Annotated in this window: 43 protein-coding genes, 1 tRNA gene and 2 rRNA genes (2 of these 46 running past the window's edge); 28 read left to right on the top strand and 18 right to left on the bottom strand. The window is 62.7% G+C overall.

What is annotated here, in order from left to right:
- Window positions 1-79, top strand: partial view of a zinc-binding alcohol dehydrogenase family protein gene (locus NKH05_RS25965; RefSeq protein ID WP_352856926.1) — the 3' portion only. Its footprint begins 938 nt before the window's first position; 79 of the gene's 1017 nt are visible here — the last part of the coding sequence; its start codon lies off the left edge, out of view; the stop codon is at window positions 77-79.
- A gap of 18 nt (window positions 80-97) precedes the next feature.
- On the opposite strand, the gene phnF is transcribed toward NKH05_RS25965, so the two are convergent.
- Complete coding sequence (phnF, locus tag NKH05_RS25970) at window positions 98-841, bottom strand: phosphonate metabolism transcriptional regulator PhnF (RefSeq protein ID WP_352642646.1); 744 nt, start codon at window positions 839-841, stop codon at window positions 98-100.
- A gap of 134 nt (window positions 842-975) precedes the next feature.
- Here phnF and phnG point away from each other — a divergent pair, with 134 nt between their 5' ends.
- The 11 genes from phnG to phnE (NKH05_RS26025) all read left to right on the top strand — a co-directional run bounded on the left by phnG (window position 976) and on the right by phnE (NKH05_RS26025) (window position 10821).
- A complete protein-coding gene (gene phnG / locus NKH05_RS25975; RefSeq protein WP_353026380.1) occupies window positions 976-1437 on the top strand; it encodes a phosphonate C-P lyase system protein PhnG in 462 nt (153 codons plus the stop codon).
- Entirely contained in the window at window positions 1437-2048 is a 612-nt protein-coding gene (phnH, locus tag NKH05_RS25980; protein ID WP_352495514.1) for a phosphonate C-P lyase system protein PhnH, read from the top strand. The genes phnG and phnH overlap by 1 nt, the downstream gene beginning before the upstream one ends.
- 1 nt (window position 2049) lies before the next feature.
- A complete protein-coding gene (locus tag NKH05_RS25985; protein ID WP_352856930.1) occupies window positions 2050-3162 on the top strand; it encodes a carbon-phosphorus lyase complex subunit in 1113 nt (370 codons plus the stop codon).
- A complete protein-coding gene (locus tag NKH05_RS25990; protein ID WP_352549395.1) occupies window positions 3159-4070 on the top strand; it encodes an alpha-D-ribose 1-methylphosphonate 5-phosphate C-P-lyase PhnJ in 912 nt (303 codons plus the stop codon). The genes NKH05_RS25985 and NKH05_RS25990 overlap by 4 nt, the downstream gene beginning before the upstream one ends.
- Window positions 4067-4843, top strand: a complete 777-nt coding sequence (phnK, locus tag NKH05_RS25995) for a phosphonate C-P lyase system protein PhnK (RefSeq protein WP_352856932.1) — start codon at window positions 4067-4069, stop codon at window positions 4841-4843. Before NKH05_RS25990 ends, phnK begins: the two co-directional genes overlap by 4 nt.
- A 211-nt stretch (window positions 4844-5054) precedes the next feature.
- Entirely contained in the window at window positions 5055-5762 is a 708-nt protein-coding gene (gene phnL, locus NKH05_RS26000) for a phosphonate C-P lyase system protein PhnL (RefSeq protein WP_352856934.1), read from the top strand.
- The gene (locus tag NKH05_RS26005; RefSeq protein ID WP_352483629.1) at window positions 5759-6376 is read left to right on the top strand and encodes a DapH/DapD/GlmU-related protein; all 618 of its coding nucleotides are present in this window, start codon (window positions 5759-5761) and stop codon (window positions 6374-6376) included. Before phnL ends, NKH05_RS26005 begins: the two co-directional genes overlap by 4 nt.
- A 221-nt stretch (window positions 6377-6597) precedes the next feature.
- Entirely contained in the window at window positions 6598-7446 is an 849-nt protein-coding gene (gene phnC, locus NKH05_RS26010) for a phosphonate ABC transporter ATP-binding protein (RefSeq protein WP_023721975.1), read from the top strand.
- A gap of 87 nt (window positions 7447-7533) precedes the next feature.
- The gene (gene phnD / locus NKH05_RS26015) at window positions 7534-8442 is read left to right on the top strand and encodes a phosphonate ABC transporter substrate-binding protein (protein ID WP_023721976.1); all 909 of its coding nucleotides are present in this window, start codon (window positions 7534-7536) and stop codon (window positions 8440-8442) included.
- A 52-nt stretch (window positions 8443-8494) separates the two neighbouring features.
- Window positions 8495-9451 (top strand): phosphonate ABC transporter, permease protein PhnE, encoded by a 957-nt coding sequence (gene phnE, locus NKH05_RS26020; RefSeq protein ID WP_353026383.1) that lies wholly within the window; start codon window positions 8495-8497, stop codon window positions 9449-9451.
- 2 nt (window positions 9452-9453) lie between these two features.
- Complete coding sequence (phnE, locus tag NKH05_RS26025; RefSeq protein ID WP_352910441.1) at window positions 9454-10821, top strand: phosphonate ABC transporter, permease protein PhnE; 1368 nt, start codon at window positions 9454-9456, stop codon at window positions 10819-10821.
- A gap of 23 nt (window positions 10822-10844) precedes the next feature.
- On the opposite strand, the gene NKH05_RS26030 is transcribed toward phnE (NKH05_RS26025), so the two are convergent.
- The 3 genes from NKH05_RS26030 to NKH05_RS26040 all read right to left on the bottom strand — a co-directional run bounded on the left by NKH05_RS26030 (window position 10845) and on the right by NKH05_RS26040 (window position 14270).
- Window positions 10845-11696: a sugar phosphate isomerase/epimerase family protein gene (locus NKH05_RS26030; RefSeq protein ID WP_352483631.1), complete on the bottom strand. Its 852-nt coding sequence runs from the start codon at window positions 11694-11696 to the stop codon at window positions 10845-10847.
- Between the two features lie 177 nt (window positions 11697-11873).
- Window positions 11874-13061: a Gfo/Idh/MocA family protein gene (locus tag NKH05_RS26035; RefSeq protein ID WP_352495519.1), complete on the bottom strand. Its 1188-nt coding sequence runs from the start codon at window positions 13059-13061 to the stop codon at window positions 11874-11876.
- A gap of 153 nt (window positions 13062-13214) precedes the next feature.
- A complete protein-coding gene (locus NKH05_RS26040; RefSeq protein ID WP_353026384.1) occupies window positions 13215-14270 on the bottom strand; it encodes a sugar phosphate isomerase/epimerase family protein in 1056 nt (351 codons plus the stop codon).
- A 394-nt stretch (window positions 14271-14664) separates the two neighbouring features.
- Here NKH05_RS26040 and NKH05_RS26045 point away from each other — a divergent pair, with 394 nt between their 5' ends.
- Genes NKH05_RS26045 through NKH05_RS26065 form a run of 5 tightly spaced genes read left to right on the top strand, consistent with a single transcriptional unit; the run spans window position 14665 to window position 18910 of the window.
- Complete coding sequence (locus NKH05_RS26045) at window positions 14665-15552, top strand: sugar phosphate isomerase/epimerase family protein (RefSeq protein ID WP_023721982.1); 888 nt, start codon at window positions 14665-14667, stop codon at window positions 15550-15552.
- A 55-nt stretch (window positions 15553-15607) separates the two neighbouring features.
- A complete protein-coding gene (locus NKH05_RS26050; protein WP_352495521.1) occupies window positions 15608-16777 on the top strand; it encodes a mandelate racemase/muconate lactonizing enzyme family protein in 1170 nt (389 codons plus the stop codon).
- Between the two features lies 1 nt (window position 16778).
- Complete coding sequence (locus NKH05_RS26055) at window positions 16779-17495, top strand: FadR/GntR family transcriptional regulator (protein WP_352483633.1); 717 nt, start codon at window positions 16779-16781, stop codon at window positions 17493-17495.
- A gap of 1 nt (window position 17496) precedes the next feature.
- Window positions 17497-18477, top strand: a complete 981-nt coding sequence (locus tag NKH05_RS26060) for a hydroxyacid dehydrogenase (RefSeq protein ID WP_352483634.1) — start codon at window positions 17497-17499, stop codon at window positions 18475-18477.
- A 49-nt stretch (window positions 18478-18526) separates the two neighbouring features.
- Window positions 18527-18910 (top strand): hypothetical protein, encoded by a 384-nt coding sequence (locus NKH05_RS26065; protein ID WP_353000470.1) that lies wholly within the window; start codon window positions 18527-18529, stop codon window positions 18908-18910.
- A 14-nt stretch (window positions 18911-18924) separates the two neighbouring features.
- On the opposite strand, the gene NKH05_RS26070 is transcribed toward NKH05_RS26065, so the two are convergent.
- A complete protein-coding gene (locus NKH05_RS26070; protein ID WP_352483635.1) occupies window positions 18925-20220 on the bottom strand; it encodes an amidase in 1296 nt (431 codons plus the stop codon).
- A gap of 119 nt (window positions 20221-20339) precedes the next feature.
- Here NKH05_RS26070 and NKH05_RS26075 point away from each other — a divergent pair, with 119 nt between their 5' ends.
- Window positions 20340-20687: a GFA family protein gene (locus tag NKH05_RS26075; RefSeq protein WP_352495522.1), complete on the top strand. Its 348-nt coding sequence runs from the start codon at window positions 20340-20342 to the stop codon at window positions 20685-20687.
- 100 nt (window positions 20688-20787) lie between these two features.
- On the opposite strand, the gene NKH05_RS26080 is transcribed toward NKH05_RS26075, so the two are convergent.
- On the bottom strand, window positions 20788-22011 hold the full coding sequence (locus NKH05_RS26080) for an MFS transporter (protein ID WP_352895356.1): 1224 nt from the start codon (window positions 22009-22011) through the stop codon (window positions 20788-20790).
- A 91-nt stretch (window positions 22012-22102) separates the two neighbouring features.
- Here NKH05_RS26080 and NKH05_RS26085 point away from each other — a divergent pair, with 91 nt between their 5' ends.
- The gene (locus tag NKH05_RS26085) at window positions 22103-23083 is read left to right on the top strand and encodes an AraC family transcriptional regulator (protein ID WP_023721991.1); all 981 of its coding nucleotides are present in this window, start codon (window positions 22103-22105) and stop codon (window positions 23081-23083) included.
- A gap of 12 nt (window positions 23084-23095) precedes the next feature.
- Here the strand turns inward: NKH05_RS26085 and NKH05_RS26090 are convergent, their stop codons facing one another.
- The 8 genes from NKH05_RS26090 to NKH05_RS26125 form a co-directional block, all read right to left on the bottom strand.
- Window positions 23096-23377, bottom strand: coding sequence for a hypothetical protein (locus NKH05_RS26090; RefSeq protein WP_352483638.1), 282 nt, complete (start codon window positions 23375-23377; stop codon window positions 23096-23098).
- A 246-nt stretch (window positions 23378-23623) separates the two neighbouring features.
- Window positions 23624-24727: an ABC transporter ATP-binding protein gene (locus NKH05_RS26095; protein ID WP_023722319.1), complete on the bottom strand. Its 1104-nt coding sequence runs from the start codon at window positions 24725-24727 to the stop codon at window positions 23624-23626.
- The gene (locus tag NKH05_RS26100; protein WP_352495526.1) at window positions 24727-25830 is read right to left on the bottom strand and encodes an ABC transporter ATP-binding protein; all 1104 of its coding nucleotides are present in this window, start codon (window positions 25828-25830) and stop codon (window positions 24727-24729) included. The genes NKH05_RS26095 and NKH05_RS26100 overlap by 1 nt, the downstream gene beginning before the upstream one ends.
- Window positions 25827-26048 (bottom strand): hypothetical protein, encoded by a 222-nt coding sequence (locus NKH05_RS26105; RefSeq protein ID WP_023722317.1) that lies wholly within the window; start codon window positions 26046-26048, stop codon window positions 25827-25829. Before NKH05_RS26105 ends, NKH05_RS26100 begins: the two co-directional genes overlap by 4 nt.
- Window positions 26045-27004 (bottom strand): carbohydrate ABC transporter permease, encoded by a 960-nt coding sequence (locus NKH05_RS26110; RefSeq protein WP_023722316.1) that lies wholly within the window; start codon window positions 27002-27004, stop codon window positions 26045-26047. Before NKH05_RS26110 ends, NKH05_RS26105 begins: the two co-directional genes overlap by 4 nt.
- Before the next feature lies 1 nt (window position 27005).
- Window positions 27006-27911 carry a carbohydrate ABC transporter permease gene (locus tag NKH05_RS26115; protein WP_352858374.1) on the bottom strand — a complete coding sequence of 302 codons (906 nt, stop codon included), beginning with the start codon at window positions 27909-27911 and terminating at the stop codon, window positions 27006-27008.
- Window positions 27912-27985: 74 nt separating this feature from the next.
- Window positions 27986-29302, bottom strand: a complete 1317-nt coding sequence (locus NKH05_RS26120) for an ABC transporter substrate-binding protein (protein WP_023722314.1) — start codon at window positions 29300-29302, stop codon at window positions 27986-27988.
- 359 nt (window positions 29303-29661) lie between these two features.
- The gene (locus NKH05_RS26125) at window positions 29662-30357 is read right to left on the bottom strand and encodes a TetR/AcrR family transcriptional regulator (protein WP_023722313.1); all 696 of its coding nucleotides are present in this window, start codon (window positions 30355-30357) and stop codon (window positions 29662-29664) included.
- 107 nt (window positions 30358-30464) lie between these two features.
- Here NKH05_RS26125 and NKH05_RS26130 point away from each other — a divergent pair, with 107 nt between their 5' ends.
- From NKH05_RS26130 to NKH05_RS26140, 3 genes are read left to right on the top strand one after another with little or no spacing between them, the layout of a single operon-like run.
- Complete coding sequence (locus NKH05_RS26130; protein WP_023722312.1) at window positions 30465-31661, top strand: Tm-1-like ATP-binding domain-containing protein; 1197 nt, start codon at window positions 30465-30467, stop codon at window positions 31659-31661.
- 11 nt (window positions 31662-31672) lie between these two features.
- Window positions 31673-32512 carry a phosphoenolpyruvate hydrolase family protein gene (locus NKH05_RS26135; protein WP_352484966.1) on the top strand — a complete coding sequence of 280 codons (840 nt, stop codon included), beginning with the start codon at window positions 31673-31675 and terminating at the stop codon, window positions 32510-32512.
- A 16-nt stretch (window positions 32513-32528) separates the two neighbouring features.
- Window positions 32529-32948 (top strand): cupin domain-containing protein, encoded by a 420-nt coding sequence (locus NKH05_RS26140; protein ID WP_023722310.1) that lies wholly within the window; start codon window positions 32529-32531, stop codon window positions 32946-32948.
- Window positions 32949-32960: 12 nt separating this feature from the next.
- Here the strand turns inward: NKH05_RS26140 and NKH05_RS26145 are convergent, their stop codons facing one another.
- Window positions 32961-34148, bottom strand: a complete 1188-nt coding sequence (locus NKH05_RS26145) for a M24 family metallopeptidase (RefSeq protein WP_352484965.1) — start codon at window positions 34146-34148, stop codon at window positions 32961-32963.
- A 363-nt stretch (window positions 34149-34511) separates the two neighbouring features.
- Here NKH05_RS26145 and NKH05_RS26150 point away from each other — a divergent pair, with 363 nt between their 5' ends.
- The 6 genes from NKH05_RS26150 (at window position 34512) to NKH05_RS26175 (ending at window position 40393) form a co-directional block, all read left to right on the top strand.
- Window positions 34512-36122 carry an ABC transporter substrate-binding protein gene (locus NKH05_RS26150; protein WP_352484964.1) on the top strand — a complete coding sequence of 537 codons (1611 nt, stop codon included), beginning with the start codon at window positions 34512-34514 and terminating at the stop codon, window positions 36120-36122.
- A 282-nt stretch (window positions 36123-36404) separates the two neighbouring features.
- On the top strand, window positions 36405-37391 hold the full coding sequence (locus tag NKH05_RS26155) for an ABC transporter permease (RefSeq protein ID WP_352644027.1): 987 nt from the start codon (window positions 36405-36407) through the stop codon (window positions 37389-37391).
- Entirely contained in the window at window positions 37388-38218 is an 831-nt protein-coding gene (locus NKH05_RS26160; RefSeq protein ID WP_023722306.1) for an ABC transporter permease, read from the top strand. Before NKH05_RS26155 ends, NKH05_RS26160 begins: the two co-directional genes overlap by 4 nt.
- A complete protein-coding gene (locus NKH05_RS26165; RefSeq protein ID WP_352683788.1) occupies window positions 38215-39102 on the top strand; it encodes an ABC transporter ATP-binding protein in 888 nt (295 codons plus the stop codon). The genes NKH05_RS26160 and NKH05_RS26165 overlap by 4 nt, the downstream gene beginning before the upstream one ends.
- Entirely contained in the window at window positions 39099-39890 is a 792-nt protein-coding gene (locus NKH05_RS26170; protein ID WP_352849369.1) for an ATP-binding cassette domain-containing protein, read from the top strand. The genes NKH05_RS26165 and NKH05_RS26170 overlap by 4 nt, the downstream gene beginning before the upstream one ends.
- Entirely contained in the window at window positions 39887-40393 is a 507-nt protein-coding gene (locus NKH05_RS26175) for an L-2-amino-thiazoline-4-carboxylic acid hydrolase (protein ID WP_352849367.1), read from the top strand. The genes NKH05_RS26170 and NKH05_RS26175 overlap by 4 nt, the downstream gene beginning before the upstream one ends.
- 623 nt (window positions 40394-41016) lie before the next feature.
- Here NKH05_RS26175 and NKH05_RS26180 read toward each other — a convergent pair.
- From NKH05_RS26180 to NKH05_RS26190, 3 genes are all read right to left on the bottom strand, one after another.
- Window positions 41017-41093, bottom strand: a tRNA-Met gene (locus NKH05_RS26180).
- Between the two features lie 233 nt (window positions 41094-41326).
- Window positions 41327-41441 (bottom strand): 5S ribosomal RNA (rrf, locus tag NKH05_RS26185).
- A gap of 96 nt (window positions 41442-41537) precedes the next feature.
- Window positions 41538-43513 (bottom strand): 23S ribosomal RNA (locus NKH05_RS26190); it runs 831 nt beyond the window's last position.

Genomic DNA, 43513 nt, shown 5'->3' on the forward strand with positions numbered 1-43513 from the left:
TGGCGAGACGCTGCGCGACCTCGCCCGCTGGGCACATGAGAAATCCGGGCTGATCAAGGCGGTCATCCAGGTCGGATGACACAACGATAGCCGCGTCTCAAAGCGCCGACAGTCTGAGTTCGATCCGCTCGGCCGGGAAGCGCGACTCCGAAAACTGGATCGGCTGACCGTCGGGCGTGACGTTGACGGCGACCGTCACCAGCACGATGGCGCCGGGCTGCAGGTCGAGGTCGGCAAGGTCGGCGGCATCGGCATGGCGCGCCGACAGCACGGTCGATTGCCGGAGATAGTCGTCGATGCCGAAACGTGCCAGCGATGCCGTGATCGAACCGGTTTCTGCCATGGCAGCATCGATGCCGGCAAAGCGCCTGGCATCGAACCAGCCGGCAGCGCGGGACACCGGCATCCCATCGGCTTCGCCCCGCGTTTCCAGGCGTATCACGTCGGCCCCCTGCACAAGGCCTAAGCCCTCTGCGACACGACGGTTGGCTGGCTCGACCGACGACGCGAGCAAGGTGATATGCCGCTCTGACGCCTGTCCTTGCAATCCCTCGGAAAAGCGGGTGCGGGCGCCGATCGGATAGGACAGCCGCTTTCGCGACAGCACGAAGGTGCCACGCCCTTGCTCCGCCTTGAGCACACCCTCCTGCACCAGCGCTGCGATAGCGCTGCGCACCGTATGGCGGTTGACACCATAGCGTTCGGCAAGTGCCACCTCAGGCGGCAGCGCGGCATTCTCGGGAAAATCGCCGACGGCGATCGAATGCAGGATCTGGTCGGCGATCTGCCGCCATAGCGCGACACCGCTGCGCCGCTCGATGCTGTTGGCTTGCCCGATCATTTCCCGCCCCAATCTTTGCGCCGACCTTTTGGCCCGTGTCACGTACACGTCATAGACACACGCTAGATAATAGATATAATTTGTATAGTTGTCTATATCAATAGACAAATGCACGCAAACGAGGAGTAGCAGCCATGCGAGGACGGGAAGCGCGAGAGCAGGCCGAGCGCAGGGCCGTAATGGCGACGCTGGCGCAATCGTCCGGCGACGACATTGTCCGCCTCTGGGACGAAGCCGGCCTGCCTTCCGAAGCTGAACTTCTGCGTGGCCCCGAAACCGGCCTAGTTACGGTACGCGGCCGCATCGGCGGCGGCGGCGCGCCGTTCAATGTCGGCGAGGCGACGGTCACCCGTGCCACGGTGCGGCTTGCGTCCGGCCATGTCGGCCACTGCTATGCGCTCGGCCGCGACAAGCAGAAGGCAAGGCTGGCAGCAATCGCCGATGCGCTGTGGCAGGACCCGGCCCACCGCAACGGGGTCGAGTCCAGGCTCGTCGCGCCCTTGCAGGCGGCACTGGCCAAGGCCCGTGACCAGCGCCGCGCCGAGACGGCGGCGACCAAGGTCGATTTCTTCACAATGGTGCGCGGAGAAGACTGATGGACCTCGCCACTCAATCGATCGAAGGCGGCTTCGCCGATCCGGTATTCAACGCGCAGACCGTATTCCGCGCTGTGATGGACGCGATGGCGCGGCCGGGCAGCGTGCAGCCCTTGCCGGCCCTCGCCCACCCCCCCGTGCCGCTGTCGGCCACCGCCGGTGCCATTGCTCTGGCGCTGTGCGACAACGACACGCCGCTCTGGCTCGACCCGGCTTTGCAGGGGTCGGCGGCGGTGAAATCCTGGCTTGGCTTCCATACCGGCGCGCCGCTGGCCAACACCCCGGCCGACGCGCATTTCGCGCTGATTGCCACGCCGGCCGAGATGATGGCGCTCGACGGGTTTTCGCAAGGCACCCAGGATTATCCCGATCGTTCGACGACGCTGATCCTTGAGGTCGGCGATCTCGTCTCCGGCGCTCCGCTGCTGCTCGAAGGCCCGGGCATCGAGAAGACGGCGACGATCGCGCCGGCGCAAATGCCGCGTCATTTCGTCGAGCAATGGAAGCAGAACAATCAGCGCTTTCCGCGGGGTGTCGACATCATCCTCGCCACGTCCGACGCAATTGCCTGCCTGCCGCGCACGACGCGCATTAAGACGATGGAGGCGTAGGATGTATGTCGCGGTAAAAGGCGGTGAAGCGGCCATCCGCAACGCCCACAAATTGCTCGCCGACCGCCGGCGCGGCGACCGCTCGGTGCCCGCACTTCGCCTCGACCAGATCGTTGAGCAGCTGGCGCTCGGCGTCGACCGCGTGATGGGCGAAGGTTCGCTCTACGACAGGGAATTGGCGGCACTCGCCATCGTCCAGGCGCGCGGCGACATGATCGAGGCGATCTTCCTGGTTCGCGCCTATCGCACGACGCTGCCGCGCTTCGGCTACACCAGGGCGATCGACACCGGCACAATGCTGGTCGAGCGGCGGGTGTCGGCGACCTACAAGGACCTGCCCGGCGGTCAGCTGCTCGGCCCGACTTTCGACTACACCCATCGCCTGCTCGATCCCGAGCTTGCCGCCGGCGGCGATGTCGCCGAACCGGAGCAGCGTGCAGGCGAAGCGGAGGCGATGCCGCGCGTCTCCGCGATCCTCGCCCGCGAAGGCCTGATCGAGCCCGACGGCGACATGCCTGGGGATCATGTCCCCGGCGACATCACCCGCGAGCCGCTGGAATTCCCGATGGCGCGCGACATCCGCCTGCAGGCGCTGTCACGCGGCGACGAGGGTTTTCTGCTGGCGCTCGGCTACTCCACCCAGCGCGGCTATGCGCGCAGCCACCCTTTCGTCGGCGAGGTTCGCATCGGCGAGGTCGAACTGGAACTGGACGTGCCGGAACTGCCCTTTGCCGTGCCGATCGGCAGCATCCGCGTCACCGAATGCCAGATGGTCAACCAGTTCAAGGGCTCGGCCAAGGCGCCGCCGCAATTCACCCGCGGCTACGGCCTCGTTTTCGGCCAGGGCGAGCGCAAGGGGATGGCCATGGCGCTATGCGACCGCGCTCTTCGTGCAACCGAATTCGGCGAAGATGTTGTCGCCGCCGCGCAAGACGAAGAGTTCGTCATCTCGCATTCCGACAATGTCCAGGCGACCGGCTTCGTCGAGCATCTGAAGCTGCCGCACTATGTTGATTTCCAGGCCGAACTCGACCTCGTGCGCCGCATGCGCGCCGCGCACGACGCCCGCGAAAACGCCGGCAAGGCCGACGAGAAAAGGCAGGCCGCGGAATGACCGGACAACCGACCGACATCGCCACCTACAACTTCGCCTATCTCGACGAGCAGACCAAGCGGATGATCCGCCGCGCCATCCTCAAGGGCATCGCCATCCCCGGCTATCAGGTGCCGTTCGCCTCGCGCGAGATGCCGATGCCCTATGGCTGGGGCACCGGCGGCGTCCAGGTCACGGCGTCGATCATCGGACCGGACGATGTTCTCAAGGTCATCGACCAGGGCGCCGACGACACCACCAATGCCGTCTCGATCCGCGCCTTCTTCAAGAAGGTCGCCAATGTCGCGGTCACCACCGAGACGGCCAAGGCGACCATCATCCAGACGCGCCACCGCATCCCTGAATATCCGCTGAGTGCCGGTCAGGTGCTGGTCTATCAGGTGCCGATCCCCGAGCCGCTGCGCTTCCTCGAGCCGCGCGAGACCGAGACGCGCAAAATGCATGCGCTGGAGGAATACGGCCTCATGCATGTGAAGCTCTACGAGGACATCGCCAAGCACGGCCGCATCGCCACCACCTACGCCTACCCGGTCAAGGTCGAGGGCCGCTATGTCATGGACCCCTCGCCGACGCCGAAATTCGATAATCCGAAGATGCATCGTTCGCCGGCTTTGCAATTGTTCGGCGCCGGCCGCGAAAAGCGCATCTATGCACTGCCGCCCTTTACCGAGGTGGTCAGCCTCGACTTCGAGGATCATCCCTTCGAAGTGCAGACCTTCGACCAGCCCTGCGCGCTGTGCGCGGCCGAGAACGTCTATCTCGACGAGGTCATCCTCGACGACCATGGCGGCCACATGTTCGTCTGCTCCGATACCGATCATTGCGAGAAGCGGCGCGCCGAAGGCCATCGCGGCCACCTCGCGCCCGAGACCCATCTTGCCCCAGGAAAAATGGAGCCGGCTGAATGACGGACGCACCGCTGCTGCGCGTTTCGGCGCTGTCCAAATTCTACGGCGCGCGCGTCGGCTGCGAGAACGTCACCTTTGACCTGTGGCCGGGCGAGGTGCTGGCGGTGGTTGGCGAATCCGGTTCCGGCAAGACGACTTTGCTCAACTGCCTGTCGACTCGGCTGCTGCCCAGTTCCGGCACCGCCAGCTACCGCATGCGCGACGGCCAGTTCCGTGAGCTTTACCGCATGAGCGAGGCCGAGCGCCGCTTCCTGATGCGCACCGACTGGGGCTTTGTCCATCAGAACCCCGCCGACGGGCTGCGCATGACGGTGTCGGCCGGCGCCAATGTCGGCGAACGGCTGATGGCGGTCGGCGACCGTCACTATGGAAAAATCCGCGCGACGGCCGTCGACTGGCTGTCGCGTGTCGAGATCGACGAAGACCGCATCGACGACGAGCCGCGCGCCTTTTCCGGCGGCATGCGCCAGCGCCTGCAGATCGCCCGCAACCTCGTCACCGGGCCGCGGCTGGTGTTCATGGACGAGCCGACCGGCGGCCTCGATGTCTCAGTGCAGGCGCGCCTGCTCGATCTGCTGCGCGGGCTGGTGACCGACCTCGGTCTCGTGGCCATCGTCGTCACCCATGATCTTGCGGTGGCGAGGCTGCTGTCGCAGCGCATGATGGTGATGAAGGACGGCCGCGTCGTCGAAAGCGGCCTCACCGACCGCGTCCTCGACGATCCGCGCGCGCCCTACACCCAGTTGCTTGTCTCCTCGATTCTGCAGGTGTGACGATGATTGCTCCGGCGTACCCCCCTCTGGCCTGCCGACCATCTCCCCCTCAAGGGGGGAGATCGGCAGCTTTTATGTCCCGCCCGTTCTGCGACACAGGAGAATGGCGAAACCGAATGCGACAGCCAATCTCCCCCCCTGAGGGGGAGATTGCCGGCAGGCCAGAGGGGGGTGTTGGCCCGCAAACGACTGGCGAATGGAGCACCCTCTGATGGCAACCCCGCTCGTCGTCTCCGATGTCGCCAAGAGCTTCACCATGCATCTGCGCGACGGCATCAAACTGCCTGTCGTCGCCGGCGTCTCTTTCGCGATCAGGGCCGGCGAATGCTCCGTGCTCGGCGGCCCGTCCGGCGCCGGCAAGAGCTCGATCCTGAAAATGCTCTACGGCAATTATGCCGTCGACGCAGGCCAGATCATCGTCCAGCACGAGGACGGGCTCATCGATTTCGCCACGGCCAGCCCGCGCACCGTGCTAGCCGTGCGCCGGCTCACGATCGGCTATGTCAGCCAGTTCCTGCGCACCGTGCCGCGCGTCTCGGCGCTCGATGTCGTCGCCGAACCGCTGGTCGAGCGCGGCGAGGAGCGCGAAGCCGCGCGCGGCAAGGCACGCGACTTGCTGGCCCAATTGAACCTGCCGGAAAAACTCTGGGCGCTGCCGCCGGCGACGTTCTCCGGCGGCGAACAGCAGCGCGTCAACATCGCGCGCGGCTTCATCACCGAGCATCCGATCCTGCTGCTCGACGAGCCGACCGCTTCGCTTGATGCGAAGAACCGGGACGTGGTGATTTCCCTGATCGCCGCCAAGAAGGCGGCGGGCGTCGCTTTGCTCGGCATCTTCCACGATTACGACGTGCGCGAAGCCGTCGCCGATCGCATCATAGACGTGACCGCCTTCGCCGCTGGGAAAATCGCCGCATGACCAGGAAATTGTCGGAGGCCCCGCTGGTCCACGAGACGGCGGAGATCGAGAACTCGACGCTCGGCCGCTGGACCGAGATCGCCGACCGAAGCCGGGTTTCGGAAAGCATGATCGGCGACTATTCCTACATGATGCAGGACTGCAGCGTCTGGTGCGCGACAATCGGCAAATTCGCCAACATCGCCGCCAGCGTCCGCATCAATGCCACCAATCATCCGACCTGGCGGCCGACGCTGCACCATTTCACCTATCGCGCCTCCGACTATTGGGACGACGCCGAGCACGAGAGCGAATTCTTCGCTCAGCGCCGCGCCAAACGCGTCACCATCGGCCACGACACCTGGCTCGGCCATGGCTCGACCGTCCTGCCCGGCGTCACCGTTGGCGACGGTGCGGCGGTCGGTGCCGGCGCAGTGGTATCGAAGGACGTCGCTCCCTACACCATCGTCGGCGGCGTACCGGCCAAGCCGATCCGCGAGCGCTTCGACCGCCGCACCGCGGAGCGCTATCAGGCGCTCGCCTGGTGGGATTGGGATCATGCAAGGCTGCGCGCCGCGCTCGACGATTTCCGGGAGCTGTCGGCGGAGGCTTTTCTGGAGAAGTATGGTGGCTAAGGATCGTGAATGGTAATGGCGGGCAGCGAATAAATTTCGAGGCTCAGGAAAGCCTTTCTTATCACCATTCACCATTCGAGCTTCTCGCGCCGAGTTGATCCCGCCCCGCTCCAGGCTGTGGGCGGTAACAAAACTGACATCAATCAGACACCGCAGGTTCACGTAGCTGCGCTAGCGAGGATTAACAGACCTTCAATTGCGATTGGACTGGAGCCTGCACCATGTCAGCTACGCTCGAAATCCGCGGCGTCACCCGCCGGTTCGGCAAGAACACCGCCGTCAGCAATGTTCACATCTCGATCCCGCAAGGACAGATGGTCGGCGTCATCGGCCGCTCCGGCGCCGGCAAATCGACCCTTCTGCGCATGATCAACCGCCTCATCGATCCCAGCCAGGGATCCATCCTGTTCGACGGCGTCGAGGTTTCCGGGTTGCGCGGCTCGCCGCTCCGGCGTTGGCAACGCGACTGTGCCATGATCTTCCAGCAGTTCAATCTGGTGCCGCGCCTCGATGTGCTGACCAATGTGCTGCTCGGCCGGCTCAACCACCGCTCGACCCTGTCCAACCTGTTCGGCATGTTCTCCCGCAACGAATGCGCCGAGGCGGTTGCAGCCCTCGAGCGCCTGGACATCGCCCGCACCGCGCTGCAGCCCGCCGGCACGCTTTCCGGCGGCCAGCAGCAGCGCGTTGCGATCGCGCGTGCCATGATGCAGCAGCCGAAGGTGTTGCTCGCCGACGAGCCGATTGCCTCGCTCGATCCGCTCAACGCCAAAGTGGTGATGGATTCGCTGCAGGATATCAATTTGCGCGAGGGTATCACCGTCATCACCAATCTGCATACGCTGGATACGGCGCGCAACTATTGCAACCGCATCATCGGCATGGCCGCCGGCAAGGTCGTCTTCGACGGCCCGCCCGAAGACCTCAATCGCGAGGCGGTGCGCATGGTCTATGGCGCCGACAGCAATGGCGGCGAAATCTCCGAGGCCATCACCTCGACCAGTGTCGCCATCAAACAGAAAATCGCTGCATCCGCCGGACCGCTCGAGCCAGCGTTTCCTGGTTATTGAGAACGGCCTGATCGCCGCCCGCGTCAAAGGCACTCGTCAAAATTCGATCGCAACCGGCGCGAGGCCGGATCAAAGGAGAGAGACCCAATGTTCAGGAAGATGGTTTTTGGCGCGGTTTCATTGCTCGCCATCGCGGCCAGTGCCGCTCACGCCCAGGATATCAAGGAATTCCGCATCGGTATCCTTGGCGGTGAAAATGAAGCGGACCGGCTGCGCAATTTTCAGTGCCTCGCCGATCACCTGACGTCCGAATTCGGCTTCGAGAAGGTCTCGCTGTTCCCGGCCGCCGACTACGACGGCGTCATCCAGGGCCTGCTCGGCGGCACGCTCGATTTCGCCGAGCTTGGTGCGTCGGGCTATGCCAGCGTCTACCTCAAGGATCCGAACGCGGTGACCCCGATCCTCACCACCCAGCAGACCGACGGTGCGACCGGTTATTATTCGATAGGCCTGGCGCTGAAGTCGTCCGGCATCACCGACATCAAATCGGCCAAGGGCAAGAAGCTCGGTTATGCCGACCCGGATTCGACGTCGGGCTATCTGATCCCGCTGACCCAGATCCCGAAGGACACCGGCGCTTCGAACGAAACCTTCTTCGCCTCGACCCAGTTCAATGGCGGCCACGAGAACAACCTTCTCGCCGTCCGCGACGGCAAGGTCGACGTGGCGGTTGACGACTCCTCGGGCATCGGCGACTTCAAGAACGGTTACACGTCCGGCACCTTCCACAAGGAAGTCGCCAAGGGCGCCGTCGACCCCAACGACTTCGTCGAAGTCTGGCGCTCCGGCCTGATCCCGAATGGCCCGCTGGTCGTGCGCACCGCGCTCGGCGGCGATATGAGCGCCAAGCTCGCCAACTTCTTCACCAGCTTGCCGGCCAAGGACAAGCCTTGCTTCGAAGCCATCGAAGGCGGCGATTTCACTGGCTACGTTCCAGTGAAGCCGGACTTCTACAGCGTCATCGTCGAAGCCCGCAAAGCCGCGATCGGCGGGTGAATGCAATTGAAAAGGGCGGCCTTACCAGCGCCGCCCTTCTTGCATGCCGATCATGACCATCTCAGCCACGATCCGTTCAGACGCGACCCGGCGGACGGCCGACACCTGGCGACGCCAGACGTCCTTGCGCCGGTTCTACACCGCGCTCGGCATCGGCTTGCTGCTTGTTGCCATGTGCACAGCCATGTGGTTCGCCGACGAGGCCAATGCCGGACATTTCTTCGATCGGCTGCCGCACATACTGGATTTCCTTAGCTGGCTTGTTCCCAAGGACTGGAATGACGTCTGGCGCGCGCTGTTCGACATCGCATCGCCGCACGACAAAGGCAGCCAGGAGTTCAACTTCCCGCTTGGCCGCGTCTATCTCTGGCGCGGCTTTTATCTACCCGAATATTTCGAGCTGATGCTCACTACGCTCAACGTGGCGCTGGTTTCCACTTTCATCGGCTTCGTCTTTGCGGTGCCCTTCTCCTTCATCGCGGCGCGCATCTTGACGCCCAGTCCGGTGCTCAGGCTCGTCGTCAAGCGCTTCATGGAACTGCTTCGCGCCTTCCCGGAGATCGTCATTGCCGGCCTGTTCGCAGCCATCCTCTCGACCGGCCCGGTCGCAGCCATCATCGCCATCGGCCTGCATTCGATCGGCGCCCTCGGCAAGCTCTTCTACGAGATCAACGAAAACATCGACATGCGCGCCGAAGAAGGCCTGCGCGCCGTCGGCGCCAACTGGTTCGATCGCATGCGCTTCGCTGCCCTGCCGCAGGTGCTGCCCAATTTCACGTCCTACACGCTGCTCAGGATCGAGATCAATGTCCGCATCTCGACCATCATCGGCGCGGTCGGGGGTGGTGGCATCGGCGAGGAGCTGAAGCTCTCCATCTCGCGCGGCTTCGGCGCCAAGACGCTGGCTCTGGTGCTGCTGTTGTTCACCACCATCTTCCTCGTCGATCAGTTCTCTGCCTGGCTTCGCCGCAAGCTCGTCGGCGAGCAGGCTTTCATGATGGGCGCCTGAGCATGGCCGCAATGACCGCCGATGAGATGCAGTCGATCGAGGAGCGCTTCCCCCATGTGTTCCGGCGGCCCCTGTACAAACGCTTCGGCCCGCTGGTCCTGTTCGCCGGCATCCTGCTCTACCTCGTCTACACCTTGTGGTTCTTCAGCCTGCCGCAAGTTCTGAGGGAATCCCACTGGGAGCGCCTGCCGCTCTTTCTGACGCAATGGATCAGCTACGATCTGCAGCCGGAATTCCGTCTCGATCAGCCTCAGATCACGCCCAAATACCCGCGTTTTTCCGCGCTGGGCGAAGATCCTCATCCCGACTGGGTTATCACCAATGCGAACGGCTCCTACACCATTCTGATCGCCGGCCGGGCCAAATCGGTTACCTTCGACAAGACCGAGGCGACGCTGGTCGCCAATGGCCAGACGGTGCCGGTGTCCTTGGCCAGCGGCAAGCCGGTGATATCCGGCCTGGTGCCGGACTGGATCACCGCACACGACGACGAAATCGTCGCCAGGATGGGCTTTGCCGGCGAGGTCCGCATAACCGTCGATCGCGTCAAAGTCCGTAAGCGCTTCCTCGGCTGGGCGAATTTCGTCTTCGACACACGCTCGCCCTTCTTCGGCAAGTCGCCCGGCGAGGTGGTCTCGTTGCTGATGTCCGGACCCCAGCTCAAGCCGGGCACATCTAACATCACGCTGGCCGCCGACAATATCTGGTACAACGCCCAGTGGCAGCATGGCGATGTCTGGACGAAGCTGTTCCAGACCATCGTAATGGCATTTCTCGGCACCTTGCTCGGCGGCATCGTCGCCTTCCCGCTCGCCTTCTTTGCCGCCCGCAACATCACCCCGAGCGGCGTGATCAGTCAGGTGCTCAAGCGCTTCTTCGATTTCATGCGTTCGGTCGACATGCTGATCTGGGCGCTGTTCTTCACCCGCGCCTTCGGCCCGGGCCCGCTTGCCGGCAGCGCCGCGATCTTCTTCACCGAGATCGGCACGCTCGGCAAAGTCTATTCGGAAGGCCTCGAGAACATCGACGACAAGCCGCGCGAGGGCATCCAGTCGACCGGCGCCAACGGCTTGCTGGTGCAGCGCTATGGCGTGCTGCCGGAAGTGATTCCGGTCTTCATCAGCCAGACGCTCTACCAGTGGGAATCCAACACCAGGGGCGCAACGATCATCGGCGCTGTCGGTGCCGGCGGTATCGGCCTGAAGCTTTGGGAAGCGATGCGCACCAACTCCAACTGGGCCAATGTCTTCTACATGGTGCTCTTGGTCCTGCTCGTCGTTTTCATCTTCGACAACATTTCCAATTTCCTGCGCCGCCGCTTGAGCAGGACGATCCACGACTACAACAGGATCCAGGCCGGCCAGGGGTGACGGCCGCGTTGCGCCGGCGGCAGTTAGGCCGCCTTCTTCCAGCCGCTCCTGATGTGCCTGTAGCCGTCGCGGTAAACAGCTTCCGGGCCTTCGGAAAAGTCGCGCCACACCTTGGTGGCCGCGGCCAAATCCTTCAGCGAGCGGCCGAACGCCTCGATCGTCAGCCAATCGTCATAGTCGCTCTCGCGGATGGCGGAGAAAGTCTCCTTCCAGGGGATGTGACCGCGGCCCGGCACGCCGCGGTCGTTCTCCGAAATGTGGATATGGACGACGTTCTTGCGGTTGCGTGTATAGGCGCCGATCGGGTCGGCCTCTTCGATGTTGGCATGGAAGGTGTCGTACATCGCCTTGATGTGCGGCCGGTCGATCGCGTCGATATGCTCCGACAAATCGTCCATCGTGTTGAGCAGATAGCATTCGAAGCGGTTGAGCGCCTCCAGCCCGATGGTGACGCTCTTGTTGCCGGCATGGTCGCCAATAGCGCGTTGCGAAGCGATCGAACGTTTTTTCTCGGCCGCCGTCGGCCCGCTGCCCGAGAAGGCCCCGAGCGTCGAATGCAACGGGCCGCTCAACGTGTCTGCGCCAAGCGCCTGCGCGCAGTCGATCGCCCATTTCATGTAGTCGATACCGGCCTTGCGCGTCGAGGCATCCGGCGAGATCAGGTTCATCGCCGGATCGCCCATGGCCGAGACGGCGGTGCGTTGCAGCCCGATTCGGTCGAGCAGATCACCGAGCTTCTTGTAGCCGTCCGGCGCGCCGGAGAAGACCGGTATTTCGACGCCGTCGAAGCCGGTCGTCTTGATGTCTCTCAACAGCGGCTCGTGTTTTTTCGACACGGCCGTCGTCCACAACAGCATGCACATGCCGATCTTCATCGACGCCCCTCCCTTCATTCGCTCGATCGCGCCCGAGGAGTGGTAGATTCAGGTCAGGCCGAGCCGAAAATGGTAGGTTCCGAGAACCGGAGCGGAGCGTACTTTTGGTACGTGAGCACCGGAAGCGCAGGAAAACTGCCATTTGCAGGCCGGCCTCACCTGAATATCACCACCCCTTCAAAGCTTCGTCCACGCCCCATTCTTCTTAGACGACTTCACGCAGGCTTCGATGAAGGCCATGCCTTCGACGCCGTCTTGCACGGTTGGGAAGACGACATCCTTAGCCGGCTTGCCGCCCGTCCGGCGCGCCGCACGAATAGCCCGCGCGGCTTCCTGGTAGATGTTGGCGAAACCTTCGAGATAGCCTTCCGGATGCCCTGGCGGGACGCGGCTGACGCGCCCCGCGACGGGGAGCGCGCCGGCGCCATTTCGGGTAATCAACTGCTTCGGCTCGCCGAACGGCGTGTACCAGAGATAGTTCGGGTCGGCCTGCACCCATTCGAGCCCGCCCTTCGAGCCGTAGATACGCAATTTCAGCCCGTTCTCGTGGCCGGGCGCCACCTGGCTGGCCCAGACCATGCCCTTGGCCGGGTGCGACCCGCCGACCGGCTTGAAGCGCAGCAGCACATTGATGTTGTCGTCGAGCAGCCTCCCCGGCACGAAGGCATCGAGATCGGCCGACAACGAATCGAGCTCCAGCCCGGAGACGAAACGGGCAAGGTTATAGGCATGGGTGCCGATATCACCCAGCGCACCGCCCGCACCCGCCTGCTTGGGGTCTGAGCGCCACGCAGCCTGCTTCTGGCCGGTGGCGGCCAGGTCCTCGGTCAGCCAGTCCTGCGGATATTCCAACTGCACGATGCGGATATCGCCGAGCTGCCCCTTGGCCACCATCTCGCGTGCCTGCCGCACCATCGGATAGGCGGTGTAGTTATGCGTCAGCACGAACACTTTGCCGGTCTTTTCGACCAGCGCCGCCAGCTTCTTTGCCTCGGCCAGCGTCGTCGCCAGCGGCTTGTCGCAGATGACGTGGATGCCGGCCTCGAGAAAAGCCTTGGCAGCCGGCACGTGCACATTGTTCGGCGTGACGATGGCGACCACCTCGATGCCGTCCGGCCGCTTGGCCTCCGCCTTGGCCATCTCGGCATAGGAGCCGTAGCTGCGTGCCGGATCGAGCCCAAGCTCGGCCGCCGAGGCCTTGGCGCGCTCCGGATTCGATGACAGCGCGCCGGCGACCAGCACGAACTCGTTGTCCATGCGCGCCGCGATGCGGTGCACCGCGCCGATAAAGGCGCCTTGTCCGCCGCCAACCATGCCGTAGCGGATCGGACCGCCCCCGGTTTCCGCCTTCGATGCGCCGACCATGATTTTCTCCCTCGTTGTCTGAGATACCCCTCCCCTTGAGGGAGGGTGGCCCGAAGGGCCGGGAGGGTCGGTCAATGCCGAGCTCAACCCAGCGACCCCACCCCGATCCGCTGCGCGGATCGACCCTCCCCTCAAGGGGGAGGGAAAGCTGTGTTAGATCCCCATCATCCCGCGCAGCACCTTTTTGTCGGTCGTGCCGCCGGCGAAATCGTCGAATGCCTTTTCCGTAACCCTGATGATATGATGCTGGATGAAGGGAGCGCCCTCGGCAGCACCATCCTCCGGGTGCTTCAGGCAGCATTCCCATTCCAGCACCGCCCATGAATCATAGTTGTATTGGGTAAGCTTGGAGAAGATGCCGCCGAAATCCACCTGTCCGTCGCCGAGCGAGCGGAACCGCCCGGCACGGTTGGTCCAGCTCTGGTAGCCCGAATAGACGCCTTGCCGCCCGGTCGGATTGAACTCGGCATCCTTGACGTGGAACGCCTTGATCCGCTCGTGGTAGATGTCGATGAATTCGAGATAATCGAGCTGCTGCAGCAGGAAGTGCGACGGGTCGTAGTTGATGTTGCAGCGCTTGTGGCCGCCGACCGCATCGAGGAACATCTCGAATGTCGCGCCGTCGAACACGTCCTCGCCCGGATGGATTTCGTAGCCGACATCGGCGCCGTTCTCGTCATAGACGTCGAGGATCGGCTTCCAGCGCTTGCCGAGTTCGGCAAATGCTTCCTCGATCAATCCCGCCGGCCGCTGCGGCCACGGGTAGAGGTAAGGGAAGGCCAACGCCCCGCAAAACGACACCGACGCCTTGAGCCCGAGATTCTTCGACGCCTTGGCGCCGAACTTCATCTGCTCGACCGCCCATTGCTGCCTGGCTTTTGGATTGTTGTGCACCGCAGGTGGAGCGAAGCCGTCGAATTGTGCGTCGTAGGCCGGATGCACCGCCACCAGCTGACCCTGCAGATGCGTCGACAGTTCAGTGATCTCGACGCCGGCATCGGCGCAGATGCCCTTCACCTCGTCGCAATAGGCCTTCGACGACGCTGCCTTCTCGAGATCGAACAGCCGGGCGTCCCATGTCGGGATCTGCACGCCCTTGTAGCCCAGACCGGCCGCCCATTTGGTGATCGAGGCCAGCGAGTTGAACGGAGCGGCGTCGCCCGCAAACTGCGCCAGGAACAGACCAGGCCCCTTCATCGTCGTCGGCATCGGCATCTCCCTATGTTTCGCGACCAAGCATAGCGCCGATTGAAAACAGGGCCAGCCTCTTTGGTCTCTTTGCACAGCGCGCTCGGCGCCGCTATTCTGGTATTACCAAATGCCGAAATCTGGTCAAGCCATTTGACGCGCGGCCGCAGTCCTGCAACCATGCCGAGCTGCCCAACATAATTCAACGTAATCAATGCTGTAAGCAAGTGACGGCGCTTGATGGTAGCACTTCTTGCCGTCCAGATGAAATTACTGTAGACCTCCCATCAAGCCCAATTGGTCGAACCAGTTTGCCAAAAAAATGCTGGGAGGCCTTGGGGAGGAATCATGCAGCGCACTTCGGCAGAGTGCGTCGCAGGCGAACTGGTACAGGCGATTCTGGGAAGGATAGACCATGCATCTTTCGACGCACAATTGGATGCGGGCGGAGCCGCTGGAAACGACGCTCAAGCGCATCAAGAAATTCGGCTATGAGTCGATCGAGATTTCCGGCGAACCCGAACAGTACAAGACCAAGGAAACACGCGCGCTGCTGAACGAGTACGGCATCCGTTGCTGGGGAGCGGTGACGCTGATGCTGGGCGAGCGCAATCTCGCCGCCAAGGACCAGGGCCAGCGCGAGCGCTCGGTGCAATATGTCAAGGACGTGCTGACCATGGTCAGCGAGCTCGACGGCGAGATCATCACGCTGGTTCCCGCCACCGTCGGCAAGGTCGTGCCGGACGGCACCGAGGAAGAGGAATGGAAATGGGTGGTCGACGCCACCCGGGAATGCTTCACCCACGCCAAGAAGGTCGGCGTCAAGATCGCGGTCGAGCCGCTCAACCGCTTCGAAACCTACCTGTTCAACCGCGGCGCCCAGGCACTGGCCCTTGCCGATGCGGTCAGCCCCGAATGCGGCGTCTGCCTCGACGCCTACCACATCCACATGGAAGAATTTAACGTCTATGACGCCATCCGGCAGGTCGGCAAGCGCCTGTACGACTTCCATGTCGCCGACAACAACCGCTTCGCTGCCGGCCTCGGGCAGATCGACTGGCCGAAGATTGTCGGCACGCTGAAGGAGATCGGCTATGACGGCGCGCTGACCAATGAATTCGTCGCCCCAGTCGACCGCACGCCGGCAGCCCCCTATCCCGACATGGTCGAACGCAATCCGGTCGACATCTCGCCAGAGCAGCTGAAATTCATTCAGGACCACGGCTCCAGCGTGCTCACGGAAAAATTCTACACTGACCAGATGCGCATCAATGCGGAAACGCTGCTGCCGCTGATCAAGTAGCCAAGCCGTTTGGAAAAAGCCCTTCCGCCTCGCAGCGGCCGGGCCGAGGATGAACATGCGCATCAAGACGGTCCAAGCCTGGTGGGTTCGCATACCGATCGAAGCCGCGAAGCAGCACCGCAGCGACTTCGGTCAGGTGGCGACGTTCGACGCCGCCATCCTGCGCATCGAAACCGACGACGGGCTTGTCGGCTGGGGCGAAGGCAAGAACGCCGCCGGCAGCGCCGGCAGCTACGGCGCCCTTGTCCATTTGCTGAACCATGAGGTCGGGCCGCAGCTGGTCGGCCTCGACCCGGCCGACATCGGCGTCATCTGGGAGATGCTGTACAATGGCGCGCGTCACGACAGCGCCGCCCGCGCCGGCCACGCCATGCCGCAATTGGCGCGACGCGGCATGAGCATCGCCGCTATCAGCGCCGTCGACATCGCATTGTGGGACATTCTCGGCAAATCACTCGGCGTTCCGGTCTGGCGACTGCTCGGCGGCCGCAAGCTGGACCGCATGCCGGCCTATGCTTCCGGCGGCTGGGCCACTGCGGAAGCCATCGGCGATCAGCTGCAATCCTACGTCGCCAAGGGCGGCTTCAAGGCGCTGAAGATGCGCGTCGGCGCCATGGACGGCGCCCCGCACGTCTCCGCCGCCCGCGTCCGCGCTGCAAGACAGGCGCTCGGTCCCGACATCGACCTGATGGTCGACGCGCACGGCACCTACACGGTGGCCGAAGCCAAGCGCTTCATCCATCTCGCCGGCGACCTCGATCTCGCCTGGTTCGAGGAGCCGGTGATCGCCGACGACAAGCGCGGCATGGCTGAGGTGCGCGCCTGCGGCTCGATCCCGATTGCCACCGGCGAGAGTGAGGCGACGCGCTACGCCTTCCGCGATCTCGCCGTACTCAAATCCGCCGATATCTTCCAGCCGGATCCGGCCTTTTGCGGCGGCATCAGCGAGGCGATGAAGATCGGAACCATCGCCAGCGCCTTCAATCTGCGCTTTGCGCCGCACCTTTGGGCGGGCGCGCCCTGCTTTTTTGCCGGGCTGCATGTTTGCGCCGCTTCGCCGGCGAGCTTCACCGTCGAATATTCACTCGGGGCCAACCCGATGATCCACGATCTGATCGAAGAGACTGTCGAAGCAAAGGACGGTATGGTAGCGATCCCTGATAGACCCGGGCTGGGATTCACTATTTCGGAGCGGTTCCTGGAGGCGCACGCGCAACACGGCTGACATGAAAGAAAAGAACCTTCTCGCGGAACTCGCCGCCTACCTGTTCTCCCATTCGGACAAGGAGACGGGCCGCACGCCGTCGGAGCGCGAACTGGCAGAGCATTTCAGCGTCAGCCGCGGTCAGATCCGCGAGGCGCTGGCCATTCTCGAGGCCATGCGCATCGTCGAACGACGGGCGAAGTCCGGCATCTACATCGATACAAAGCAGGCGAGCGTCGAGGCTATGGCGCTGTTCGCCCGCGCCGGCCTGCCGCTCGATCCTGTCCAGATCTACGAGACGGTCGAGTTGCGGAAGATCCACGAGATCAAGGCCGCCGAACTTGCCTGTTCCCGCGCCACCGAGGAGAATTTCGAGCGGCTGCGCGAGATCCTGAAGGCCTCAGAGGATCGCATAGCGGCCGGCGAAGGCCTTGCCAGGGAAGACCGCGAGTTCCACCTCGAGATCGTGCGGGCGACCAAGAACAGTGTGTTCCACAATGTCTGCAGCGTCTACTACATGATGGGCGAGATGCGCCTGCCGATCTATTTCAACGATCCCGAACGCAGCGTGCGCTCGCATGCCGAGCACATCCAGATCTACGAGGCGCTGCTGCGCCGCGACGGCAACCTCGCCCAGGCGCTGATGAGCGCTCATCTGCAAGGCGCCGAAAGCTATTGGAAGGGGCTGATCGAGGGGCGTGAGGCGGAACCGCAAAGCCCAGCGCTCGAAAAGGCCTGAAATGCCCAAGATCCTGTCGACACACAGACTGCACCCCCGTGCCTCTTCCATGCTGACAGGGGCCGGCGAACTCGTCGTTGCCTCCGCTCTCGACGCGGCCACGCTGGCCGCCGAGGCAAGGGACGCCGATGTCATCATCGTTCGCGCTCCTTTGCCTGCGGCGCTTTTCGAAGGCGCGACCAAGCTCAGGGCCGCGATCCGCCACGGCGCCGGGCTCGACATGGTACCGATGGAAGCGGCCAACGCGGCGGGCGTGCTGGTGGCGAACGTTCCGGGAGTGAACGCGCGCTCGGTCGCCGAATATGTGATGTTCGCGGCACTGGCGCTGCTTCGGCGCTTTCGTGTGTTGGACCGCGACTTGCGGGCGAAGGGCTGGCTGGCCGGCCGCGAACACACCGTCGTGGCTAATGAGCTTGCCGGCAAGACGATCGGCATTGTCGGCCTCGGCGCAATCGGCCAGGCGGTCGGCCACATCGCCGCCCATGGTTTCGATCTGAATGTGGTGGCAACGACGCGCAGCATGCAGCCGGCGCCGGACAGCGTCGGCTTCTTGTCGATCGATGCGCTCATCGAGCAGAGCGACATCATCGTTCTGTGCTGCCCGCTGACGCCCGAAACGCGGGGGCTGATTAGCCGGGAACGTATTGACCGGATGAAGCCGGATGCGCTGCTAATCAATGTTTCGCGCGGGCCGGTGATCGACGACGACGCGCTGATCGAGGCCTTGCAGAAGGGCCGCATCGGCGGCGCCGCGCTCGACGTTTTTGCGACACAACCGCTGCCGCCCAACCATCCCTACTTCGGCTTCGACAACGTCATCGTCACCCCGCACATGGCCGGGATCACCGAACAGTCGATGATGCGCATGGGCGTCGGCGCGGCTGGCGAAGCCTTGCTGGTGCTGGCCAACAGATTGCCGGTCAATCTGCGCAATCCCGAAGTGGTCGAGCACTACCGGCGGCGGTTCCCTGCCGATTTCTAAGCAAAGGCTACGCCTCAATTTTCCCGAATTCGCCAGCGACGTTGCCGGTATGGGAAACACCACAAAATTCCTGCTGACCGCCAGTGTCTGCATGGCGGCGGCGCATGCCTTGGCCAACGGACAGGGCAGCTACGTGTTCTGCGACAACGACTTGCGCTGCGTGATGGCACCCTGTCCATCGAACAGCGCGCTCGACCTCGACACCGGCAAGTTCGTCAAAGGCGTTTCGATCGACATCGATCGCCTGCCGCAGCAAGACAAGGGCCTCGATCTTTCGGACAAGCTCTATGCCGGCAAGGTCGTTGTTGTCGGCTCGATCGAGAACCGCACCCGGACCTTCAACGGCAAGCGATACACCCTGCCTTGGCTGGTTGCCACCAGCATCGAGCGCACCGCCAAGGACAACGAGCGCGGCCACTGCTCGTCGCGCTGACACGCGCTATCGGATCAATTTGCAAGCAGTGCCTCGACCGCAGCGGCGATCCGCAGCAGGTGGTGGTCATGGCCATTGCGCGCCACCAGCATCAGCCCGGCCGGACGCATCATCCCGGGCATCGGCAGCGAGATGGCTGAAAGATCGAACTGGTTGGCGACCTGCGTGTTGCGCAGCAGAAGGCCTTCCGTCCTGTCGCACAGGGCCTCGTCGCCGGTCATCGAGACGATCGTCGGCGCGGTCATCGGCGTGGTCGGCAGGGCCAGCACGTCGACCGACGCCAGCCGGTCATCCATCGCGGCGGCAAGTGCTGCGCGACGGCGCATTGCTCTGATATAGACCGTGGCCGGAATGGCGGCGGCGCGCGACAATGGCCCGCTTACCCGCGGGTCGACCGGCATCGTCGCTCCCGTCGCCAGCCAGTCGGCATGGATCTCCGCCCCTTCCATTGCCGCGATCGAGGCGCGTTTGGTTGCCGCGCGCAGATCGACAAGCAGGTCGTCGATCGACAACTCCACAAGCCGTGCGCCGCTAAGCTCCATCTTGCGAAGACACCGGTCGAACGTCGTCGCGACCTCTTCCTCCGTATCATCGAACAGCACGCCGCGCGGAATACCGATGCGCAGGCCGTCCAGCGGAAGCGGCAACAGTGCCGCCAGGTTTTCGCCCGCCATCACTGCGTCGGCCGCCGCACATTCGGCGACGGTGCGGGCCAGCGGACCGATCGAGTCCAGCGTGGCCGACAGCGGAAACGCACCCGCGAGCGGCACGCGCCGCGCCGTCGGCTTGAAACCGACGACGCCATTCAACGATGCCGGAATGCGCACCGATCCGCCGGTATCGGAACCGATGGAGATTTCGCTGGTGCCTTCGCCGACCGAAACCGCGGCGCCTGAGGACGAGCCGCCCGGAATACGGCGGGCATCACTTGCATTGCCGGGCGTGCCGTAATGCGGATTGACGCCGATCGCGGTGAAGGCGAACTCGGTCATGTTGGTCTTGCCGAGGATGACTGCACCGGCCTGGCGCAACCGTTCCACGACAATGGCATCCCGCAACGCCGGCGCTGCCGTGGCGAGCAGCAGCGAGCCCGCCGTCGTCGGCTCGCCGGCGACATCGAACAGATCCTTGATCGAGGTGATCGCCCCATCGAGCGGCCCGAGCGTGACGCCGGCTTTTCGCCGCGCATCGGCGGCGTCGGCCGCCGCCCGTGCTGCTTCAGGATAGAGCTTTGCGAAAACGCTCTCATCGCCCACGCGAGCAGCAAGACGCGAAACAATTGCTTCCAGGCGATCACGGGCTGATTGCATTTTCGGTGTCGGACTCCGCACGCTTGCAACGTCTTAATGTAGCAGCCACAAACTGGCCGCAGGAGACATAGCCCGGCACGGTCAGGTTTGCACCTGTCGAACCGCACGAGGAAGGCCCGATGCTCTACGAAGGCAGCTGCCACTGCGGCAAGGTCGCGTTCGAGGTCGAAGGCGAGCTGACCGGAGCCGTACGGTGTAATTGCTCGATCTGCACGCGCAAGGGTGCACTGCTATGGGCAGTGCCGCATGAGAGCATGCGGGTGCTTGCCTGGGGCGATGATCTCGGCCGCTACAGCTTCGGCAACCATGTCATCGCCCACCGCTTCTGCCGCAGCTGCGGCATTCACCCCTTCGCCGAGGATGTCGGCGAAGGGAGCGGGCGAAGTGCCTATATCAACATTCATTGCATCGAGGCGTTGGACGTCGCCGCCGTGCCGGTCTTCGACTTCGACGGCCGTTCCGTCTAATGCATGTCGCGCAAAAGTGTGCAGCGGTTTTGTGATAACGACATGCATAAAAAAAAGAATCTAAAGCGCGTCGCATAAGGCCGATCGAGTGCGACGCGCTTTAGTCCTTGGGACCGTCGATCGGCTTGGGGCCAAGGAAGAACGCCGCCAATGCCGCAAGCAACGTCGCCGCCGCGCAATACGCGAAGGCGCTGGCAACGCCGGTATTGTCGACCAGCAGGCCGCCGAAGACGGCGCCCAACGCGATGGCGACCTGGAACGTCATGACCATCAGCCCGCCGGCGCTTTCCGCCTGATCGGGGGCGGCTCGCACCAGCCAGGTCTGCAGCCCGACTGGGACGGCGCCGAAGGCAAAGCCCCAGCTGGCCACCGCTATTGCAGCCACGACGGGTGAGCCTCCGACCACCAGCAGCAGGAGCGCCGAAAACGCGATCAGCAGAGGCGCCAGGCTGACGGCTGCCTTGAGGCTGCGTTCCGCCATGAAGCCGCCGGCAAAATTGCCGAAGAAACCACCAATGCCGTAGGCGAGCAGCACAAGCGAGATCGTCTCGATGTCCAGCGCGGGCACCTTCTCGAGAAACGGGCGGACATAGGTGAAGCCGGCAAAGTGTCCCGAGGCGACCAGCAGCACCACCAGCAGTGCCACCCTGATCATCGGCCGCTTCATCACCTCCAGCAGCGTGCGAAAACCTGCCGTACCTGCCGGCGGCAGCTTCGGAATGGTAGCCACCTGCACGAGCAGCGCTAGCGCGCCGACCACGGCGGCGATCATGAAGGCCGTCCGCCATCCCCAGATGTCGCCGACATAGGCGCCGACCGGAGCCGCACAGACCGTCGCCACCGAAACGCCGGTGAGGATGATCGACATGGCGCGCGGCATCAGCCGCATCGGAACGAGCCGCATCGCCATGGCTGCTGACATCGACCAGAAGCCACCGAGACTAATGCCAAGCATGATACGGGCGATCAGAAGAACGGGAAGCGACGACGCAAACGCGGCTACCAGATTTGACAGCACAAGCAGCACCGTCAGCGCCCACATGACCAGCCTGCGGTCCAGCCGCTTGGTGACAATGGCCATTGTCGGCGCCGCAATCGCGCCAATGACGGCGGTGGCCGTTACCGCCTGCCCTGCGGCGCCTTCGGTGATGCCGAGATCCTGCGCAAGCGGCGTCAGCAGGCTGGCAGGCAGAAATTCCGCGGTCACCAGGCCGAAGACTCCGAGCGCCAAGGAGACCACCGCCCCCCATGCGGGCTCGGATCGTTCGCCGGTTTCCGTCAGGTCGAGAACGGCGTCCATGACGCCTGTCGCGGGTTCGGTCATGAGGGATCTCCGATCTGGTTGCAGCGCAGCATCTGGCTGCAGTGCAACATAGGGAGTGACTGTCCGGAGTTTCCATGCTAGAAACACCATTATGCTTGACCGTTCGTCCAAAATCCCTGTCACCGGTGATCCGCTGACAGACATATTGCGCGGATTGCGCCTCGAAGGCGTCGATTACGGCCGTTGCGAGATGAAGGAACCCTGGGGCATCCATTTTCCGGCTCAGGCGGCGGCACGGTTTCATTTCATCGGTCGCAAAGGCTGCTGGTTGCTGCAGCCGTCCGGCGAATGGGTCGAGCTCAAGGCGGGCGACGCGGTGTTGTTGCCGCGCGGTTCAGCCCACACGCTGGCGAGCGAGCCGGGTATCGAGGCGGCGCCGATCCACGGCTATGAGGTCGAGGAGATCTGCAAGGGTGTCTATTGCATGTCGAACGACGGCGTGCCCGGCTGCCGTCCGGGCACCTTGCTGTTTTTCGGCAGCATGTATTTCAATCTCGATGGCTTGCACCCCTTGCTCGGCATGATGCCGGACGTGATGCGCGCGCATGAGTTGGAAGCCTATGAGCCAGGTATCCCGCATTTGCTGGAGGCGATGGCCCGCGAGGTGACGATGGAGCGCGTCGGCTCCGGCGGCATCCTGGCGCGGCTGGCCGATGTGCTCGCCGCGACCGTCATCCGCTCATGGGTCGAGCGCGGCTGCGGCGACTCTTCCGGATGGATCGCGGCGGTGAGGGACCGCGAGATCGGCCGGGTGCTGGCCGCGATCCATCTGGAACCGAGCCGCGACTGGACGGTGGACGCTCTGGCGAAGATGATGGGCGCCTCGCGATCAGGTTTCGCCGAGCGCTTCGCAACCATTGTCGGCGAAACACCGGCAAAGTACGTCACGCAGGTACGGATGCACCAGGCGCGGCAATGGCTGGTCCGCGACCGGCTCAAGATTTCCGTCGTCGCGGCGCGCCTCGGCTACGAATCCGACGCCTCCTTCAGCCGCGCCTTCAAGCGGGTAATCGGATCGCCGCCCAGCCATTTCCGGGCCGAGGAACAGGCGGAGATCCGCCAGGCCGGCTAAACGTTGGCCGGGTTATTGCTCGGTGATGCAGGCCGAGCCGGCGCTGCTCTTGCAATATTTGCCGGAAGCCCCGCACCTGCCATCCGAGACTTCGACAACGGTGCCGCTCAACAACAGCTTGCAGTCACTGGTGGACAGATTGACCGTGCCGTTGAGATCCTTGATCTTCTTGGCGTCGACCTTCGCACCGGCGACAACTTTCTTGGCTGCCTGCGCCTCGCTCAGATGCACCGCCGACAATCCCATACCCGCGACAAGCAGGATCGTCGCAAAGCTGCGTAACAGATTTCCCATAGCCAACCCTCCGTTTTGGGTCTCCAAATTGGGCGTGCAAAGCCCGTTTGGGACCAAAGGATCAGCCTATTCGACAAATCGGAGCATCCGCATCCCCCGTACGGGGGATGACGGGAAGACTCGAGCATTTCGCAGCCAAGTGGAATCACACGGCGTCGCACAAATGCGACTAAAATAGATAGGCAGAGCGGGATGCACGGTCAATTTGAACGCATCCCGCTCTAGCTGCAGTAAAGAGGCTTGTACTTAGCCGGCGTGACGCAGGCTTATTCCGCTGCCCTTATCGAACAGCACCACCTTGTCCGGGTTCCAGGCAAAGCGCACCGGCTGCTCTATCTGCACGTCGGTCCTGGCCGGCACAGTGGCGCGCAGCATGGCGTCGCCGACCCGCAGCGTCAGGATCTTCTCGACGCCATGGTTCTCGACGTCATGGACCCGCGCCTCGACCGGCGCGCCGGTCTCGAGATAGACGTCCTCGGGACGAATACCGAAGACGAGCGGGCGACCGTCGGTCGCCGCGCCCGTCTTGGCACCCCCCGAAGTCTTGGCACCCCCCGCAAACGGCAATTCGAAATTCAGCGGTGCCATCACCGCACGCCCGTTAACAAGCTTGCCGTCGATGAGATTCATCGGCGGCGAGCCGACGAAGCTCGCCACGTAGGTGTCGCGCGGATTATTGTAGATCTCGTACGGCGTGCCGGTCTGGACGATGCGGCCATGGTTGAGCACGCCGACCTTGTCACCCATCGACATCGCCTCGATCTGATCGTGCGTCACGAACAGGAAGGTGGCGCCGAGCTGCATCTGCAGGTTCTTCAATTCGGTGCGCAGCGCCTCGCGCAATTTGGCGTCGAGCGCCGACAACGGCTCGTCCATCAGGAATACCCGCGGCTTGCGCACGATGGCGCGGCCGATCGAGACGCGCTGCATCTCGCCGCCTGAAAGCCGGTCGGTCTTGCGGTCGAGCAGATGCTCGATCCGCAGTGTCCTGGCAGCGCGGTCGACACGATCCTTGATCTCGGCATCGGGCAACCGGCGGATCTTCGGCTTCAGCGGAAATTCGAGGTTTTCGCGCACCGTATAACGCGGATAGAGCGAATATTGCTGCAGCACCAGCGCCACGTCGCGCTCGGCCGCGCCCCAATCGGCGACATCGACGCCGTCGATAAAGACCTGGCCTTCGCTCGGTTTTTCCAGGCCGGCAATCATGCGCAGCGTCGTCGTCTTGCCGGCGCCGGTCTCGCCGAGCAGGACGAAGAACTCGCCGTCGGCGATGTCGAGGTCGAGCCCGGTCAAAGCGGTGTGGTTGCCGAATTTCTTCGAAATGTTCTTGAGCTGGATGTGGGCCATCAGAGTCTCACTCCCAGCGATTTGCCGCTCGCCGTGTCGAAGAAATGCGCCTGGCTGGGATCGATTCTGACGAAGACCCTTTCGCCGGGGCCGCCGATGAAGCCGCTCTTGGTGCGTGCACGCAGCATCTTGGAGCCGACCTTGAGGTCGACGATATCGAAGGAGCCGAGCGGCTCAACGATCTGCGTCTCCACCGGCAAGAACCCCTCGGCGGCTTCGCGGCGAACGAGAACGCCTTCCGGCCGGATGCCGAGCGCGAGCTGGCCGCCGACATGGCCGTTGAGCTTCGACAGCAAGGTGCGCGGGAATTCGAAGCCGGCGGCCGCATCGCCGACCGTGACCGAGGCCGACGAGGCTTTCTCGGTCACCGAAGCGTCGGCGACGTTCATCACCGGGCTGCCGACAAACTGCGCGACGAAAAGATTCGCCGGATGCGAATAGACCTCGTCCGGCGAGCCGACCTGCTGCAGTACGCCTTCATGCATGATGACGATGCGGTCGGCGAGGCTCATCGCCTCGATCTGGTCGTGAGTGACGTAGATGCTGGTCGAGCCCTGCTTGATGTGCAGCCGCTTGATCTCGGCCCGCATCTCCTCGCGCAGCTTGGCATCGAGCGCGCCGATCGGCTCGTCCATCAGCATCGCCTTCGGCCGCCGCACCAAGGCTCGGCCGATCGCGACGCGCTGCATGTCGCCGCCGGACAGGGCCGACGGTTTCTTGGCGAGGAGATCGCTGATCTGCAGCGTCTTGGCGACCGAGCGCACCTCGCTGTCGATCTCGGCCTTGCTCTTGCGCGTCGCCCTCAGTGGAAAGGCGATGTTCTCGTAGACGCTCATATGCGGATAGAGCGAGAACGATTGGAAGACCATGGCGATGTCGCGGTCGGCGGCCTTGAGGTGCTGGACCGGCTTGCCGTCGATGAGGATGTCGCCGCCGTCGATCGTCTCCAGTCCGGCAACGGCCCTGAGCGTCGTCGTCTTGCCGCAGCCCGACTGGCCGAGCAGCACGATGAACTCGTTATCGTCGATCTTCAGGTTGAGGTCCTTGATGACCTGGACGGCGCCGAAATATTTCTGGACGCCGCGAAGCTCGATCTGGGTCAATGCTGTGCCCCCGGGTTTGCCCCTTGCCCGGTGCCGGCCTTCTCCTCCGGCGCGATCTTGGAGGTGATGTTGAAGCCGATCAGGCCGATCAGGATGATGGTCACGCCGTAGCTGTGCAGCAGCATGTGCCATGGCTGGCAGAGCGCGATGATGCCGAGCACCATCAGCACCTGGCTGCCCGGTTCAAGATATTTCTGATTGATGTCGCGAAAACTCATTTGCGGATCGCTCCGAAGGACATGCCGCGCAAGAGGTGGTTGCGGAGCAGGAAGGTGAAGATCGCAACCGGCAGCAGGAACAGGAAGGTTCCGGCGGCAATCACCGTCCAGTCCGGCAGGCCGGCGCCGACCTGGCTGGGAATGAAAGGCGGCGCCGTCTGGGCACGGCGGCTGGTCATGATCAGTGCGAAGGCATATTCGTTCCACGCCGTGATAAAGCAGAACACGGCGGTGGCGGCGATGCCGGTGGCGGCCTCGGGCAGCACGATCTTGAAGAAGGCCTCCATGCGCGTATAGCCGTCGACGAGGGCCGCCTCCTCATACTCCTTGGGGATCTCGTCCATGAAGCCTTTCATCAGCCACACCGAGAAGGACAGGTTGAAGGCGGTGTAAAGGATGATCAGGCCGACATGGGAATCGTTGAGGCCGACCGCCCGGTACATCAGGAACATCGGAATGGCGACGACCACCGGCGGCAGCATGCGCGTCGACAGGATGAAGAACAGCAGGTCCGCCTCGCCTTTCACCTTGAAGCGCGAGAACCCATAGGCGGTGAAGGTGCCCATGCCGACGGCCAGGACGGTCGAGGTTATGGCAACGATCAGCGAGTTCATGAAACGGCTCGGATAGCCCGACCACTGCACCTGGCCCTTGCCGTCGCGCACGATCTTTTCGCCGCCATTGAAGACGACGCGCTCCCACCACGGCGCAGCCGCGTACTCCTCCGGTGATGGCGGGCTGCGCAGCTGCGAACGCTTGGTGAACAACTTGACGAAGGGCGATATCTCCGGCTGGAAAACCACCGTCGGCGGAATGGTGGTGGCGAGGTTGCGCGGCTTGAACGCCGTCGAGGCTATCCAGTAGATCGGCGCCAGGAAGATGATCGTCACCAGCAGGACGGCGACGATGGCGACCCGGTTGAAGGTGATTTCGGAAGAAGTGCGGACTGCGGCCATCTCAGCGCTCCTTCACCTTGTTGAGGTATTTGACATAGATGTTGGTGATCGCCAGCACCATGATCAACACGATGTAGGCGAGCGCGCAGGAGCGCCCGGTCTGCCATTCCTGGAACGCCATCTTGTAGAGCCGGATCGAGATCAGCTCCGCCGTCGGCTGGCTGGTCAGGATATAGGCGAGGTCGAAGGTCTTGAACGCTTCCATGGTGCGGAAGATGACCGCGATCATCAGGATCGGCGCGACCAGCGGCAGCGTGATGCGGAAGAAGGTGTAGAACGGCCCGGCCCTGTCGATCGCGGCGGCCTCGTAGAGATGCTTGGGCACGGCCGACAGGCCGGCCAGCGACAACAGCATGACGAAGGGCGACCACATCCAGATATCGGTCAGCGCGACCGCATAGAGCGCCATTTTCGGATCCGACAGCCATTCGAAGGTGCCGAGGCCCAGCGCATAATTGATGATGCCGAAGGACGGATCGTAGAGCAGTTTCCAGAACAGGCCGACGACGGCCATAGACAGCATCATCGGCAACAACAGGAGCGTCGTCAGCAGGCCCTTGAGCGGAATGTCGCGGTTGAGCAGCATGGCCACGCCGAAGCCGACGAGCAGCTGGCCGGCGACCGAGATGATGACGTATTTTGCGGTGATGGCGAAGTTGGACCAGACATAGGGATCGCTGAGCAGGTCGCGATAGTTTTGCAGCCCGACGAAATTCGCCGCCGCGCTGGTCGAGGCGCGGAAATCGGTGAACGAATAGCCCAGCGAATAGATCAGCGGGAAGATGTTGAAGACGATCAGAAACAGGATCGTCGGGATGATGAAGAGATTGCGGATCGAAATGTCGCTTAGACCGCGAGCAGCGGCCCGCGAGGACCCGTCCAGCGTGGTGATCATCGTGGTCGCCAAGACCCTGCTCCCGGTTCAAGAATCAGAAAAAGAAACGGAGGAGGCACGAACGCCCCCTCCGTGAAGCTTCATACTTATTGGCCGCGGCCGTATTTCTTGAAGGTCGCGTTCCAGTCGGCTGCCAGTGCGTCCAGCGTCTCCTTGGCGGTGCCTTCGCCGCCGATCATGTAGGGGTAGATGCGCTGGTTGAGCTGCTGCAGCAGTTCGGCATATTCCGGAACCGCCCAGAAGTCCTTGACCTTGAACATGGTCTCGTAGAACGCCTTGTTGTAGGGCGTGGCGTTCTGGAATTCGGGCGACTTGAGCACGGCGGCACTGCAGGTGTAGCCGCCAAGCGCTGCCCATTTCTTCTGGGTCTCGTCCTTGATGAACCATTCCAGGAACTTGGTCGCCTCTTCCTGCTTCTGCGAGTAGGAAACGATGGAGATGCCCTGACCGCCGAGTGCGGCGAACTGGTCCCCGTTCGGGCCGGGAGGATTGGCGAAGAAGCCGGTGTTCTTGGCGTTCGGGTTCGACGCCTCGTTGATCAGCGAGGGGAAGAACGCGAAGTAGTTCATGCTCATCGCCGCCAGGTTTTCAGTGATCGCCTGGTTGTCCTCGACGAAGAACGACTTGGCCCAGCCCGGAGGCGTGAACTTGTAGAGTTCCTTGTAGGCGTCGAGCGCCGCGATCGCCTTGTCGGAGTTGATGAAGCCATCGACCTTGTAGGTCTTATAGTCACCCAGCTCGCCGCCAAAGGAGAACAGCGCGTTTTCGAAGCCCATCGCCATCGCGTCATAGGAATTGTCGGTGTAGATGGCGATGCCGTATTTTTTCTGGTCCGGCCGGTAGAAGAACTCGGCGATGTCGCGCAGCGCCTTGAAATCCTTCGGCACGTCGAGATCGTAGCCATACTTGGCCTTGAAGGCTTCCTTTTCCTTCGGATCCTCGAACCAGTCCTTGCGGTAGGACCAGCCGACAGCGTCGCCTTCAAGCGGGATGGCCCAGTACTTGCTGCTGCCGCCCGGATATTCGGCGTAGTACTTCACCGTCGCCGGTGCCATCACGTCGCCGACCTTGTGCTTGTTGAAGAAGTCGGTCAGGTCGACATAGTGGCCACCGGTCGAGCCGGCACCGAGCCATTGCGAGTCGCCGACGACCATATCATAGGCGTCGCCATGGGCGTTGAACTCGGTGAAGGCTTTGGTCTGGAAGTCGGGCCACGGTGTGGTTTCCACCGTGATTTTGACGCCGGTTTCCTTCTCGTACTCGTTGCCGAGTTCCTGCAGGTAATTGGCCGGATCCCATTCCGCCCAGAAGATTGTAAGTTCCTTTTCCTGCGCGTAGACGGACGTTCCGCAGGCTAGCACTAAGCCGATACCAGCAAGCAAGCTGGTCATTGTCTTGCGCATAATGATTTCCTCCCTTGTGCGCATTCTACCGCGTCATGCGAGCCGGCGGCGAGGCCGGCCCTGGTAGTCCTCCCGTGACGGCACCGTTCCGGTTTTTGAGCCTCCTCGTTCGACCGAAACGGATATTAGCCTTCACCCTTTGATCCGCTTTATTTGTCCTGATCTGGTATTACCAATTTCAGACGAACGTCAAGCCCTTTCTTGGACGGCGGCGGACACGCAGACAAGTTGGTTTCTGCGATATCTGCCTGTTTTCCCTGAATTTTCCTACTCCTTGATACAGAGGGGCCTTGCCTCGGCCGCTGCATCGCCAATAGTATGAGTAGGCAGGGTGCAAATCTGGTCGAACCAGATTGGCGTCATCTAGCGGCTGTCATCGGTGCGATCCCATCTCCTTCAATCATCGATTCCGTCACAGCTGCGCGTACCAGCGCGCTGGCGGCCCATTGCGCGACCGACATCATACTGCGGCTGTCCAATCCCCATATATCCTTCAGTACGATCAGCATCTCAACACCGAAGATCAATGACAGCGCCTGCGCGAGCCGCTTGAATTCGCGCGGCGGCAACCGGCCTTTGAGTGGCGCAATCGCATCTTTCAAAAGATCGACGCGATGGCCGCGCGTGAACGCCGGTTCGCCGTCAAACGTGCCTGCCTGTCGCTGCGCCCACTGGTCGAGCGACAGTTTCAGCGCCGCCTTGAACGTCGCTTCGAAGGCCTCGATGCGCGGCATGGCGGTCTCGAACAGCTCGGCCACCCGGCGCTCGGGATCGGCAGAGCTCGATTTCCAGGTAAGGATCGGTCCGAGCCCCTCATCGACCACCGCCTGCACCAGCGCCGCCTGGCTCGGAAAATACCGATAGGCGGTGGCGCGTGAGACTTCCGCCGCCTCCGCCACCTCGCTGACCGACGGCGTGGCGCCCGCCTGCATCAGCTTTGTCGCCGTCTCCAGCATCAGCCGCCTGGTGCGCGCGCGGGCCCCGCGCTCTACCCGCGGGTTCGGCCCCTGGCCGGCATCGTCGTCCGTTGCCGCTTGTTGACGTGAGACATTCATGTCAATACGATACGCGCGTCTCAAAAAATTGCAATGGCCCTTCGCGCCGTCGAATGGCCGGGCAAAGGGGCGGCAGCGTCGAACACGCCCAGGACCGGGGAAACGCGATGAAGCGCATCTATGTGGTGGGCACCGCCGACACCAAGGGCGAGGAACTCGCTTTTCTGGCCGATGCGGTCGCCGCAACCGGCGCTTCGATTGCCCGTGTCGACATCGGAACACGCGGCGCGACCGTGCCGGTCGATGTTTCGGCAGACGAGGTCGCCAGCCACCATTCAGAGGGTCGCAATGCCGTGCTCGGCGTCGACGACCACGGCACCGCAGTGGCGGCGATGGCTGCCGCCTTTGCCCGATTTGTTCAATCGCGTAGCGATATTGCCGGGATTATCGGCATCGGCGGTGGCGGCGGCACCTCGATCATCACCACAGGCATGCGCACGCTGCCGCTCGGCCTGCCCAAGATCATGGTTTCGACCTTGGCCTCCGGCGACACCGCGCCTTATGTCGACGTCTCCGACATCGTCATGATGCCGTCGGTGACCGACATGGCCGGCCTCAACCGGCTTTCCCGTGTCGTGCTCCACAATGCCGCCCAGGCGATATCAGGCATGGCGGCAAAGCCGGCGCCGCCGGCCGACGGCAGACCCTCGATAGGCCTCACCATGTTCGGCGTCACCACGCCGTGCGTGACCGCCATCGCCGACGAACTTCGTTCGACTTATGACTGTATGGTATTTCATGCCACTGGAACCGGCGGCCGCACCATGGAAAAATTGGCCGACAGCGGCTTGTTGTCCGGCGTCATCGACATCACCACGACCGAAGTCTGCGACTTGCTGTTTGGCGGCGTGCTGCCGGCGACGGACGATCGCTTTGGTGCCATCGCCCGCACCGGGCTGCCTTATGTCGGCTCGGTCGGCGCGCTCGACATGGTCAATTTCTGGGCGCCGCCAACAATTCCGGAACGCTATCGCGGCCGGCTATTCTATGAGCACAATCCAAACGTCACACTGATGCGCACCACCGCCGACGAAAGCAGAATGATCGGCGAATGGATCGGTACAAGGCTGAGCCTCTGCCAGGGTCCGGTTCGTTTCCTCATTCCGGAGAAAGGCGTGTCGGCGCTCGACATCGAAGGCGGCGCCTTCTTCGACCCTGAAGCCGATGCAGCTTTGTTCGAGGCGATCGAGCGCACCATCAAACCCGCCAAAACGCGGCGCGTTCTGCGCCTGCCGCTGCATATCAACGACCCCGAATTCGCCTGGGCCGCCACAACGGCCTTCCTCGACATCGCCAGACAGTGAGACACCAAGATATGGCCGCCATACCGCGCAAGAAAATCCTGGAGAAATTCCGCAAGATGATCGCGGACGGCGTTCCGATCGTCGGCGGCGGTGCCGGCACCGGCCTGTCGGCCAAGGCAGAGGAAGCTGGCGGCATCGACCTGATCATCATCTACAATTCCGGCCGCTACCGCATGGCCGGGCGCGGCTCGGCCGCCGGCCTGCTCGCCTATGGCAACGCCAACGAGATCGTCAAGGAGATGGCCTACGAAGTGCTGCCGGTAGTGAAGAAGACGCCGGTGCTGGCCGGCGTCAACGGCACCGATCCCTTCGTCATCATGCCGCTGCTTTTGGCCGAGTTGAAGACGATGGGCTTTTCCGGTGTGCAGAACTTTCCGACCATCGGCCTGTTCGACGGCCAGATGCGGCAGAGTTTTGAAGAAACCGGCATGGGCTTCGGGCTCGAGGTCGACATGATCGCCGAGGCTCACAAACTCGACCTGTTGACCACGCCCTACGTCTTCAATCCAGACGAGGCTCGCGCCATGACACAAGCCGGCGCCGACATCGTCGTCGCCCATATGGGGGTGACCACCGGCGGTTCGATCGGTGCGACCTCGGCTAAATCGCTGGACGATTGTGTGAAGGAGATCGACGCCATTGCCGAAGCGGCACGCTCAGTGCGCGAGGATATCATCCTGCTTTGCCATGGCGGGCCGATCTCGATGCCGGACGACGCCAAATATATTCTCGAGCGCTGCAAGGGCCTGCACGGTTTCTACGGCGCGAGTTCGATGGAACGGCTGCCGGCGGAAGCTTCGATCGCCAGGCAAACGGCGGATTTCAAGGCCGTCACGTTCGGCGCTGCGTAGAAGAAGGGGTGAGACGATGACCGACAACAGCAAGGTGTTCGTATACCCAAAAGACGTCAGCGCCTTCGGCTTCGACTGGGGCAGGCTGTCGCTGACGGTCGCTCCCGAAGTGAACGGCGCGAAGCGCTTTTCCGGTGGTGTCGTCGACCTGCCGTCGGGCAAGGGCCATACGCGTCATAACCATCCGGGTGCCGAGGAGATCATTTTCGTCATCTCAGGCAATGGCGAGCAGATGGTCGAAGACGAGAAGGGCAATCCGGTCGTCGAGAAGGTCGGCCCCGGTTGCACCATCTATGTGCCGGAAAGCCGCTTCCATTCGACGCTCAATACCGGCGACGCGCCGATGCAGCTTTTCGTCGTCTATTCGCCGGCCGGGCCGGAATTGGCACTGCGCGACCTGCCGGATTTCAGGCTGCTGCCGTCAGGTGGGAATTGAGATAGACGGCGCCTAAGCCCCGCCCCTGTTCCAGCCCCTACCCCGATCGCCGAACATAATGTAACCGGCGCCGGTCACCGCCACCGTGTCCTCCAGCTTGATGAAGCCGCGCGTCGGGTGGAGCATGGTCGTCTCGACCGAAAGCACCATGTTCTTCTCCAGCGGCTTTGCGGCATAGGTGCCTTCATAGGTCACCGGATGGTTGGTCATCAGGAACGGCGCTTCGTGCGTGATCAGCCCCATGCCATGCGCGAAGAAATCGGTATAGGCCGCAACCTTGGATTTCTTCAGCACGCCTTCGGCATGAGAAATCATGTCACCGCCCAGCGTGCCCGCCTTTACCTTGGAGAAGGCCGCCTGCTGCACCGTCTCGATCTCGGCCAGCAGATCCTCGAGTTCGGCGTCAGGCTCACCCAGCACGCCCATGCGGCAAAGGTCGCCGATATAGCCGTGGTAGTTGCCGCCGGAATCGATCGACATCACCTCGCCCTTCTTCCACGTTTGCGGCGAGGCAGCGCGGTTGTGACTGGAGCCTAGCGTCAACAGGCAATATTCGAAATGCGCGCCGCGATTGGTCTCCTCGCGCCTGAGCTGTTCGATGATCTCGCTCTTGGTTGTGCCTTCGCGTGCCCAGCCGATGGTCGCCAGCATGGAATCGGTGATCAGCTCCGAAGCAATGCGCAGCTTCTCCAGCTCGGCTTCGGTTTTGATTGCTCGCATGCGCTCCAGCATGTGCGTGGCGTCGATCAGCTTGGCGTCCGGCAGCGCGTTGCGGATCAGCATATAGGCGTCGGACGGCAGGAAGGCGGGCTCGATGCCAATGCGGGCATTGCCCTTGCCGATCTTCCGCAAATGCTCGACCGCCAGGTTGGCGGCATCGAGCGTGCCCCAGCAGGCGGCATGCAGTGTCGGCGTCCAGAACGGATGGTTCTGGTGCTCGCCGCCCTCCATGCGGTTGCCGATATAGGCGGCATGCTCCGGCCCGCCTTTCTCGTAGACGACGACAGGCAGATAGCGGCTATGGCCGATCGCATCCATGGCGGCGAAGAAGATGAACTTGTAGCCGCCAAGCAGATATTGCGTGTTGTGCTTGGAGGTGGCGAGCAGCACGTCGATGCCGGCTTCCTCCATCAGCCCGTCCACCCTGGCCTGGTCGAACGGCACGCTGCCGACGACATTCTTGCCCGGAGCAACGTTCATTGTCTCTCTCCCTGAAGTGCCATGACCGACCGCACGTGGCGCCGGCCTTTCTGGTTTAGAGCCTTGGCTCCCCTCAAATCTGCATCATTTTGCCCGGTCTGGTCCAGCCAGAATGGGTCGAGCGGGCGCCAAAAGCTCATTCCGCTACCGGCATGGTCTAATCTGGTCCGGCCAGATCAGCGCATTGGACCGCTTCCCTGTAACTGGTCCAGCGGACGGAAATTTCAAAGCCACGTGAGGATGCGCCAATTCCGTCTCTGGCGAAACCCCGGACAAGGGCCATAATCAGCTTTGCAGGATGCTCACGAGCGTCCGAGGGGTACGGCGCACCCGGCCGGGTCGCGGAGAGGACGGAGTTCGATCATGCCAGAGTTCACCATTTCCAGGCGTACGATGCTTGCGGGTTCGGCATTGCTGCTGGCCTCCACCGCCATGCCGACGATCGGCTGGGCGCAGACGCCGAAAAAGGGCGGACGACTGGTTGTCGCCGCTGATTCCGAGCCGCGCAATCTCAATCCGGCGATTGTCGCCTCGAACGGCGTCTTCTTCATCTCGAGCAAGATCGTGGAAACCTTGGCCGAGGCCTCCTTCGGCGGCAAGGACGGGCTCGAGCCACGGCTGGCGCTCAGTTGGGAAGGCGCCGCCGACGGCCTGTCGGTGACGTTCAAACTGCGCGAGGACGTCAAATGGCATGACGGGAAGCCCTTCACCTCAGCCGATGTCGCCTTCTCGGCGCTGCAGGTCTGGAAACCGCTGCAGAATCTCGGCCGCACCGTGTTCAAGGATCTGGAGGCGGTCGACACGCCGGACGAGGCGACCGCCGTGTTCAAATTCGCCAAGCCGACCCCGTTCCAGCTGATCCGCAACGCGTTGCCGGCGCTGAGCAGCGTGGTGCCCAAGCACATCTACGAGACCGGAAAGATCGAGGACAACCCGGCCAACAACGCCCCGGTCGGCACCGGACCGTTCAAATTTGCCGAATACAAGCCCGGCGAATATTACCGGCTGGAGAAGAACACCGACTATTGGGGCAAGGACGAGCCCTATCTCGATGAGATCATCTATCAGGTGCTGCCGGACCGCACGTCGGCGGCCAGCGCGCTCGAGGCCGAAGAGATCCAGCTCGCCGCCTTCTCCGCCGTGCCCCTGGCCGATCTCGACCGCATCTCCAAAGTGCCCGGCCTCAAGGTGATCACCAAAGGATACGAAGGGCTGACTTACCAACTGGTCGTCGAGATCAACCATCGCCGCAAGGAGCTGGCCGACCTGAAAGTGCGCCAGGCGATCGCTCACGCTATCGACAAGGATTTCGTCGTCAAGACGGTGTTTCTCGGCTATGCCGCCACCGCCACTGGCCCGGTGCCGAAAAACGACCCGCAATTCTACACCGCCGACGTGCCGACCTATGCTTTCGACGTCGCCAAGGCCAACGCCTTGCTCGACGAGGCCGGCTACAGCCGAGGCGATGATGGCAAGCGCTTTTCGCTGAAACTGCTGCCGGCGCCCTATTTCAACGAGACCAAGCAGTTCGGCGACTATCTTCGTCAGGCGCTCGCCGCCATCGGCATCGACGCCCAGCTGGTCAACAACGACTCTGCCGCGCATATCAAGGCGGTTTACACCGACCACGCCTTCGACCTTGCGGTCGGGCCGCCGGTGTTCCGCGGCGATCCGGCGATCTCGACCACCATCCTGGTGCAGAGCGGCATTCCCGACGGGGTGCCTTTCTCCAACCAGGGCGGCTACAAGAACGCCGATCTCGACGCTCTGATCGCCAAGGCATCGGAGACGCTTGACACCGCCGCCCGCACCGAACTCTACAAGGAGTTCCAGAGAAAAGTTGCCGCCGACCTGCCACTGATCAACGTCGCCGAATGGAGTTTCATCAGCGTCGCCCGCGATACGGTCAAGAACATCGCCAACACCCCGCGCTGGGCGGTGTCGAACTGGGCGGACACCTATTTAGAATCGTGACACATTCTGGCGGATGAAAATTCGCGCCGAAATCCGTGTGGAAACTTGGTCAAATACCGAGTTCCTTCACACCCCCCTCTGTCCTGCCGGACATCTCCCCCGCAAAGGGGGAGATTGGCTGGCCGCAACGTCGGCTTATTTGCCTGCTGCGTTGAAGATTGGCGAAATCGCTAATGACATCCGATCTCCCCCCTTGCGGGGGAGATGTCCGGCAGGACAGAGGGGGGTGGGAAGAAACACCGCATCTCCTAATTGCCACTGCGCCAAGCACCCGGCGCCGCCATGAGCCGCGCCCTCACCCTCCTTCGCCGTCGCCTCGTCGGCAGCATCTTCGTGTTGCTGATTGTCGTCATCGGCACCTTCCTGTTGCTCGAAGCCGCTCCCGGCGATGCGGTCGATGCCTACATCGTCTCGACCGGCGGCGACGCCGGCATGATCGAGCTGTTGCGTCACCGCTGGGGGCTCGACCAATCTGAGCTGACGCGGCTGGCCAATTACCTTTGGGCGCTGCTGCATCTCGACCTTGGCCAGTCCGTCACCTTTTCACGGCCGATCCGCGATGTCATCACCGAGCGCCTGCCCAACACGCTGCTGTTGATGGGCAGCGCCACCGCGCTCTCCTTCGGACTCGGCTCGGTGCTCGGCATCTATGCCGGCGCCAGACCCGGCAGCGTCCGTGATCGCTTCCTGTCTATCGGCTCGCTGGCGGTCTATGCCATACCGGGCTTCTGGCTCGGGCTGGTGCTGATCATCGTCTTTGCCGTCGACCTGCGCTGGTTTCCGATCGGCAGCATCGAGAGCATCGCCTCGGCCAGGACCGGCCTTGATCGCGCTGGCGACATCGCCCGCCATCTCGTCCTGCCGGTCTCCGCGCTCGGCTTCATTTATCTCGCGCTCTATCTGCGCATGATGCGCGCCGGCATGGCCGAGGTCTGGCGGCAGGATTTTGTCCTCGCCGCTCGCGCCAGGGGACTTTCCCGCCGTCGCGTCGTGCTCGCCCATGTCGCCCGCAACGCGCTGTTGCCGCTGGTCACCATGCTTGGCCTGCAGTCCGCGCAAATGCTGGGCGGCAGCGTCGTCATCGAAAGCGTCTTTTCGGTGCCAGGCCTTGGCCGATTGGCGCAGGAAGCGGTGGCGGCACGCGACACGCCGTTGCTGCTCGGCATCATTCTCGTCAGCGCCGTTCTGGTCGTCATCATCAACCTTCTCGTCGACATCGCCTACGCCGTCCTCGATCCGCGCGTCGGAGCCAATGAGGCCGGCGCGTGAACCCGCTTCGCCGTTTTCTCCGGACGCCGGAAGCGATCGCCGGCATTGTCATCCTGGCGGCGCTGTTTGCCGTGGCGCTTGCCGCACCTTTGTTCTTTCCCGGCGATCCGCAGGCCATTGCCGGGCCGGCATTGCTGCCACCGTTCCAGGACTGGTCGCTACCACTAGGCACCGACCGCCTCGGCCGTGACATGCTGGCCGAGCTTTTCCACGGCGCCCGCACCTCGCTGGCGGTCGGCCTGGCGGCCGCCGCCGCCGCCCTTGCCGTCGGCGCAGTGATCGGCACGCTGGCCGGCTTTGCCGGCGGCCTTATCGACGAAGTGCTGATGCGCATCACCGACGCTTTCCAGACCGTGCCAGCTTTTCTGCTGGCTTTGGCTTTCGTCAGCATCGTCGGGCCGTCGCTCGGCGTCGTCGTCGCGGCGATCGCACTGGGCGCCTGGACCGGACCGGCACGCGTGGCGCGAGCCGAAGTGCTGTCGATCCGCGAGCGCGATTTTGTAGCGGGCGCCCGCGTCATCGGCATGCATCCGCTGGAGATCGCCTTTCGCGAGGTGCTGCCCAACGCATTGCCGCCGGTACTGGCATTGTCGTCGGTGATCGTCGCCGCGGCGATTCTCACCGAAGCGGCATTGTCCTTTCTCGGCCTCGGCGACCCCAACCGCGTTACCTGGGGCGGCATGATCGCCGAAGGCCGTGCCGTGCTGCGCACCGCGCCGTTCCTGTCGATCGTTCCGGGAATAGCACTCGTGCTCACGGTGCTAGGTGTGTATCTCGCCGGCGAAGGCGTCGTCGAGACGACGGCGGTGAGGAGGGGCCTGTCGTGACGGCGCTGCTTTCGATCCGCAATCTGACGGTGACCTATCGCCGCGATGGCTCCGAGGTGACGGCACTAAAGAGTGTCAGCCTCGACATTCCCGCCGGCGAGCGCTTTGCCATCATCGGCGAGAGCGGTTCGGGCAAGAGCACGCTGGCGCTTGCCATTGCCGGGCTGCTGCCGGGTTCTGCCAGGATCGAAGGCCGCATCGATTGGCTCTTGCGCCCGCCGCCAATGTCTGGTGCCAAGACACCCCCCTCTGTCCTGCCGGACATGTCCGGCAGGACAGAGGGGGGTGCGACGGGACGTCAGCCTGCAAGTCTTCGCGACCATGCTTCAATCGGCGGCCGTGACATCGGCTTCATCTTCCAGGATCCATCGGCGAGCCTTGACCCGGTGATGCCAATTGGCAAGCAGATCGCCGAGGTCGCCTACACCCACCTCGGCCTCAATTGGCCGCAAGCCTACGCGAAGGCCCAAAACTTGCTTGAACGGGTCCGTCTGCCCGACCCCAATGCGGCTATGCATGCCTTTCCACACCAGCTTTCCGGCGGCCAGAAGCAGCGCGTCGCCATCGCCGCGGCAATCGCGTCCGGCCCGAAACTGCTGATCGCCGATGAGGCGACCAGCGCGCTGGACACCATCGTGCAGGCCGAGATCGTCGCGCTAATTCGGCAATTGGTGGCCGAGGACGGCATGACGCTGTTGTTCGTCAGCCACGACATCGCGCTGGCCGCTGAGCTGGCGGGGCGCATCGCCGTGTTCCGGAATGGCGAATTGATCGAACTCGGTGCGACGGCGCAGGTCGTCAGTGCGCCGCGGCACACTTACACTCGGGCGCTGCTTGACGCTCATCTCGGCCTCGACGCCGAGCCGCTGTTGCAGCGAACATGACCAGTCCTCTGCTCGCCGTTTCCGGCCTGACCAAACGATACCCTCGCGGCGGCAAGATCATTGCCGCGGCAGATAACGTTTCCTTCCACATCGAAGCTGGCGAGACGCTGGCGCTGGCCGGACCTTCAGGCAGCGGCAAGTCGACGATAGCCCGGCTGATGCTGCGGCTCATCGAACCCGACGCCGGCCATATCGAATTTGAAGGCAGCGACTTCCTGTCAATGAACGGCGCTGCCTTGCGCCACCGGCGCGCTCGTCTGCAGATGGTGTTTCAGGATCCGCTCGCCGCCTTGAACCCGCGCGCCACGGTGGCGCGTGTGCTCGACGACCCCTTGCGCATCCATCACATTGCCTCTCGTGCCGAGCGCCCGCGCCGTATTGCCACTCTGCTGGAGCGCGTCGGCCTCAGCCCCGGTCTCGCCGGCCGCGCCATTCACGAAATCTCCGGCGGCCAACGCCAACGAGTCGCCATCGCCCGCGCCATCGCCACAAAACCGTCGCTGGTCGTGCTCGACGAGGCCGTGTCGGCGCTCGACGTTTCGGTGCGCGCGCAGATCCTGCGGCTGCTGCTCGACCTTCAACGCGAGGAGCGCATCGCCTATCTGTTCATTTCGCACGATCTCGGTGTCGTCCGTGCCATCGCCCACCGCGTCGCCATTTTGGACGCCGGGCGCATTGCCGAGAGCGGCGATGCCCGTACCGTTATCGACGCGCCGCAATCCGCGATCGGCAAGGCGCTGGTGGCGGCAGCGCCAAGACTGTCAAGGATCGAACAGGACGCATCATGACCGACGTCGAAGCCCGAGCCGAAAAACTGTCGCGCGAACTCGATTCCGCCTTCCGTAACCGCGCCGATCTCTATCGTCTGTTGCTCGACGAGCTAACCGCGGAAGTTGGCGCGGAAAAGGCTGAGGCTATCATGATCCGCACCATCGAACGGCGCGGCAAGGAGGTTGCGGCGTCGGCCTTCGCCGATTTCGGCCCGAACGACGCAACGGCGATCGGCGAGGCGTTCCTCGCCGTCAGCCCGGATGGCGGCCGCATGTATCCGACCGACGTCGAACGCGGCCAAGGCCGCATCGCCTTCAAGGTCAAGCGCTGTCCGCTGAAGGACGCTTGGGTCGAAGCTGGCGTTGGCGACAAGAAGCTCGCCACGCTCTGCCGCATCGCCGGCGCCTTCGACCGCGGCCTGTTCGAGGCCACCGGAGTGCGCTTCGACAACGTCACCTGGACGCCGGGCCACGGTTCCGGCTGCTGCCACATCGCCTTGACCAACCGGGATGCCGGCTAGAGCTGCAGTTCGAGCCATGTCGGCGAAGACGTAAAGTTCCGTTTCGTAACCGGCGCCATAAGGCAAGCGGGGGTTTTGATGTGTGCATTGCAAGGAATTGGTGCCGGCCGGAGGCGTCTTTGTGGGTTCACGGCTGTGGCCTCGAGCCACGGCAATCAAATCAATCCGAGATTTTGTCGGATTGCGGCATTCTTATTCGTCTTCAGTAGGGGAGTTCCTGGAGGTGAATTATGAGCGAATTGCCGGTGGTCAGAACGCGACTCAAAGGCAAAAACCTTACGCAGAGCATGCTGATCCCAACGGAGAACATGGTCGCAGACGAGCTCCGGGCTGCGCGACCTGGCCACTTGTCGGACCTTGCAGAGTTACGACGTAAGCTCGCGGCAAAATACGGAGCAGACGCCTGCTGCCCAGTGACTGTGCGGCGGCACTTGGTGCATATCAGTCAAGACGGCAGCGCGCCCTTTTGGCGCGTCGTAAATCCCGATCGGCCATTCGCCCGACGTATGAGAGGTGGATCGGAACACATACGCGAAAGATTGGCTGCGGAATGCTAAGTGTCCTGTCGCGGCACTTCAGTGCATACGAAAACGGCCCGCACAAGGCGGGCCGTTTTCGTACTTTGGTTGCGGGGACAGGATTTGAACCTGTGACCTTCAGGTTATGAGCCTGACGAGCTACCGGGCTGCTCCACCCCGCGTCAACTTCACGGCGAACGCCGGCCGGGCAGCCCGGGCTTTTTTGTTTTGTCCGTCCTCAAGGCCTTCGCCTTGTGGGCGGACGGGGCGCTGCTCCACCCCGCGTCAACCCTAGAAGTAAGCCTTGGCTCACTGAATTCAAGCTTCCGCCAAATGAAAGGGCCGCTTGCGCGGCCCGGAGTCCCGTTGGCGGGCCTGTTCGTAAGGAGAAGATTAAACAACGTGCGCTTGGCAGACCTGGCAGCGACCTACTCTCCCGCGTCTTGAGACGAAGTACCATCAGCGCTGGAGCGTTTCACGGCCGAGTTCGGAATGGGATCGGGTGCAGCCGCTCCGCCATAACCACCAGGTCGGCAAAACGCACGTTGCTCGAGAAGCTGTTTTCTGTGCCATCCATCTCGGCGCAATCCAAGGATTGTCGCCAGAAATGGGCATTAGGAATGAGAACGATCAAGCCGATCGAACTATTAGTACCGGTAAGCTTCAAGCGTTGCCGCTCTTCCACACCCGGCCTATCAACGTGGTCGTCTTCCACGGTTCTCAGGGAATACTCGTTTTAAGGTGGGTTTCCCGCTTAGATGCCTTCAGCGGTTATCCCGTCCGGATATAGCTACCCTGCTATGCGGCTGGCGCCACAACAGGTCCACCAGAGATCCGTCCATCCCGGTCCTCTCGTACTAGGGACAGATCCTTTCAATATTCCTACACCCACGGCAGATAGGGACCGAACTGTCTCACGACGTTCTGAACCCAACTCACGTACCGCTTTAAATGGCGAACAGCCATACCCTTGGGACCTGCTCCAGCCCCAGGATGCGATGAGTCGACATCGAGGTGCCAAACAACCCCGTCGATATGGACTCTTGGGGGTCATCAGCCTGTTATCCCCGGCGTACCTTTTATCCGTTGAGCGATGGCCCTTCCACGCGGGACCACCGGATCACTATGACCGACTTTCGTCTCTGCTCGACTTGTCAGTCTCGCAGTCAGGCAGGCTTATGCCATTGCACTCAGCGAACGATTTCCGACCGTTCTGAGCCCACCATCGCGCGCCTCCGTTACTCTTTAGGAGGCGACCGCCCCAGTCAAACTACCCACCATACATTGTCCCGGACCCGGATAACGGGCCGCGGTTAGACATCCATAGTGATAAGGGTGGTATTTCAAGGGTGGCTCCACCTGAGCTGGCGCCCAGGTTTCAAAGCCTACCACCTATCCTACACATGCCACTACGAATGCCAATGTAAAGCTATAGTAAAGGTGCACGGGGTCTTTCCGTCTAACCGCAGGAACCCCGCATCTTCACGGGGAATTCAATTTCACTGAGTCTATGCTGGAGACAGCGGGGAAGTCGTTACGCCATTCGTGCAGGTCGGAACTTACCCGACAAGGAATTTCGCTACCTTAGGACCGTTATAGTTACGGCCGCCGTTTACTGGGGCTTCGATTCAGAGCTTGCACCCCTCCTCTTAACCTTCCAGCACCGGGCAGGCGTCAGACCCTATACGTCGTCTTGCGACTTCGCAGAGCCCTGTGTTTTTGATAAACAGTCGCTACCCCCTGGTCTGTGCCACCCTCCCATGCTTGCGCATGAAAGGGTCACGCTTCTTCCGAAGTTACGCGTGCAATTTGCCGAGTTCCTTCAGCATAGTTCTCTCAAGCGCCTTGGTATACTCTACCAGTCCACCAGTGTCGGTTTCGGGTACGGTCTATAAGGAGGAGCTATTTCCTGGAACCACGCAGCAGCCCTTTCAATCCGATAAGATTGGACTACCTCAATGATCCGTCACTTCCTCCAGGCCCACGAATATTAACGTGGTTCCCATCGTCTACGCATTTCTGCCTCGACTTAGGGGCCGGCTAACCCTGCTCAGATTAGCTTTAAGCAGGAACCCTTGGACTTTCGGCGGGGGAGTCTCTCACTCCCCTTACGTTACTCATGTCAGCATTCGCACTTCTGATACCTCCACCATCCCTCACGGGTATGGCTTCATCAGCTTACAGAACGCTCCGCTACCGCTTGCATTGCTGCAAACCCTAAGCTTCGGTGTATGGCTTTAGCCCCGTTACATTTTCGGCGCAAAGACCCTTATTTAGACCAGTGAGCTGTTACGCTTTCTTTAAATGATGGCTGCTTCTAAGCCAACATCCTGGTTGTTTTGGGATCCTCACATCCTTTCCCACTTAGCCATAACTTGGGGACCTTAGCTGTAGGTCAGGGTTGTTTCCCTTTTCACGACGGACGTTAGCACCCGCCGTGTGTCTGCCGACTATTACTCCCAGGTATTCGGAGTTTGGTTAGGTTTGGTAATCCGGTGAGGACCCCTAGCCCATCCAGTGCTCTACCCCCTGGGGTATTCGGTCGACGCTCTACCTAAATAGATTTCGCGGAGAACCAGCTATTTCCGAGTTTGATTGGCCT

This window comes from Mesorhizobium sp. M1399 (genome assembly GCF_040317735.1).
Lineage (GTDB): Bacteria > Pseudomonadota > Alphaproteobacteria > Rhizobiales > Rhizobiaceae > Mesorhizobium.

What these genes read in the sequence shown, in the direction of transcription:
- NKH05_RS26155 (WP_352644027.1), top strand. Translation starts at nt 36,405, where the DNA reads ATGAGCCGCGCCCTCACCCTCCTTCGCCGTCGCCTCGTCGGCAGCATC.
- NKH05_RS26110 (WP_023722316.1), bottom strand. Translation starts at nt 27,004, where the DNA reads ATGGCCGCAGTCCGCACTTCTTCCGAAATCACCTTCAACCGGGTCGCC.
- NKH05_RS26130 (WP_023722312.1), top strand. Translation starts at nt 30,465, where the DNA reads ATGAAGCGCATCTATGTGGTGGGCACCGCCGACACCAAGGGCGAGGAA.
- NKH05_RS26090 (WP_352483638.1), bottom strand. Translation starts at nt 23,377, where the DNA reads ATGGGAAATCTGTTACGCAGCTTTGCGACGATCCTGCTTGTCGCGGGT.
- NKH05_RS26055 (WP_352483633.1), top strand. Translation starts at nt 16,779, where the DNA reads ATGAAAGAAAAGAACCTTCTCGCGGAACTCGCCGCCTACCTGTTCTCC.
- phnG (WP_353026380.1), top strand. Translation starts at nt 976, where the DNA reads ATGCGAGGACGGGAAGCGCGAGAGCAGGCCGAGCGCAGGGCCGTAATG.
- NKH05_RS26005 (WP_352483629.1), top strand. Translation starts at nt 5,759, where the DNA reads ATGACCAGGAAATTGTCGGAGGCCCCGCTGGTCCACGAGACGGCGGAG.
- NKH05_RS25990 (WP_352549395.1), top strand. Translation starts at nt 3,159, where the DNA reads ATGACCGGACAACCGACCGACATCGCCACCTACAACTTCGCCTATCTC.
- phnE (WP_353026383.1), top strand. Translation starts at nt 8,495, where the DNA reads ATGACCATCTCAGCCACGATCCGTTCAGACGCGACCCGGCGGACGGCC.
- NKH05_RS26035 (WP_352495519.1), bottom strand. Translation starts at nt 13,061, where the DNA reads ATGGTCGGCGCATCGAAGGCGGAAACCGGGGGCGGTCCGATCCGCTAC.
- NKH05_RS26080 (WP_352895356.1), bottom strand. Translation starts at nt 22,011, where the DNA reads ATGACCGAACCCGCGACAGGCGTCATGGACGCCGTTCTCGACCTGACG.
- NKH05_RS26175 (WP_352849367.1), top strand. Translation starts at nt 39,887, where the DNA reads ATGACCGACGTCGAAGCCCGAGCCGAAAAACTGTCGCGCGAACTCGAT.
- NKH05_RS26150 (WP_352484964.1), top strand. Translation starts at nt 34,512, where the DNA reads ATGCCAGAGTTCACCATTTCCAGGCGTACGATGCTTGCGGGTTCGGCA.
- phnK (WP_352856932.1), top strand. Translation starts at nt 4,067, where the DNA reads ATGACGGACGCACCGCTGCTGCGCGTTTCGGCGCTGTCCAAATTCTAC.
- phnF (WP_352642646.1), bottom strand. Translation starts at nt 841, where the DNA reads ATGATCGGGCAAGCCAACAGCATCGAGCGGCGCAGCGGTGTCGCGCTA.
- NKH05_RS26050 (WP_352495521.1), top strand. Translation starts at nt 15,608, where the DNA reads ATGCGCATCAAGACGGTCCAAGCCTGGTGGGTTCGCATACCGATCGAA.
- NKH05_RS26045 (WP_023721982.1), top strand. Translation starts at nt 14,665, where the DNA reads ATGCATCTTTCGACGCACAATTGGATGCGGGCGGAGCCGCTGGAAACG.
- NKH05_RS26070 (WP_352483635.1), bottom strand. Translation starts at nt 20,220, where the DNA reads ATGCAATCAGCCCGTGATCGCCTGGAAGCAATTGTTTCGCGTCTTGCT.
- NKH05_RS26145 (WP_352484965.1), bottom strand. Translation starts at nt 34,148, where the DNA reads ATGAACGTTGCTCCGGGCAAGAATGTCGTCGGCAGCGTGCCGTTCGAC.
- NKH05_RS26085 (WP_023721991.1), top strand. Translation starts at nt 22,103, where the DNA reads ATGCTTGACCGTTCGTCCAAAATCCCTGTCACCGGTGATCCGCTGACA.
- phnD (WP_023721976.1), top strand. Translation starts at nt 7,534, where the DNA reads ATGTTCAGGAAGATGGTTTTTGGCGCGGTTTCATTGCTCGCCATCGCG.
- NKH05_RS26065 (WP_353000470.1), top strand. Translation starts at nt 18,527, where the DNA reads ATGGGAAACACCACAAAATTCCTGCTGACCGCCAGTGTCTGCATGGCG.
- NKH05_RS26040 (WP_353026384.1), bottom strand. Translation starts at nt 14,270, where the DNA reads ATGCCGACGACGATGAAGGGGCCTGGTCTGTTCCTGGCGCAGTTTGCG.
- NKH05_RS26135 (WP_352484966.1), top strand. Translation starts at nt 31,673, where the DNA reads ATGGCCGCCATACCGCGCAAGAAAATCCTGGAGAAATTCCGCAAGATG.
- NKH05_RS26030 (WP_352483631.1), bottom strand. Translation starts at nt 11,696, where the DNA reads ATGAAGATCGGCATGTGCATGCTGTTGTGGACGACGGCCGTGTCGAAA.
- NKH05_RS26120 (WP_023722314.1), bottom strand. Translation starts at nt 29,302, where the DNA reads ATGCGCAAGACAATGACCAGCTTGCTTGCTGGTATCGGCTTAGTGCTA.
- phnL (WP_352856934.1), top strand. Translation starts at nt 5,055, where the DNA reads ATGGCAACCCCGCTCGTCGTCTCCGATGTCGCCAAGAGCTTCACCATG.
- NKH05_RS26105 (WP_023722317.1), bottom strand. Translation starts at nt 26,048, where the DNA reads ATGAGTTTTCGCGACATCAATCAGAAATATCTTGAACCGGGCAGCCAG.
- NKH05_RS26140 (WP_023722310.1), top strand. Translation starts at nt 32,529, where the DNA reads ATGACCGACAACAGCAAGGTGTTCGTATACCCAAAAGACGTCAGCGCC.
- NKH05_RS26125 (WP_023722313.1), bottom strand. Translation starts at nt 30,357, where the DNA reads ATGAATGTCTCACGTCAACAAGCGGCAACGGACGACGATGCCGGCCAG.
- NKH05_RS26075 (WP_352495522.1), top strand. Translation starts at nt 20,340, where the DNA reads ATGCTCTACGAAGGCAGCTGCCACTGCGGCAAGGTCGCGTTCGAGGTC.
- phnC (WP_023721975.1), top strand. Translation starts at nt 6,598, where the DNA reads ATGTCAGCTACGCTCGAAATCCGCGGCGTCACCCGCCGGTTCGGCAAG.
- NKH05_RS25985 (WP_352856930.1), top strand. Translation starts at nt 2,050, where the DNA reads ATGTATGTCGCGGTAAAAGGCGGTGAAGCGGCCATCCGCAACGCCCAC.
- phnE (WP_352910441.1), top strand. Translation starts at nt 9,454, where the DNA reads ATGGCCGCAATGACCGCCGATGAGATGCAGTCGATCGAGGAGCGCTTC.
- NKH05_RS26170 (WP_352849369.1), top strand. Translation starts at nt 39,099, where the DNA reads ATGACCAGTCCTCTGCTCGCCGTTTCCGGCCTGACCAAACGATACCCT.
- phnH (WP_352495514.1), top strand. Translation starts at nt 1,437, where the DNA reads ATGGACCTCGCCACTCAATCGATCGAAGGCGGCTTCGCCGATCCGGTA.
- NKH05_RS26095 (WP_023722319.1), bottom strand. Translation starts at nt 24,727, where the DNA reads ATGGCCCACATCCAGCTCAAGAACATTTCGAAGAAATTCGGCAACCAC.
- NKH05_RS26060 (WP_352483634.1), top strand. Translation starts at nt 17,497, where the DNA reads ATGCCCAAGATCCTGTCGACACACAGACTGCACCCCCGTGCCTCTTCC.